The organism is Methylocystis heyeri (assembly GCF_004802635.2).
GTDB classification, from domain to species: domain Bacteria; phylum Pseudomonadota; class Alphaproteobacteria; order Rhizobiales; family Beijerinckiaceae; genus Methylocystis; species Methylocystis heyeri.
The window spans coordinates 1,876,229-1,931,173 of sequence record NZ_CP046052.1 but is presented as its reverse complement, the minus strand read 5'-3'; the positions used below and the strand labels follow the sequence as shown (position 1 = coordinate 1,931,173).

Below are 54,945 nucleotides of genomic sequence, written 5' to 3'. Positions count from 1 at the left end.
GGCTTCGCGCGCGAGAGCGTGGAGGGCGCGCTCGCGGGGCTTTCCCTGAGCTTTACCCATAATCCCGATCACGAGAGCGGCATGGCCTCGTCGCTGCGCGCGGGACTCATGGCCGCGGGCGATTGCGCCGGCGCGCTGATATTGCCTGGCGACATGCCCCTGGTGACAGGAGAAACCGTGGATCGCTTGATAGCGGCCTTCGAAGCCGCGCCGGGCTGCGCTGCGGTCGTTCCTTTCTTTCGTGGACGGCGCGGCAATCCGGCGTTGCTTGGGCGGAGCCTTTTCGCCCGCGCCCTCGCACTATCCGGCGACGAGGGCGCCCGGCGGATTCTCGCAGAGTCCGAGGGCGTCATAGGCGTCGAGGTCGAGGACGAGGGCGTGTTGAGGGACGTGGATCGAAAGGAGGATCTGGCGGAGCCTGACGGTTTTTCGCCAGCGGGGTCGTCGGAGCGGGCGTTCAGCAAAAGTTAATCGCAACCAGATGATTTTACGCGACGCGGGACTTCCGCGCGCTCGCTGTAAAGGTGCCCAAATGCGTCCTGCCGTATTTTCCATATTGATCCTCGGAGCGGTTCTCGCTGGCCCGGCCAAGGCTGGCCCCAATGTTCCCTTCTGTCTGGCGTTGGAAACGAACTATCGCGATTGCGTGCGCGCCCAGCAGGCGCGTGATCGCAATCGCGAAGAGGAGCGCGAGTGGAGACGCGAGGAGATGGAGCGCGAAGGCGTCGAGCCCGAGGAATGGGAACATATGCGTCGCCATCGCCATCATGAGGAGGCGCAAGGCGACCCCTGCGCGCCGATGCTGGTCGAGCTCAAAGCGAACGGGTGCTTTTAACGCTCCGGTGGCGGCGCCGATCATTGCAGGGCCAAGCTCGCTCGCTTTCGCTTTTCACCCGGCCGAAGCGTAGGCCGTTCGAGCCTGCGCCCTGGTGAGATAAAAATGCTCGCCCTCGCGCCAGGCGGCGTTGCCGGAAGTCACTTCGAATTCGCATAGCCCTTCGCGCTCGCCGCCGGGAGCGTCGAGCAGCTTTACCTCGCGCGGCAGCATGCGCAGGGCGCGGGTGTCGGAACCCCGCTCTCGCAACCGCATGTTTTTTGTGTTCCTGGACATCGCTTCCTCGCGGGCTTGGCTCCCTGTAAGCCATAAAGCTTTCGCGAGCCCGTGGCCAATAGCGGGTTTGGATGGTTCGATGCCTTTCCAGCATCGTCCGGGAGAGCCGTCAGCGCCGCAAGGCTACGATCTTGTACGGGAGGTCGAAGAACTCCGGGACCGCGCAACGCTCGAGATTGGGGCCGGCGAGCATCGCCGGAACGAAGGCTGCGCCGAGCCCCGCCTTCGCCTGCGCGAGCAGGGCCTCGGCCGAGGCGCTTTCGCAGACCGGGGCTTCGGATATCTCGACGCCATACGCCTCCAGCATGGCCGCCACGCGGGCGCCATAGGCCGTCCCGGGCGTATAGACCATCACCGGGCCGCAGAGCTTGCCGTTTTCGAGCCGAACCTTATTTGCGGCGGAGGGCGATTGCATCAGGACCAGACGGTCTTCGCCGGCCTCTTCGGTTTTCAGGCCCGCTATTTCCTCCGCGCCGCCAAAATGCGGAATGAGGCAGATATCGGCGTGCCCCCGCCGCACGGCTTCGAGACAGCCGGCGATGGAGGCGACGATCAGCGAGTAGCTTTTAAGGTCTTGCATTCCGAGCCACGGGCAGAGGAAAGCCGAGGCCAGGGTGTTGGTGGTGTATATGCGAAGCGATTTCCTGAAATGGCTCGACGCGGTCAGCACGGCGCGGCGGGCGTCGAAGATTTCTTCGCGCAGGCGATGGGCGCGGGAAAGAAAGGCTTCGCCCGCGGGGGTCAGGCTCACGGGCCGGGACTCCCTGTAAAACAGGGGCGCGCCCAGCCATTCCTCCAGCTTTTGCACGCGCCGGCTATAGGCCGGCTGGGTGGTGCAGCGCGCCTCGGCCGCGCGGGTGAAATTGCGTGTCTGGCACAGGGCCAGAAAATCGTCGATCCACTGAAGCTCCATGTGGCCGAGCCTGCCTCGCGGCGGGGAATTTGGCAATCGCCCGGGCGCCGAGCTGCAACGTCCGACCCTGGCTGCTCGCGACGCAGTCGGCGCGCCGGTTGAGATAAGGACGCGAACACTTTTGCAATCGAAAATCCGGTTGATTTAGCCATGTCCCGATTTGTGGCCTCCTCTCGCCGGATCAACCCTTCGATGGCCACGGAAGCCGGTCGAGCGGGGCCATGGCCTTCGCCATGTCTCGGGCGGCGGCCATATGGGCGGGATTGTCGACGTCGAAGGTCTCGGTGGTCGCGCTCATCAGCAGCCCGCCATTGGGCAGACGCTCCGCAAGGACTGTAGAAGGAGGCGTGATTTTTTCTGCGAGCCATGGACAGAGATACTGAATCCACGCGGGCGCGAAATATGAGTCTGACTCGGTTGCTTCGACGAGCGGGTGTGAGGTGGCGTTCGCCATGACGGGGTCCCAGGCGTCGACGACCGCAAGCAGAGCGGCGCGAAAGATCCGGTGGCTTACGACGTCCGCATCGGGCCGGGAGCCGATCTCGACGTCGGTCGAGAGAGTCACGCTATTTCCAAAGACCTCTTTGACGTAAGACCCCGCCCTGCATGTCACGTCGAAGGCGCGCGCCTCGGGCGTGTTGCGGGTAAATGCGCCGAACAAATAACCCATTTCAGGAATGGGCTCCTTCCAGTCGTCCCGCATGATCCCCGCTGCGATTTCCGCGGCGTAGCGGTCCCGGGCTTCCTCGAGGTTCTCGGGACGCTGCGTGCCGCAGGTCCAAAGGCTGAAAACGGGGTCGATTTCTTTCAAGGAATCGATCATGCGCAGGAAACGCGCGGCAAGCGCCTCCGGCGTCTCGGCGCGCGCTTCCCAGTCGGCGCCGATGAAAAAATCTTTGCTTTCGTCCTCGATTTCTATGCCTATTGGATGGGTCATGACCACAGCTCCCCAGGTACGACTTTGACTTTGATCTTTCGATATTTCCGGGCGAACCACCTTCGCGCAGTTTTGGCGGCCTTGGCCTCGGCGAAGTCCCATTCGACATCGCGCGATCCGGCGGCGCCCATTTGGCGCTCAGCCTGACCCAACCACCTTTTTTTAAGTCTTTTGGCCATGAACTTTCCTCCGAGCATTTTAGCAAAGCCCGGCCCCTTGGCCTCGATCATGGTTCCGTCGCTTTCGCGGCAGTCGTCAAAAGCGACCATCCTTTTTGTCGTCGGGTTGAAAAGCTTGCCAGCCTCGCCGCGTAATAGAGGCCGCTGCGGGTTGTTCAGGCGGCTGATCTGCTCTTGATAGGCCTAGGCGCGCTCGGATGCTCCGTGCGGGTCATCTGGGCCCGGATCGGGACAAAGCTTCGGCTCGTTCTTGGATTTCTCGGCGGCCCGATCCGCATGCACGGAGGAGAGCGAATCCGCATCGAAAACAACGGCGCCTTTGACGTAACGCGCGATGGGAACGTCGGTTTCGTCGTCGACGAAAATGCCATGTGCGCCCAGAGAGGCGTCAGCGACGGTTTCCCGGCCGTTCTCGCCCTCTCGATATAAATGCAGCCTTCCCGCCGGTTCGTCGAATGAATAGTGAAGATCAGGCTCGCCGGGGATATTGCCTTCCGATGCGCGGCCGGCTGGCGTTGGGATGAGAATTGCGCCGAGCGTGATCGCCGGACCGCCCGCCGCCGCGACCAATCTTCCGAGCCCTGCGAGAAAGGCGCTGCTCTCGACCGCCTCGAACAGGCCCTGCGCGAGCGTTCCAACACCGCGCGCGGCGCTGGAAATTTCCGCGCTCCCCGCCGCTGCTTGAGCAAGGATTTGCGCCGAGGCCGGATTCTGCGTCGCCGCTGGCGCCACGCCATGCGCCGGAGTCTTATTGTCCTGCCCGGAGCCGCCGGCCGAACCCCATCTACCGCTCTCTCTGCCATTGCCGGCAGGAACCCGCGGCTGGTTGGAGTCGTATTTCACAAAGCCGCGAGTTGGCGGCTCGACCCCAAGCCCCTTCATCAAGGCGCCGGGCGCCATGCCGCTATCAAGCAGCTCCTCGGCGAGAAAGAGCCGATAGGCGTCGGCGCGGTCCTCGAGCCGAGGGAGGGCGGCATAGGCCAGGCGGATATTGGCGAGGGCCTTTTCGCCGCGCCGCCAGTAATCCGAGGCCCCTTCCAGATGGCGCCACAACTCCGGGGATGCGGGACGGCCATGCGCCGCCGCGAGTAGCGCGAATATGCGGTCTTCATCTTCTTCGACAGCGAGGCGGGGCGCGCCGAAGGCGTCGCGCGTCATTCGAGCGAGTATCGTTCCCGCTCCGAGGATCAGCCCGTCGTCGCCAATTTCGGCGGCATGTGAAATCGGCCTCGACCATAGGCGCTTTTCAAACCGCTCTCTTAGCGCATCGCCTCGAAGCATCCGCCTCTCCTTGAAACGTCTTTGGGACTTCAGCCTAGATCGGAGCAGGGAGAATGACAAGAACAAAAAGAGAACACTTAGGTCGGGGTGGATCGACGAACGGCGTCCCACGGCACGCAGACGAGGGCTGGCGCCGGTCTCACGGCTCACGTAACATCAATCCGGAGCCGGGGCGCCAGAATGACCAACATCCTACGCTTTTGTCTCGGTTTTCTCGATTTGTCCCCGGCGCGAGGAGCTTCCGTCGCGCGGGTCGATCCCGAACTCTCCACCGAGTTGATTTCGGCGAGTCGCATGGACGAAGAGGGGCTGTTTGCACGGCTGTCCTCTTCGCCGGAGGGGCTGAGCGAGAACGACGCCGAGAAGCGTCTATCCCTTCACGGCCCGAATCTCGTCGCTCAGGAAAAGCCGCCCTCTCTGCTGCGGGAGTTTCTGGAGCGCGCCGGAAATCCGCTCAATGCTCTGCTGGCGGCGCTCGCCGCCGCGTCCTGGCTGCTGGGCGACATCCATTCGTCCGTGGTGGTTTTGCTGATCGTGTTGCTGGCCACCTTGATGGCCTTCGTGCAGGAACACCGCTCCAACGACGCGGCCGCGCGCCTGCGTTCCATGGTGACGAGCATGGCCACGGTCAAGCGGCGGGACCGGGAAGAGGGGACGGGCGTCTATAGCGAAGTTCCTTTCGAGCGGCTGGTTCCCGGCGACGTGGTGCGCCTTTCGGCAGGCGATATGATTCCCGCCGACCTGCGCCTGCTGTCGTCGAAGGAGCTTTTCCTCAATCAGTCGGCCCTGACCGGCGAGGGGATGCCGGTCGAAAAAAGCGCCGCGTCCTGCGGGACGGATGAGCGAGATCCTTTCGAAACGCCCAATCTCTGCCTGATGGGCGCGAGCGTCGTCAGCGGCTTCGCTACGGCGATGGTGGTGCACACGGGCGCTGCGACCTGTTTCGGCCGGCTCGCGGACAAGATTGCAAAGCGGCGCGAACCCACCAGCTTCGACAAGGGCGTGAACCGATTCATCTGGCTTATGATCCGCTTCATGCTGGTGATGGCCCCGACCGTGTTCCTCATCAACGGGCTCGCCAAAGGAGACTGGGGCGAAGCGATGCTTTTCTCGGTCGCAGTCGCGGTGGGTCTCACCCCCGAACTCCTGCCGATGATCGTGACGGTCAATCTCGCCAAAGGCGCGATCGAAATGTCGAAGGGCCGCGTCATCGTCAAACGCCTCAACGCAATACAGAATTTCGGCGCCATGGACGTCCTTTGCACGGACAAGACGGGCACGCTGACGCAAAACCGCGTGGTGCTGAGCTTAAGTCTCGACCTTGCCGGCGCGAGCAGCGAGCGTGTGCTCGAATATGCCTGGCTCAGCAGCCATTTTCAGTCGGGTCTCAAAAATCTGCTCGACGACGCCGTGCTGGAACATGTGCGCCTCGGCGAGAATTTGCGTCCCGCTCGCGATTACGCCCTCATCGACGAGATTCCTTTCGACTTCGCGCGCCGGCGTCTTTCCGTCGCGCTTTCCGGCGCGGCGCCGAGAGGCGAAAGCTTCTTTTCGCTGTTTCTGCCGCGCGCGAAGCAAAGGCGTCTTCTCATCTGCAAAGGCGCGGTGGAGGAGGTGCTCCCGATCTGCGCCTATTACGAGCTTTCCGGGAAAGTAAGCGCCATGACTGCGGCGGGTCTCGACGCCGCTCGTGCGAGGGCGCGCGCGCTGAACGAAGACGGCTTGCGCGTCATCGCGGTGGCGACCAAAGACATAGCGCAGCCGAAGAAATCCTATTCCGTTGCAGATGAGCGAGGGCTCACGCTTCAGGGCTTCGTCGCTTTTCTCGATCCGCCCAAGGAAGACGCCGCGGCGGCGCTCGGCGAGCTTGCGCGATGCGGCGTCGCCGTCAAGATTCTCACCGGCGACAACGAGATCGTCACGCGCAAGATATGCCGTGAGGTCGGGCTCGCCGTCGAGCGGGTCGCCCTCGGCGCCGAGGTGGAGGCGATGGATGACGCCGCGCTGGTCGAACTCGTCGAGAGCGTCACTGTTTTCGCCAAGGTTTCTCCCGACCAGAAGGCCAGGGTCATTCGTGCGCTGCATGCGCGCGGCCATGTGGTCGGCTACCTGGGCGACGGCGTGAACGACGGCCCGGCGCTGAAGGCCGCCGACGTCGGCATTTCGGTGGATACCGCCGTGGATATCGCGAGGGAGTCCGCCGACATCATTCTGCTCGACAAGAGCCTGAGCGTGCTGAAGCGCGGCGTCATCGAAGGGCGCAAGGTTTTCGGCAACATCGTAAAATATATCAAGATGGGAGCCAGCTCGAATTTCGGGACTATCTTCAGCGTGCTCGGCGCCAGCGTTTTCCTGCCCTTCCTGCCGATGCTCCCGGTTCAGGTGCTCACCAACAACCTGCTTTACGATTTCTCCCAGACCGCGATTCCGACCGACAACGTCGACGACGACTACCTCGAACGTCCGCGTAAATGGGACATCGACAATCTCTTCAAATTCATGCTCGCGATCGGCCCGGTCAGCTCGATCTTCGACTATGTCACGTTCTATATTCTCATAAGTTTCTTCGACGGACTGAACAATCCGGCTCTGTTTCAAACGGGATGGTTTGTCGAATCGCTGTTGACCCAGACGCTGATCGTCCACATCATCCGCACGGCGAAAATTCCTTTTTTCCAAAGCCGCCCCAGTGCGGCGCTTGTCGCTATGTCCGTTCTCGTCTGCGCCATCGGCGTCGTTCTTCCATTCACGCGGGCCGGAGAGGCGCTTGCGTTTACGCCGCTGCCGGCGGCTTACTGGCCTGTTCTCGCCGCCATAGTGATCGCCTACGGTCTCTCGGCCCAACTCGCCAAAAGCTTTTTCCTGCGCCGTTTCGGCACGTGATTTGGAGGAACACGAGATGGCCGCCCTGATCGATCGACGCCGTTTGATCTGTTGCGCGGCTGCTTTCGTCCCTTCGAGCGTTCCGCAACCGGCCCCTCGAAAGCCCGCCCTGGACGGCGCGTGGCGCAGCGCCGGAAGCAGTGAAACAGCCGAGGTCACGATAGCCGGTTATGTCGCCGTCGGTTTTTTTTGGAGGTACCACTATTTCGAACCGAGCAAGGTGCGGTTCTCGAATAAAGGCGAGAAATTGGGCTTTTCTTTCAACGGCGGACGGGCGACTCTGACGCGCGCCGGCGCGGGCGCTACGCTCCTCGTAGTGGAGCAGGGGCGAGCGTCGAGCCGGATCGAGATGATCAAGAATTGACTATCCTTTTGCATATTCTTGCCACTCGGCGGCTGTTTCTCGTAAGCTGATTCATGCGCTTACGCGAGCAGGAGACTTCTTCCTGGCGCGCTCACAATGACGGCGGTTTATGGACAAGTCACAAATCAGGGCGTTCCTGGAGCATGCGCCGTTCGCGGTCGCGATGTTTGACCGTGACATGCGATATATTTCGGCGAGCAGGCGCTGGTTGGTCGATTACGGCCTTGTAGGCCCCCTGGAAGGCCGTTCGCACTACGAAATATATCCCGACGCTCCCGAACATTTCAGGGCGATCCACCGCCGCGCGCTGGCAGGCGAAACACTGGAGGCGGAAGCGGATCGAATCCTCCATGCGGACGGCTCGGTCCAGTGGCTGCGCTGGCGGATATGCCCCTGGCGCGGGCCGGCCGGCGAAGTAGCCGGCGTCATCGTCTTTTCTCAGGACATAAGCGAGTTGAAGGATGCCGACGAGGCTGCGCGGCGAAACAGGCTTCGCCTGCAACTGGCGCTGGACGCCGCTTCGATGATCTCATTCGATTGGGATATTCAGCGTGACGAGATTCAAAGATTCCAGTGCGCGGACCTTGGCGGGCGCCCGCAGCGGGACGGTCCAGCCAGGACCATCGAGACGGTGCTGGCCGGCGTACACGACGACGACAAAGAGAGATTCATCGCCAATCTACACGCCGCGCTGACGAGCGAGACCGGACGCTATGAAAGCGAAGTGAGAGTGAAGCGTCCCTGCGGCGGAATGTCCTGGTCTCTGGAGCGCGGGCGGGTCGAACGCGATGAATCCGGCGAACCTGTGCGGCTGATCGGCGTCGCGCAGGACATCACGGAGCGGAAGGCGGCCGAACAGGCGCTGTCCGACGCAAGCCGCCGCCGCGACGAGTTTCTCGCCATACTCTCTCACGAGTTGCGCAATCCGCTGGCTCCGATCCGCAACGCCGTTCATGTGTTGAAGAGGCGGGAAAGCGCGCTTTCCATGCCGGACAGCGACACTCGCCGGCTGATCGACATTCTGGAGCGGCAGACCGATCATCTCATTCGACTTGTCGACGATCTGCTCGAAGTCTCCCGTATCACGGCAGGAAAAATCGAACTCCGAAAAACCCTGGTCGATCTCGGCGAAGTCGTGCGGCAGGCGCTCCAGACGAGTGCGCCGGTCATAGATCAGGCCGGGCATAGACTGACCGTGTCGGTCGACGAGCGGCCGATGATCGTCGAAGGCGATTCCGTGCGTCTTGTTCAGGCGCTGGCCAATCTCCTGATCAACGCCGCGAAATACACGCCGCCGGGCGGGCGCATCGACCTTGCTGCGCGCCGTAACGCAGATGTTTGCGAGATAAGCGTGCGCGACAACGGCATCGGCATCACAGCCGAAATGCTTCCGCGTGTGTTCGATCTTTTCACGCAATCGCCGAGTGCGGAACTCCATACGCAGGGCGGCGTGGGCGTCGGTCTTGCGCTGGTGCGCAACCTCGTAGAGATGCACGGGGGAACGATCGAGGGCTCCAGCGAGGGGCAGGGATGCGGCGCCGAATTCATAATGCGGCTGCCTTTATTGGCCGTTTCGCCGAGAATTTCGGAGCGGATCGTGGAAAGCGCGGTCTCTCGCCCGCGCGAAGTGCAGCGCGTTCTCGTCGTGGACGACGCGCCCGAGGTTGCGGATATTCTGGTCATGTTGCTGGAGTCGCTGGGTGCGGAAGCGCGCGCCGTCTATAGCGGCGCGGCTGCGCTCGAGGTCTTTTCCGCTTTCAGGCCGGACGTCGCTTTCATCGACATCGGCATGCCGGAAATGGACGGCTGCGAAACGGCGCGAAAGATCCGGCAAACTCCCGGCGGCGACAAGGTGGCTCTCGCCGCGCTCACGGGATGGGGCAGGGAGGAAGACCGCAAAAGCGCGGCGCAGGCGGGTTTCGACCGCCATTTCGTAAAGCCGATCCGGGTCGAGCAAATCGAGGCGATGCTGGCGGCCAAACGCGCGGTTCGGCCGGAGTCCCGTTCACGAGAGGAGCTTGGCGCCGTATAGGGCGCCGCCCAGCGTCGTCCATGAGGCCGCTCTCGCCAGCGCCCGGCCGATGTCGCCATCCACGGCGTAGCGCGAGAAGAAGCCGAGCGCGAAGACAAAGCCGACGCTCGACGCCATGGTCCAGTTGATGATGGTCGGCCAGGCCACACCGAGTTTGCCCGCGCAATAGACGCCGATGGCGGTCGCGACGGGAAAGACCAGGATCGGCGCGGAGTCATCCAGAATATCGGGGATATCCCGAAGACGCAGCGAATGGCCCCGGGCGGCCTCGATTTTCACGATATCGTTGAACGCCGCCGAACTGATGGCGGCGAGGCCCACCAGCAGCGCGCCCATGGCCGCTTCGTCATAGGGAAACGCACCCGGCCGCAGCGCGAGGGCGGCGGACATGATCGCCGCCACGCCGGTGAGCATTTTTTCCGGTCCAAACGGCGCGGTTCGGTTTTCCTGGCGCATATCAGTCGTCTTCTCGCGCCCGAATGCTTTCAAAGCAGGCTGCTCCTCAACATCGAAGGCGGGGCGCCGAACCATTTGCCGAAGGCGCGGATGAAATGAGCCGAGTCGGAGTAGCCCAGGGCCAGCGCTACTTCTGCGATCCGCAAGCTGGAGTCGCCCAGCAATTCGATGGCGCGCTTTCGGCGACGCCCTTCGGTCAGCTCCTCGAAGCTCGTCCCCAGCCGGGACAGCCGGCGTTGTGCGTTGCGCGTCGAAAGGCCCAGCGCGCTCGCGGCTGCGGGGAGGGAAATTTTGCCGGTCATCATCATGACGTCGATGATGTTCTCGAGCGCTTCCACCAGTTGGTCGTCTCCGAGCGCAAACGCGTCTATCTCGCCCTTTTCCCGCTCGAAGGACTTCCACTCGGGCTCCGCGGAAGTCGAAGGCTTCACCCTGGCGTCGAGATCGCTTGCGGGAAACTTGATCACGGCGGACGCGCCTGCGCCGAATCTAATCGGCGACCCGAAAAACTCTTCGAAAGGAGCCGTCTTATGGGGCGCGCGATGGGGCATTTGGACGAATCGAGGCGTCCAGGAGGCTCCCATCACCGAGCGGATCGTCGCGATATTGAAAGCAAAGGCGCCTTCGTAGAGAAATCTCGCCATCTCGGGGTCGGCGCCCGTGAGATGAAGGGAGAGGAAAGCGTCTTCCCCGCGCACGGCGAGCCTGATGTCGGTCTCCCCCTGGAAAGTCGGCAAGGCGCGCGCATGGGCTTCCAGACATTGGCGCAGGGTCGCTCCGGCGATGAGCGTTCGGCCGATGAGGCCGAGGCGGGCTGGGTCCGCGGCCAGCGCGCAAGTAAGGGAGATGGCTTCGTCGCCCAGCAGCCTGCCCGAGACGCTGAGGGCGGTCAACGCCTGCGCGCGAGCGATGATCGGCTTGCGACCCTCGATTGCAGATTGATCGAGCCCGGCCCGTCTGTAAGCGAGCGAGAGCGCGCCGCCCCGTTGATCGAAGACGAGGGGAAGCATGTGCAGCACGCTGGAGCGTATCGCGGCGCGGTCGGTCATTTTGGAAAGCGAGTTTTCCTCTCGAGAACAACATTGCGCGAGGGGGCGGTTTTTCCTCGATGCGTCGCCGAGGCTTCGCGAGCGGCCCTATGTCTTCGATATTGCGAATAAAAGAACCCGCCCGGCGCAAAATGGCAATACACAGATATTTCGTCGCGTTAAGAGGGCGCAGGGAATAGCGAGGGCCGCGGAGCGCGCCTTGCGACCGATGGCCGTCCAGAAGGCGCCGTCGCTACAAAAATCAAATGGTTATGGAGATCTGGAAATGAAGTCGAGACGGGATGTTCTGGCCGGCGCCGCCGGCGCTCTCGGGGCCGCTATGACAGGCCCGGTCCCGGCGGACGCCGCGCCGAAGGGCAGGGTCAAGGCGGCGGCGAGCAAGGTCGCAGCGCCCGCCGTGCTGCGGCGCTATGGCAAACAGCCCAACATCCTGTTCATTTTCACCGATCAGGAGCGTTACCGCACCAAATGGCCGGCGGGCTACAGCCTTCCCGGGCATGAGCGGCTCATGGCCAAGGGCGTGACCTTCCATGAGCATTACTGCCCTGCGACGATGTGCACCTCTTCGCGCAGCGTGATGATGACGGGCCTGACGACGCCCAACAGCGGCATGTTCGAAAATGTCGATGTGCCCTACATGAAGAGCCTTTCGACCAAGATCCCGACCATCGGACATATGCTGAGGAAGCAAGGCTATCACACCGCCTATAAGGGCAAGTGGCATCTCAGCCGCGAGTTCAACGTGGAAGAGGCCCGCGATCTCCTGACGGACGAAATGGAGAAATACGGCTTCTCGGATTACTATTCGCCCGGCGATATGATCGGCCATACGCTCGGGGGCTATCAATTCGACAATCTGATCGCGGCGAGCGCGGTTACGTGGCTGCGGCGCAAGGGCCAGCCCTTGAGCGGCGAAGGCAAGCCGTGGTTCCTCACTGTCGGTCTCGTCAATCCGCATGACATCATGTATTTCAACACCGATCTTCCCGGCCAGTCGATCCAGGATACGGGGAAGCTCATGTTCCATGCGGCGCGCGCGCCGGACCATCCCCTCTATAAAGCGAGCTGGGACCAGCCGCTGCCGTCGAGCCTCCTCCAGTCCCTCGATTCGCCGGACAGGCCCGGGGCCCATGCCGAATACATCAAGGTGTGGGATTATGTTCTCGGCCATATCCCGATGGAGAAGGACCGCTGGCGCCGCTTCAACGACTACTATCTCAATTGCATCCGCAACGTGGACCAGCAGATCAGCGTCATACTGGCGGAACTCGACGCGCTGGGTCTCGCCGAGGACACCATCATCGTCTTCACCTCCGATCATGGCGAGGCGGCGGGCGCCCATGGCCTGCATGGCAAGGGGCCTTTCGCCTATGAGGAGGGCATTCATCTGCCGTTTTTCGTCGTGCATCCCGATGTGAAGGGTGGGCAGGACTGCCGCGCCCTGACGAGCCACATCGACCTCGCGCCTTCGCTGCTCGCGCTGGCCGGCGCGAATGCGGAAAAGCGGGGCGAGGCCGCCGGGCGCGATCTGCCGGGCAAGGACTTTTCGTCCGCGCTTTCCAACCCGCGCTCCGCCGGCCTCAATTCCGTGCGCGACGGCGCATTGTTCACCTATAGCGGCCTCATGACCAACGACGCGGAACTCGTGCGTATGAACGTCGAAGCCAAGGCGGCGGGAAAGAAGACCATCGTCGAATTGGCCAAGGCTCGCTATCTGCCCGATCTGAAAAAGCGCGGCAACCTGCGCACCGTATTCGACGGACGCTACAAATTCAGCCGCTATTTCGCGCCGCTCGACCACAACAAGCCGAAGACGCTGGACGAACTCTACAAATGGAACGACGTCGAGCTGTTCGATCTCGACGCCGACCCCGGCGAGATGAAGAACCTCGCCGTCGATCGGGCGGCCAACGCCGCGCTGATCATGGCGATGAACGAAAAGCTCAATAAGGTGATCGCCGAGGAGATCGGCGTCGACGACGGCCACGAACTGCCCAATATCCCGACCGTGGACTGGAACGTCCAGGAAATGGATATGTAGCGAAGGCCGTAAGCCCGTCTTTTCAAAGGGCGGGAGGACGAACCAGGGCGAGGGGCGGCGAGCGTTGTTCGCCGCCTCTTCCTTTATGCGCGGCTCTGGTAGAGAATCGCCGCAGAGTCGATGCGCGAAAGGAACGCCGATGGTGAGCCAGGAACAGCAGACCGGTCTCGTGCGCGAGGCGGTAGGGGTTTTCGAAACCGCCGAGGCGCTCGACGCCGCCACCGCCGAATTGCTTCAGAACGGCTTCCCGCGCGAGCGGTTGACGCTTCTCGCCGGAGAAAAGGCGGTCGTCGAGAAGCTCGGTCATAGATATGAACGCGTCGAGGAGCTGGAAGACGACGCCAAGGCTCCCCGGATTTCATATCGCTCGACGGACTCGGTTCACGCCGCGACGGGAGCGGCGCTCGGCGCCCTCGCGTCCATCGGCGCTCTGGCGGTGGGCGGGGCGATCTTCGCTTCCGGGGGCGCTTTGGCGGTCACGCTCGGCACGGGATTGATAGGCGCGGAGGTCGGCGGTTTCCTCGGCGGCGTGCTGAGCGATTTCATCGAGAAGCGGCATGCGGATTATCTTCATGAGCAGATCGCCCATGGCGGCCTGCTGCTATGGGTGCGGACGCAAAGCGCATCCGAGGAGAAGGTTGTGAAGGATATTCTTCTCAACCACTCCGGCCGGGACGTTCATGTGCATGAGATTGTCGCCGGAAAGTAAAGCTCGAGCGCATTCCGCAAAAATAGACATGCTTTTGCGATAAGAATGCGCTCCAGCCCTGTGGTCCGGGCCGCGAGGGCCGCATGCGAACGGAACCATCGGCAAAATGGAGCGGATCGCCCCGGCGGCCCGCTGTCTGGCCCGCGCCGGGCTTTACTGATATTGGCCCTGGCGCTGCAGCAGCACTGCGTTCACATAGCCGGTCAGGCCCTGATAGGAGACCTTGCACCAGCCGGTATGCCAGCCCTGCGCGCAATGATGCATGTCCACCGTGACATTGGCGGGAATCTCGGCCACGACCGGCCAGTTCACGCCGGGGCCCTTGCGCAGATTTGCAATGTCGTTGGTCATCACCGGCGCGACCCAGACCTTGCCGCCGTTTCCGTCCGGGGCGAGGTTGATGCCCTTCACCCAGCCGGTCACATCGCCATACTGGACCTGGCACCACAGCCGCTGCCAGCCTTCCGCGCAAGTCAGAATCTGGACATCCGCCCTGGCGGGAATCTGCGCTATGACGGGATATGCCGGCCCTGGTCCGGAACGCACCGCAGCCGGGCTGCGCACCGGCGCGGCAAGCGCGGTCTGGGTGAGAACTGCGATCGCGATCGCCGAAAGGCCGAAAATTCGAAGGTTGCAAGAAGTCATGGCGACGCCTCAAAACTCGAGTTTGACCGCGGTCACGATGGCCGGGTCATTCATAAGCTAGAGCGTTTTTGGCAAGGAGCAATCAGGCGCTGGCGTAAACATTGCTCACGCGGTTAAGCCGAAGTCCGCGCGGCGGTGAGATTTTTAGTTTTCCCGGGAGCTTCAGCGACACTTTGCCGCGCCGCAAAATCGGCGCCCCGTCGACCGATGAAGCCATTGATATTATGTGATCATTGCGGGGGGAGGCAGGCGTCGGGGGTGGCCTGCACAAAATTGACGCTTGTCAAATTTGTGCGTCGCAATATCTTTCGTTTCGCGATACGCGATTTGGCTTGTAGCCAATGCGGGTTGCTCATCGGCTGACCGCCAGACTCCGCGATCTCCCCCTGACGCCCGCGCCCAATTGTAGTGCGGCCACGGGTGCAGCCTGCCGCTCTCAATATGCGGCGTCGCGCAAATTCAAAACGAGGTCACGATGGAATCCTTTTCCCAATGGTTTCAGGATTGGGCTGAAGCCTGCTCCTATGCACAGGAATGCGTGCCCGACCTTCCGCCCGTGTTTCCGCACGCGCAGGAACCCTGGACCGCGCTCGGAGCGGTCGCCGCGCTCTGCCTGTTCCTGTGGTGGGCGAACGAACGCAGCCTGAAAAAGCTCCTGGCGCAGGAAGCGCGGTGGGCGGGGATCAAGGAAGACGCCGCATATCCGCCAGCGTCGCAGCCCCTGGGGCAGCTCGGCGCAATGTTCGACGCGGCGGCCAAGGGCTTGCGGCTGTCGGCCAGCCGCAAGGCCGCGGCCTGAGGGGCTAATCTTTTTTGCACGGGCCGGGATGCACGACCTTGACGTGGTCCCGCTCTGCAAAGCACGGGTTGGTCATGCGGGTTTCCTTGGCGCCGTCGTCCCGCTCGACGCAATATTGAGCCAGGAACTGGGGGCAAACCCGCTCCTGCGCGTAACCTTTCATCGGCGCCAGGGAGGCGGCCGCGAGGGCCGCAGCAGCCAGAAAGTTTCGTCTCATCTGCTTTCCTCCTCTCGTCGCGGAGCCCGAAGGGCCTAGTCGACCGGAGCGCGGGGAAGAGCGCGGCTCAGCCAGCGGTCCGCGAAACAGGACGATATCAGCAGCAGGGCCGCCATGGAAAGCCAGCCGAAAGTCGTTCCGGCGCGTTTCGACTGGATCAGAAGCGGATAGTGCAAGACATAGACCCCGTACGAGATCGAAGCCAGAAAAGCGGCCGAACCTTTGAGCCGGGGGGCGATCTGCGACAGTGATTTTCCGATCGGTCCGAAGAAGAGCGCCAACATGAGCAGCGCGACGAGGAAATGTCGCAACGGCAGGCCGGGATAATAGCTGAAGCTCTTGAACTCTCCCGAAAGCAGGGCCGTCAGCGCCGCGGTCGCGCACAGGGCCGCGAGCCAGCCGATCGCCGGCCTCATGGCGAGGAAAGAGCGTTCCCCTTCGAGATAGGCGTTCGCGGCCATCGCGCCGCCCCACCAGACGAGAAAATAGGCGCCGACCAGCGACCAGTGGTTGGGGGCCAGAGCGTAGGCGACATAGGACGCGCAAGACAGCGCGCCTATGAGATGGCCCGCTCCGTCCTTCGAGATCGTCCAAAGCCTAAGCGCAAACGGGAAGACGGCGTAGAAGGCGAGCTCGTAGGAGAGGGACCAGAGCGGATCGTTGCCGAGATAGGGCTCGACGATGACGCCCGGCTTGAGCGCAGTATTGTCCTGAAGCGCGAACAGGGAGCCGAGCAACTCGCTCCAACGGAAACTGCGCGCCAATGCGCCATTGTCGACGGCGACGACGGTCGATGCGGCCATGGCCACGAGAAGAGCGGGGTAGATCCTGCGGAGGCGGCGCAGATAAAAGCCCCGGGGGCGCAGGGCCCGGTCGCGTTCGTTGGCGAATATCACGAAGCCGCTGAGAAGAAAGAATACCAGGACCGCCTCCTGGCCGAACATGAAAATCCCGCGAGAATGTCCTGTGGCGTTGGCGACATGATGCGCAACGACATAGAAGGCGGCGCAGGCGCGCGCGGCGTCGAGCGAAGCGGTCAGCCGGGGGCTGAACCGAGATTCCCGGGGAACCGTAGCCGTCTTTACCCTGGCCTGAACCATGCTGACATCCTCGGCGCGAGGATAGCTGTCGGAGGGCGGAAGGTCGGCGGCTATAAAGGACTATCGCGCGGTGACGCCGGGGCGCCGCTTTCGGGAGAGACGCTCCGGAGATGGGATTGGCGCTCGGGCCGGATATTTCGGCCCGTCAGGCGGTGGCGGGGTCGATGATCGCTTTGACCTCGCTGATCCGGTTTGCGGGAAAGCCGCCCATTTCCGCATGTTTCCGGATCAGCGCTTCGTCGTTTGCGATATAGACGCAATAGACCTTGTCGTCGGTGACATAGCTTTCGACCCATTGTACGCCGGGCCCGAGCTCGCGCAGAACCGAGCAGGACTTTTGCGACACCGCCTGTAAATCGGCCGCCGTGAGCTGGCCTGCTCCCGGAATCTCGCGCTCGATGATGAATTTAGGCATTTTTTCCTCCTGGGATGATCGGTCGTCTCGACGAAGCGCAAAGGCCTAAGCCTTGAAATAGGCCTGGAACAGGAAATCGCAGAACTGCACGAGCGGTCGCACATTGCGCTCGATCTTCATGCGCAGAAGGGCGCCTTGCCAGAGGTCGACGGTGAGATCGGCCATTTCCTTCGCATCCAGGTCTTTGCGAAAGCCGCCTTCCTCCTGGGCGCGGGAGATTCCTTCGCGAAGCTTGTCGCGGTAGCGGTGGACCGCTTCGCGCAGCGAGGTCCGGCACAATTCGCTGGTGTCGCCGATCTCGCCCATGAGATTGCCCAGCAGGCAGCCGCCCTTGAAGTCGCGCCGTTCGGTTTCCGCGATCAGTTCGTCGAAATAGGCCCTCAGCGCGTCGGCGGCCTTGACCTCGCGCTTTTGCAGGTGGCCGTCGAGCTGGCGGATGAAGGGGTCGATGTAATGCGTCACGACTTCGGCGCCGAACGCCTCCTTGCTTTCAAAATAGTTATAGAAGGAGCCCTTGGGCACGCCGGCGCTCTGCACCAGCTGTTGCAGGCCGACGCCGTGATAGCCCTGCTGCATCAGCAGGGACACGCCGTGATCGAGAAGTTTTGCTCGCAGTTCATTGGGGTCACGTCGGCTCATGGCGCTACAATATGACCGGTCGTCTACTTTGGCAAGAGAGCGCCGCCCGGAACGCGCCCGAGCGGGAAGTCTTTAGGGCGAGGGGGGCGCAGCCCCCCTCATTCTCTACGGTTTCGGGGCGGGAAGGGTCAGGTCCTGCGCAAGTTCTTCAGGGGCCACGGCGTCCAACGCGAGATCTTCGTCCAGAGCCCAGGCTTTGGCGAATTCCCAGGCCACAGCGAGCACGATAGGACCCGCGAACAGCCCGGCGACGCCATGTTCCAGAATGCCGCCCACGACGCCGATGAAAATCACGAGCGTCGGCGTGGTGAGCCCATGAGCGAGAACGAAAGGCTTCAGCGCAGCTTCGATGAGATAGGTGACCGACATGCATATGGTGAGGCCAATGGCGGCGGGCGGCGCGAGCGTCATCCAGGCCCACACGACCACGGGCGCGGCGACCAGGAACGGGCCGAGCTGGACGATGCCCAGCACCAGTATCGCCAGCGTCAGCAGGCTTGCGAACGGCACGCCGAACAGCCACATGCCGAGCCCGCCTATCACCGCCTGCAGCAACGAGATGCCTATCACGCCGCTCGAAACCGCTCGGATTGTCGCGCCGGACAGTGCGACGAAGCGTTCGCCATAGGCGGGATCGATCCGCCGCGCGAGCATATTGACCGCAGCCACCACGCCGGGGCCGCCGATCAGAAGGAAGCCCATGAGCACCACCGAAACAATGAATTTCAACGTCCCTGCGCCGGCGCTGCTCACCATTTCCAGCATGACTTCGCCCGCGGGCCGCAGCTGGGGGAGGATATGGGCTACGGCGCCGCTGAGATTGGTGAAGGCGAGTTGCCAGAAATCGAACAGCGAGGGGCCGATCAAGGGCCAGCTCTTCACCTCCGCCGAGGGCGGCGGAATATTGATCCCGCCGCTTTCGATGCGCTGGATCAGCGCCTTGGAGCCCTCCAGCATGCCGAGGCCGAGCCAGGTGGAGGGGCCGAGCACGATCAAAAGGCCCGCCAGCGTAATCAGGGCCGCAGCCCAGCGTTCGCCGGGCTTGCCCCCGCCCAGAAGCATTTTGAGCCGCCGGTAGCTCGGGTAGAGCGCAGTCGCCAGAACGACCGCCCAGACCCCGATCGGGATGAAGGGCCGCACCAGGAGATAGGCCCAATAGACCAGAAAACCGACAAAGCCGAGATGGATCGCGATTTCGACGAAAGTGGCGTTCAGCCGCTTGAGCTTCGTCGATTCCTTGCTTTCTTGGTTCATCGCCGCATTTTCCACCGGTTTCGCAGCAAACGCGCCGTCGCGAGCGAGGGGTTGTGCGGGCGGAATGTCGCGCCAGGAGAATCCGGCGCCCGCCGCGGCGCAATGTAATTCAACCTCCGGCATGCCGCCAGCAGCGAAGATGATGAGATCTGTTGAGCCCGAGCGGCTGTGCGGCAGGGATATCAGGGGCTTTCGCTGAAGAGGTCGCTTGCACGGCTGCGACGGAGCTGATTATATGGAAATGATGAAGCCTGAAGCGCGGATCTCGCGGTCTCGCCAGCGTAGAGGATAGTCCCCCTTGCACTCTCGCAAGTTTTTGCGCGCGGCCCTGTTCGGCGCCGCGATTGGCGCGACCGGCGCCGTCTTCGCCCAGCAATCGGACCCACGCACGTCGCAAATCGAAAGCCGTTTCAAGATGGCGGATAAGAACGGCGACGGCAAGCTGACGCTCGACGAGGCCAAGCTGGGCATGCCCCGGGTAGCCAAGCATTTCGACCAGATCGACAAGGACAAGAAAGGCTACGTCACGCTGGACGAGGTCAAGGACGCCGCCGCAGCGGCAGGCGTCGCGCGGTAAGCCCAATTCGAAAAATCCGGCCGCGGCCCGGCCCGCCGCACTTTTCAGCCCTTCCAAAAGAGATAAAAGCGTTCGGCGGCAGTCGAACGCTTTTTTTAATGTAACCACGCCGGCCGGAAAACGCTTCAGGACGCCGCTTCGCCGAGCCTTCTCGCCTCCAGGGTCGTGACCGCGAGCACGCCGAAACCGACGGCCTGATGGGCGAGCGCAAGCGCAATATGGGGCGCGCCCAGCCATTCCGGGCCGATCATCACCAGAGTGGCGATCCCGAGCGAAGCCTGCAGCACAACATGACCGAACACGATGATTGCGCCGGTCCTGGCCTTGCCTTTGGCGTTGCTCAGCGCGTCGATCATATGCAGCAGGGTCAGCGCGAGCAGCACATAGGCGGTCAGGCGGTGAAGAAACTGCACCAGGATCGGGTTATCGAGGAAATTGCGCCACCAGGGATCGATGCTGAACAGCGTCTCGATCGAGGGCGAGAACCCACCCTCCATCAGCGGCCAGGTGTTGTCGATGAAGCCAGCGCGCAGGCCCGCCACCAGCGCGCCCAGCCCGAGTTGCACGAAGACTATGCCGAGCGCGAGGCGGGAGACGAAGCGCATGCGGGGGCCGTCGCCGTGAAGGACTGACGAGGGCGCCCGCGGGCCGAGCCCGCCCGCGATCCAGATGCAGGCGGAGAACAGCGCAGCCGCCAGCAGCAGATGAATCGCCAGTCTTTCCTGCGCCACCTCGACGCGATTGACGAGGCCGGAACTGACCATCCACCATCCGACGACGCCCTGAAGCCCGCCAAGGGCGAGAATTGCGAAGAGCTTGGGCTTATAGCCCTGAGGGATGCGATCCCTGATCCAGAACCAGGCGAAGCCGACGACGAATACGAGCCCGATCAGCCGTCCCAGCAGCCGGTGCGTCCACTCCCAGGCGTAGATCACCTTGAAGCCCGCGAGGTCCATGTCCGGGAAGAGCTGCTTGAATTGCGGGATCTCTTTGTATTGCTCGAAGGCGTCGAGCCAATCCTTTTCCGAAAGCGGAGGAATAACGCCGGTGACCGGTTTCCACTGAGTGATCGAGAGACCCGATTCGGTCAGCCGCGTCGCGCCGCCGAGCAGAACCATGGCGAAGACGAGCGCCGCGATCGCGAACAGCCAGTTGCGCAGGCCCGTGGCGTTCTCACGGGTGATGCGGTGTTCGATCGCGGGCGCGTGGTGGGGAAAGTGGAACCAGTCTTCCATGTGAGGCTCGAGCGGCAGGTTTTTCGGCTGGCGCAGTCTTAGAAGGATTGCGAAAAAAAGTCGAAAGGCTTTTTGGCGCGAAATCGAATCCCGCCGCGGGCCGGGTGCGCGTCTTGAGGTTCCGGCGGCTCAGTTGCTCTGGATCGTCTGCAAGGTTCCGCTCAAGGTCGCGTTGCCGTAGATCGAGTTGTCCTGATAGCTCATGATGGAGCCGTTGTTGATAATCTTGTAGCCGGTTCCGTTCCAGGTGATGGCGGAACGACGCAGCAGGGCCATGCTGCCTGCTCCGTTCACGTAAATTCCTGTGCCGTTGCCGGATATGATCGTATCTGTGATCAGGGCCTGGCATGGCGCCACACTGTCGAGAAAGAGCCCTGTCCCGTTGTTGAAGATGTGGGAGCCGCTGATATTGGCCTGGAGCGAGCCGCCGAAGTTGTTCAGGGCGATGCCGTACACGCCGATGTTCTGGATTGTGGTGTTCGACATCGAGAACTTTACCGTGACGTAGTTTTCTGAGAAAGCCACCCCGAACTGGGTGAAGTTCTGAATGAACGAATCCTTCACGGTGAGGTTCCCCACAGCCACCACGCCGACGCCGCCATAGGCTCCGCCGACGCCGTCGACGCTCAGCCCCCGCAGCACCACATTGGCGCCCGGCGCGTTGATGGAGATCGCAACCTGGCCGGATGGGGCGCCTGTTCCCGCCGTGCCGACGCCGTCGTTGATCACCGACACCGGCTTGGTGATGCTGAGCGGCCCGAAAGAGCCGGAGTCGCGCACCAGAATATCGCCGCCGCCGGAGCCGAGGATATTGTCGTGAACATATTGGAAAGTGCGGCAGGGCGAGGCCTGCGGCCCGCAGCCGGCGATATCCTGTCCCGAGCCGGAGACCCAGGCCGCAATGGCGGAGCCCGCCTGGGCGGGCGCTTGAAAGCCAAGGAGCGTAAATGTCGCCGCGAGAGCGGCGCGGGCGGTAAATTGGAACATGAATAAAGTCTCCTGATAAGAGATTGAGCCAAACCTCCCTTCAGCGTCAATTGCTCCCAACGGTTTGGAGCGTTCCCGTGTTGCCGCCGTTGCCCGTGATCATATTGTCGCCGTAGGTCTGGGTCACCGCTTGCGTGGTGTAGTAGCCGACCGTGTTCCAGGTGATGCTGGAGTGGCGCAGCGCCACGAGCGTGCTGTAGCCGCTGATGTGAAGCCCCGAGGCGTTGCCGGAAATCAGCGAGTCGGCGACCGTGAACTGGGTCGTCCCTCCGGTCGCCTCGATTCCTGTTCCGTTGTTGAGAATCCTAGCGTTGCCGATGGCGCCTTGAAGCGTGCCGGCATAGGTGTTCACGTAAATCCCGTCCACGCCGTTGTTCTGCACGAGCGTGTCCAGAATCGAGAACCTCGTCGCTCCAAAATTTGTGTAGATCTGGATGCCGTAATGGGAGAAATTCTGCACGAGGCAGTTCGTGATCGTCACGCTGCCGGCGGCCGCGACATTGACCCCGCCATAGGCTCCGCTGACGCCGTCGATGGTCAGGCCCTTGAGCAGGACATTTCCCGTGGTGTTGATGGAGATGGCGATCTGGCCCGAGGGTGCGCCGGTTCCCGCCGTGCCGACGCCGTCGTTGATCACAGACACCGGCTTGGTGATGCTGAGCGGCCCGAAAGAGCCGGAGTCGCGCACCAGGATGTCGCCGCCGCTCGGGCCCAGAATATTGTCGTGCACATATTGGAAGGTGCGGCAGGGAGAGGTCTGCGCGCCGCAGCCGGAGACATCCTGTCCCGCGCCCGAGACCCACGCGGAAACGGATGCGCTCGCCTGGCCTGTCGCGCCGAGACCGAAGACGGAGGAAATGATCGCCGAGGCGGCGAAGGCTTTCAAATTCGACATCTAATGACGCTCCAGTTCGGCCCGGGCTCGAACCGGGCGGCGAAAACTAGGCCCTCGGCGACGATCCGTCCAGCTCACGAACGCTGCAGCCACGCTACCGTCGGCAGGCGATTTCGCGCCCCGATCCGTTTCAGCCCGCTCATGGCCCGGCCCCTGTTTGCGCTTTGAGAGCAGGCGGGCCTCGCGGCTTTGTCGACCGGCACGCATAACTTGTGCCCCCGTCGTCGCAATCGCCCTAAAAATTCCCGCCCGGCGGGCGTATAAGATGGGAATCGAAGCAGGGCTGGAGCGGCGCGCGTGTCGGAACAGAAGGAGCAGGGTTTTCGCACCATAGGAGAGGTGGCCGAGAGTCTGGATCTGCCGCCGCATGTGCTGCGCTTCTGGGAGACGCGTTTCAAGGAGCTCGAGCCGCTCAAGCGCGCCGGAGGCCGGCGTTATTACCGTCCCCGCGACGTCGAGCTCGTTATGGCGCTGCGCCATCTGCTCTATGGCCAGGGCTACACCATCAAGGGCGTACAGCGCATCCTCAAGGAGCAGGGCGCCCGGGCCGTGATCGAAAGCCTGCGCGAGGGGCGCTTCCAGCCGGGGGCCTCCGGACTCGAGGCCCGTGGAGAGGATCGGCCGGAGGCGCCGCCGCCCGAGCCAATGGAAAAACTCATGGAGCCGCAGTTCGAGCCCGCGGCGACGGAGATCGCAGCTGTCCCGCGCCGGGAACCCGAGCCGGAGCCTGAGCCCGAGCCGTTCCATTCCGCTCCGCCGCCGCCGCCTCCGCCTGTTCGCCTGCCGGCCGTCGCCGGCCCGCTGATGGAGCACGCCCCTCAGCTCGGCGAAGACGACATCCGCCAGCTGAGGCTGGCGCTGGCCGATCTCGCCGAGTGCCGCCGCCTGCTGCTGCTGGCGAAGCGGTAGCCTTCTGGGGGACGCCGCTCGTTGGCCGAAGCGTCAGGTCGGCACACGGTTCCCAAGCTGATTTTGCAATGGGCCAAGCCGGCGAGGGAGGTCTTCGGCGGGGCGCAGCATGTCGGCTGCACGCGAGGGGACGGGCCCGCGCACGGATTCGGAAGACTCCTTTCACTCCCGACAGTAACAGCTTCGCCTCGAGGTTCGTAAGGGATACGGACCGGGGTGCTTCGAGCGAAGTCGCGCCGATTTTGCGCAATGTTGGATAGGAATGGGAATGAATATCCGGGCGATTGGCAAATCAGCGGCTCGTTCGTCGCTGATGGCGTTCCTCGTCGCCGGCGCGGCGCCGGCCTTTGGCCAGAGCTGGCCGCCCGCGCCGCTCAGCGAGGCGAAGCTCTACAGCTTCACCAACGGCGCCGACGGCGGCAACCCGGCGCAAGTCAAGCTGTTGCCGGACGGCGGCGGCGCGCTCTACGGGACGACTTCGGGCGGCGGCGGAACCAACAACGGCGTCGTGTTCAAGCTGACGCCGCCGGGTTTCGGAGCGGCGCATTGGACCGAAACCGTCCTTTACAGTTTCTCCGGGCTCGACGGCGCTTTTCCCTTTGCGGGGCTGGCGAGAGATTCGAGCGGCGCGCTCTATGGCGTGACCAGTTATGGAGGCGCGAACAACCTCGGCGTCGCCTTCAAACTGGCCCCGCCGATCAGCCCTTCGACGAAGTGGACCTACACCAAGATTTACGATTTCAACCAGGCGACCGGCGGGAGCCTTTACAACGCGCCCATAATCGATGGAGCCGGGGCGCTCATCGGCACCGCAACCGCCGGCGGAACAAACGCCAGTGGCGCGGTTTACAAGCTCACGCCGCCGAGTTCTCCCGGCAATCCGTGGAGCGGGGCGGCGCTTTACAACTTCACCGGCGGCGCCGATGGCGGCGTCCCCTCGTCAACCCTCCTCGCCGACAACAGCGGCGCGGTCTATGGCACGGCCCAGAACGGCGGCTCCGGCGGCGGTGGCGTCGTGTTCAAGCTGACGCCGTCCGGGGCCAATTGCGCTCCTGCATCACCAAATCTGTGGTGCGAAACCGTGCTCTATAGTTTCTCGGGCGGGAACGACGGAGGCGCTCCAACTGCAGGCCTCACACTGGATTCGTTCGGGACTTTCTACGGGACGGCCTTTTTCGGAGGGGCCTATAACAAGGGCGTCGCCTTTTCGCTGACGCCGCCCAAACCACCTTCGACCCAGTGGCTGGAGACGGTGTTGCACAGCTTCGCCGGCGGGCAGGACGGCGCTTTTCCCAGCTCTCCCCTTATCCTGGTCGGCGGCGCGCTTTATGGCGTGACGCAAAACGGGGCCGGCGGCGATTGTAGCGGCCTCGGTTGCGGGGCGGCATTCCGGCTCACGCCGCCGGCCGCTCCCAGCATGCAGTGGAACGAGAACATCCTCTATCGTTTCAACGCCGGCGTCGATGGCGCCTTCCCGATCGGCGGCCTGACCCTCAGCCCGCTTCATTTCGGCCTCGGCTCCGCCCTTTATGGCGTCGCGCTGTGGGGCGGAGCCTCGAACTACGGCACGGTCTTTTCGCTGCAATGCGCCCAGCCGGCGAGGGAGGTCTTCGGCGGGGCGCAGCATGCCGCCTGTGCGCAGTGACGCCGCCCGGTCGGCCGCGGCTCTTACGGGATATTTTCAAGCCGTTCATGGGGAAACAAATGAAGATCCGGGCGAATTTCAAATCCAGCGCCTGCCTGTCGCTGATGTCTGTTCTGTTCGCCGGGGCGAGCGTCGAGGCCTTTGGTCAGAGTTGGCCGCCTGCACCGCTCAGCGAGGGCACGCTCTACAGCTTTACAGGGGGAGCCGACGGCGGCGCTCCACAATATGTCTCGCTGCTGGCCGACAGCAACGGCGCGCTTTATGGGACAGCGACCGGCGGCGGCGCGCATTTCGCCGGCGTGGCGTTCAAATTGACGCCGCCGGGCTTCGGAAAGACCCAGTGGACCGAGAGCGTCCTTTACACCTTTTCGGGCGCAGACGGCGCCGTTCCCATAGCGGGACTCCTCCGTGATTTGAGCGGAGCCCTCTATGGCGTGACAGCCGTGGGAGGCGCGAACGGCTTCGGCGTCGCTTTCAAGCTGTCCCCGCCGGTTCCGCCCTCGACCCAGTGGAGCTACGCCAGGATTTTCGACTTCGCGCAATCCACCGGCGCGAACCCCTACGGGGCGCTGATATGGGATGGCGCCGGAGGGCTCGTCGGCGCCGCGACCACCGGCGGAAGGAATGGAGTCGGCGCTATATACAAGCTCACGCCGCCAGCCTCTACGGGCGGGCAGTGGACTGTCTCGACGCTCTACAACTTCACTGGCGGAGCCGACGGCGGCAGTCCCTACTCGTCTTTGGTCGCGGGCGCCGGCGGAGCGATCTACGGCACGGCGTCGGCTGGCGGCTCCGGCGGCGCCGGGGTCGTGTTCAAGCTGACGCCGCCCGGCGCCAATTGCACGCCCGTATCCCCCAATCGCTGGTGCGAGACCGTGCTCCACGCCTTCGGCGGGAGCGACGGCGCCGGGCCTTACGCCAGTCTCACCCTGGATGACGCCTCGGGGACCTTCTATGGGACGACATCGTCGGGCGGCGCATCCAACCAGGGCGCCGTCTTTTCGCTGACGCCTCCGGTTCCGCCTTCGACCCTGTGGGTGGAGACAGTGCTCCACAGCTTCGCCGGCGGGCAGGACGGCGCCCAGCTGTTCTCTCCCTTGGTCCTGTTCGGCGGCGCGCTCTATGGCGCGAGCCGGGCAGGCGGCGGAACCGGCTGCGGCGGCTCCGGCTGCGGCGCCCTGTTCAAAGTCACGCCGCCGGCCGCTCCGAGCAATCGCTGGGCCGAGCAAGTGCTCTACGCCTTCACCGGCGGCGCGGACGGCGCCGCCCCCTATGGCGGCCTGACCGTCAGCACGCTTCATTTCGGCCTCGGCGCCGCAATCTATGGCGTCGCCAACGGCGGCGGCGCCTCCAACGCCGGTACGATCTTTTCGCTGCAATGCGCAACGCCGGCGAGGGAAGTCTTCGGCGGCGCGCAGCACGTGGCCTGCGCCCATTAATAGGGGCGCGAGAAAATCCTTCGAACGCCGTTGCCAGCGCCAACGCCGCGCTCTATAAGGACGGCGAAGTCGGAGTGTAGCGCAGCCCGGTTAGCGCACTTGTCTGGGGGACAAGGGGTCGTGGGTTCGAATCCCGCCACTCCGACCATTTAATGATTTGAATTTATTTGAATTCACAGGGCAGTTTGCGCCCTGCCGTTGGCGCGGATAACGGAACATGGCAGCGCCGACAGTCCTACAATCGAAAGAAGAGTCCCGCGGATGTTCGATCGGCGTTCACAACGCGGAAACGCGCACAGGCGCGGTCCGACGCCGAATCGAGGCCGCCAAAAGAATTGCAAAGCCGGCGGGCGCTCCGCTTCCTCCAGTTCAGTATCCGCGTGAAACGGGCTGTCGAGAGGGAGCGGGCGCCTACGGCGCGCCGCTTCTTATTTCCCTTCGCCTGCCGCTCTTGGAGCAACCGGCTTGTCCGGCGCACCATGGGTGGCGGCGAGGTCTGCTTTGGATGGTTCGTCGGGCAGCCGCGCGGCTTTGGCCGGGGCCTTGATCGAGGATCTCGCCGGCGGCGGCGGCGCTTTGTTCTCGTGCTTCGATCCAAGGAAATGAAACGCGACCAGCAGAAGCGCCAGGCCGCACAGCACGCCGGCGCCGATCTTCGCGTCGAGGAGTTTTGCGCGCCAATCGAACCCCGGAGCCGGCTTGTCCTGAACCGGCGCAGGGTCTTTGAGGAGAAGCGTCTCCGGTTCGGGCGCCGAGGCCACGGCGAACGGCGGGTCGAATTTCGATTTGGCGGCCGGGGACGCGGTCTCGGGGTAGGGTTTCAGTTCGGCGAAGATCGCCTCGTCCACTTCCACTTCGACGACGCGCGGGGCGGGGACGGGAGAAGGGCTCGGTTCGACTGCCGCCGCGGCTTCTTCGGCGGCGGCTATCGGCTCGAACATGGTCGGGGCGATGGCGGGTTCCGGTTCCGCAACCGGCTCGATGGAGTCGATGGCGTCGAGCATCGCCGCTCGGAAGGACGGAATGGAAGCGGGTGGAGTTTGCGGCTGGGGAGTCGGTTCGATGATCTCCGCCGCGTCCAACTTCGCTTCCGCCTCGTAGGGCGGCGGGGAGGGGGGAGCTTCCAGCGCGGCGGCTGTGACGTCTTTGCCTTCGTAATTCGGCTCTTCCGTCGTCGCGGGCGCGGGGCTGGGGATCGTCTCGGGCCGCTGAATGGGGGGGGCGAATTTCACTCCGGCGGCCTTCGATTCTATCGCCGCCACGACAACGCGGGCGATTTCGTCGAGGTGAGATTCGAACGGCGGCTTCCAGACCGGAAGCCAATTCTCTTCGGAAACCAGAGGCGAAAGTTCGGCTGTGGGAGAGGTTTCGTCCAGGGACGCGACGACGACCACGCCGCCGTTTGCGACGGCGCGGCTCAGTTCCCTCTCGATTTGCGAGATGGCCGCCATCTTGCTGGAATAAAGGAGCAGCGCGACATCGGCTGCGTCGACGGCGCTGAGGATCTGCTCATTCCAGCCCATGGAGGGCGAAATGTCTCGCGGCGCCATCCAAACCGGAAGTCCTCCCTTTTCCAGGTGGTCGCACAGGATCTCCGCGACAGCCTTGTCACTCGAGTAATAGCGTAGGAAGACCGTATGGGACATGATGGACACCGCACTCCAGGAAGGCCGGCGAAATTTCTTTGGGTTCACGCCTTATACAAACAAGCTGTAGGTTCCGTAAACTAAACAGCTTTTTTGCGAAACGCGGGCGGCTTTCGCCATTTCGAATCATAAGCATTCGGCGCGAATTCTCGCACGGATTTTTTAAGTGTCCGGCGCCGGGCCGGGCTCGAGGGCTTCTTCGATCTTAGGGACCACCGTATCGAGATCCCATGAGGTGGTTCTCGAATTACGGGACCGCGTCGTAAAGAACAAGCGTTGGCCTCGGAGTTGGAACATCCGGCACAGCATCAAATCGTCGCGGGCGTCGCGGATCAGAAAGGCCGTGGGAGCCTGGCCTTCCTTGTTGGCGGCCTGATCGATCGCGAACGCCAGTCTTGCGAGCGACGCTGCGAGATCGTCGGTGTCTCCCGCGCCGCTGCTCGCAGCAAGCGAAAATCCTTCCTCGCTGCTCAGGAGAGCGGATTCGAATCGTCCCGCGGAGCACACGCGGTCGAGCAACTGCGTCAGGTCGCGCCTTTCTCCGTGGCCGATCTTGAATATCGCGAGATCCCTCGAGATCGGGTCGGGCTCAGCGGCCGACTCCGCTGCGGTCGGCGGAGTTTCGCCTTCGTCCTTGCGCGGCGCGGGGAGGGGCTTGCCGGCCATTGCTTGCCCGAGCAGCGCCCGAAGTCGGGCGCGCTCGGATGATCCGGCGCGCACGCCCAACGAATATCCTGCTCGCATTAGGGCGATAATTGCGATGAGCGAAACCGCAATCGCCAAGACCATTGCTTTACCCCAGCGTGTTCGGGCTCTGCGCTTGCGCGGAGCGGATTTTTCGCAAGACTTGTGGTTCCGCGCGAGCGGCCCCCTTCGCCTCGTTTGTCGAATCCGCAATGTCGCCCCAATGGCGATTTCGCGCAATGGTCGAGTTTGGCCTCGGCGGCAATTCCGGGTTCGATCGCAATGCGTTTTAACGCCGCGGGCAGGGTCGCCTCGCCGCCTCCGCATTGTCCTGCGCGCAGGGGGCGGCGTTCGGCTCGGACGATTTTACGCCCTGGCGCAATATCCGGGGCACGCCCATGACCAGCGGAAAGGGCGCGCGCACGGATGCTTCGGGCGCCGGCGGCGCGGCGCTCCCGGCGGCAGGCTTGCTCGCATCCCCTCCTGCGCTTACCACGGGCCGGGAGCGCGCGGCTCTCCACTCCCGGAGAGGCCCGCGCATTACCGTCGCCGGATTGTCGCCGGCCTCCGGGATCGCGACTCGCGGCTCCGAGGAGAAGGGCGCGACGTTTGCGAACCTCAGCCACATCGCAGCCGACCAGGAGCAGGCGATCGCCCCGGCCGCGACCAGCAGGAGAGTGAACCAAGCCGGATCATCCTCCCCGACAAGGCGTCTCTGGCGCAGGCGAGGCGCCGTGATTGTGGTCGCGACCATTGGAGCGGTCCCAGCAGCAGGCTTGCGGACTTGCGGCGCAAATGCGCCGCATGTGGAGCGGTTTTACGCGGCCGGTATCTTGAACGCCGGCGTGATGATATCGACGCCGCACTGCAGATCTCCGACCCAGTCGATGAACTTGTTGACCATCTCCTTGCCCCTGAAGAGGGCGCCATGCTGAGGAGCGATGATCTCGATATCGAGCGGCCGCACCATGTCGGCCCAGGCGCGATTGATGCGGTTCGCCACCATGTATCGCCTGTGGAATCCGGCCATATACTGCATATGCGCGTCGAAATCGGGAACTTCGCGATAGCTGGCTCCGATCGAAGCGCCGAGATCTCCGGTGTACAGGATCTTGGCGACCGGATCGTAGATCTGGAAGTTGCCCTCGCTGTGCATGAAATGCGCCGGCACGGCGATGATGGGACTGCCGTCGAGATCGAAGACCATGCCCGGGTCCGGAATGGGCTTCAAACGATCGGAGACCATGCTGTCGACGCCGAAATGCGGCACGAAGCGCGTCCACAGCTCGGAGATGTAAGCCGTCGCGTCTGTCGTCATGAGCCATCCGTTGACGGCCGCGACGATGTCCGGGTCCTGGTGCGACAGAAAGATGTGAGTGAGCCTCGCGCCCGCAAGGACCGTGAAAGTGCCGCTGAGCACCTTGCTGTAGACCTTGTGGCCGCCGGGATCGAGAATCATGCCGGCGGAGCCGTGCACGATCACATGCTGGTTCGCTTGCACAGCCAGGCCGCCCGCGTCGAAATCCTCGAGGAGGACGTTTCGGTGAACGCCGTCGTCATAGAGAGTGATGTTGCTCATTAGATTCCTTCGGTCGGTTGTTTCGTTGGCGGGATGGGGGAAGCGGGGAGCCGATTACAGGACGTTCTGCAGTTTCGCCACCGCTTCGCGCATATCGAAGAAGACGAGGCCCAGCTTGCTGGTTTCGTCGGTCAGAGCGAGCAGAAGCGTGCCGCGTCCGGCGCCGATGAGAACGGCGTAACCGTGGTCGCCGCGCACGATCACCTCCTGAACGGAGCCGCGTTTGAATTCCGCCGAGGCGCGACCGCCGAGGCTGAGCAGCGTGGCGGTGATGCCGGCGACGCGCGACTCTTCCATGTTTTCTCCGAGCGCGCTTGCGATCATCAATCCGTCTTCGGAGATCAGCGCGCTGCCTTCCACGCCGAGCGACTGAGTCGACAGCTTGTGCAGCACTTGATGGATTTCATCGACTCTGGACATCATGTTCTCCTGTTTTCTTGCTGGAGAGAGGGGAGCCGGATTCGTCCGCGACTGCGGAGCCGAACCTTCGGAATTGGGTTTTGAGGAGGGCGGTGGTTCTTGCCTGGCGGGAGCGACCTTTTCCGGCGCCGTCTTTATCTCGGCGTGGACTGGTGTCGCCGTGATTGGCGGGAGGCTCTCGGATGCTTGCGCATGTGGCTGCGTCGTCACATGCGGCTGGGGAGCCATGGTCGGCGGGATCTCCTCTGCGGGGTGGGGAAAAGCCGGATCTGGCAGAGCTTGGCCGGCGTCGCGCCGGGCGTTGTCGGCGCCGGTCTGGACTATCGCCTCCGCCACGAATTTCTGAAGCTCCCGAACCGTGGCCGCTTGCGGTTGCGAAGCGATCGGCGGCTGCGGAGGAAGCGCCGCGACGGGCTCCTCCAAAGCTTCCAGAATCGTCGATTCCGTCTCGATGTCCGCGGCGGCGGCGGCCGGCGCCGTCTCCGCAACGGGCTCGAATTCTTCGAAATCCTCAACTGAAGCCTGTTCCAGTTGCGGCGCGGCCGGCGGCTGCGGAACGGGGGCTGGGGCAGGCTCTTCCCAGGCTTCCGGAGCCTCTGGCTCTGGCTCGGGTTCGACGTCAGCGAAGCCGGCGGCCGGCGCCTCCGCGACGGCGTGCGTCGCGACTGCGAAGTCTTCGATCGGCGCAGCTGGCTGCAGTTGATGAGCGAGGGTCTGAGCCAGCTCCTCTGGGGCTTCCGCAACGATCGGCTTCGGTTCGACGTGAGCCGCGACATCGAGCGGCGCCATCTCCTCGGCGACAGGCGGAGCGGCTGCCAACGCCGCGAAAGCGTCGACTGGCGTCGCTCGCGGCTGGATAGCCATGGGCGCCGCGGGCTCCCAAGCCGTTTCCGGAACCGCCGGCCGGGGTTCGATGGCCGGAGCGGCGGCGGGGACCGGTGCGGTTTGGAAGACTTCGAATTCGTGGACAGACGCCGCCTGCGGCTGCGGGGCGGGCGCCGCGGGCTCCCGGGCCGCTTCCGGAACCGTCGGCCGGGGTTCGATGGCCGGAGCGGCGGCGGGCGTCGGTGCGGTTTGGAAGACTTCGAATTCGTGGATCGACGCCGCCTGCGGCTGCGGGGCGGGCGCCGCGGGCTCCCGGGCCGCTTCCGGAACTGTCGGCCGGGGTTCGATGGCCGGAGCGGCGGCGGGCGCCGGTGCGGTTTGGAAGACTTCGAATTCGTGGATCGACGCCGCCTGCGGTTGCGGGGCGGGCGCCGCGGGCTCCTGGGCCGCTTCTGGAACCGTCGGCCGGGGTTCGATGGCCGGGGCGGAGACGGCGAGAGTCGCCTCCTGGGCGAGAGGCGCCGGAGCGGGTTCGGGTGTTTCGAACTCGTGACGCGCCGCCTGCGGCTGCGGAGCGCCGGCTTCGGCGGGCGCCTTTACTGTTTCCGGAGCCGCCGGCCGCGGCTCGACATACGCGTCCGCGTCCTCATCCTCCTCATCATCGGCGGGGATGACGGGAACCGGCTCGATTTGCGCAATTCTCGGCGGCCGCGCCGGAGGGGCGTGCGGTCTCTCCACGACATTCTGTATGCGGGCCGCCAGGGCCGACTCGTCGGGAGCTGAGGAGTCATGCGGCGCCGGCTTTGTCGGCTTCGCCTTTTCCACCGGCGCTGGAAACAGATCGGCTAGCCAGTGACGATGGCGCGTAGCGTTCTGAGAAGAGGACGCCGCGTCGCCGCCTGGATTGACGGTCCTGTTATCTGATTTCTTCGTTCCGTTCATCGAGGTGGCCGTTATGAGGACAGGGCGCGATCGGTTCGCGTCGATAGGTTGCCTTTCGGCCGCTCACTGGGCTAGTACACGAGGCGAAAGCCGGCGCCTTCGGCCCCGCCGTTGAGCGCTCGCGAGACGGCTGGACCACGTTTCGGCAGAGAACAGCGTAGCCATATCAACCCTCGTGTTCGCTTGTGACTGGGCTGCTTCGATGCGTTTCGATTCAGCCAGTCCGCCGCCAATGCGTCGATCAAACAATTACATAGAACTGCCGCTATGCAACCGCGTAATAAATTCGTAGTTATCAATTTGTGGCGATCTTGGCGGTAAATGTATTGCTGTGTTTGGAGTTTATACACGATGTTTTAAAAGTTGTTCGGTCCCTTGAGAGTGTATCGGTGGTGGCGACATGTAGTCGCATGCCGCCTATGCGTTGAAATAAGCTAAAAGCGGGTGATTCCAAAAAATAACCAAGACGCGATTCTTATCACGCTAACCCGTTGGGCGGCCGGGCAATTAATCGAGTGTCAACGGTTCGCGACTTAAATGGCTTTCGCATTCAAGCACTAAAGCTAAGGCGGGTGGGCGTCCATGACGCAGCAAAATTTGGCCGGTCCTGTTTTTCCCCCATCCGAGGGCGATGCGCCGGCTCCAGTCGACATTCCCGCCCGTTTCATGGTGCCGTCGGGCGACGAATTTACGTGCAAGATTTCCGCTATGTCGACGCGGGAAGTGCATTTTTCCTGCGCCGAAAAGCCCCAGGCAGGCGAAAAACTGGTCGTTTACGCCAAAGGGCTCGGGCGATTCGTCGCCTTTGTGGAGCGAGAGGAAGGCGATTCGATCATCGCCCGGCTCGAATTATCGGATGCGAAAAGCGTCCGCATCGCCCAGAGGCTGGCCTGGCATGTCGACCAAAGAGCGACCGGCAAAAGCGATCGGCGCAAGAACGCGCGCGTTGTCCCTATACGTCAACTGGCGCTGGTGAAACTTGCGACGGGCGTCGAACACTTCGCAAGAATAAACAATGTTTCTCCAGAGGGCGTCGAACTGGCCCTCAATGTTGAACTCGAGGTCGGCTCCGAGGTCGCGATCGACTCGCGGCCGGCGACGGTCAAGCGCGTATTCGACGGCGGCGCATATGCGGAGTTCCTGGGAAGCGAGACGCTCACATGCCGCGGCTATGGCGTCGCCTTCGGAGCCAAAGTGGTTCTCGCCGACATCACGCTCACAATACCTGCGCGCGGAGTCACGGTCCTCATGGGACCCGCCGGCACCGGCAAATCCACTCTGCTGCGTTCCGCTGCAGGGCTTTTCGCGAGGAACGAAATCTTCTCTTCCTGGGGCGAAGCCTTGTATCTCGGCGAGTATATCTCGGCCGGCAATGCGCCGGCCCTGGTCAAACAGCGCATCGAGATGACGCAGCGGCCGGCGCTGGAAAGCCTGCTATTTCACGTCTCCGATCCCAATCTGACCGCAGACTCCCAGCGGGAGAAAATTCTCGAATGGCTCGAGCACTTCCAGGCCGGCGACGTGGTCGAGCATCTGGATCAGCCGTTCGTGGATCTCGAGCCGCTTCTTCAGCGCAAGGTCGCTATTCTGAGCGAAGCCGCCGCGAGGCCGGCATTGCTCATGATCGACGAGCCGACGAGCGGACTCGCCGATGAAGAGGCCGCGGATCTGCTCCAACTCCTCAAAGCCATCTCGCGCCAGATGGCGATTCTGGTGGTTTTGCACAATCAGAAAGAAGCGCGCAGCGTTGCGCAGGGCATTATCCTGCTTGCGGGAGGCCGCATCCAGGAATATTCCCCGACCGAGCAGTTTTTCGCGTCCACAAACCCCATCGTCCAGCGATTCGTGACCACGGGAAGCTGCGCCGTTCCTGCGCCCGACGCAACGCCAGAGACCCTCGCCGAAGACGCGCCTCCGCCGCCGCCCCTGCCGGAGCCGGCGATGCGCTCGCTGGATCTGCACAAGGCCCTAATCGCCGAAACCGCCGCGGTCGACCAGCCTGTGCCGGCCGCGGAGCAAGTGGAGACGCCGAGGCATACGGCGTGGTTGAACCTGCTTCCGAAAAAGCCGCCTACGTCGGCGCGCGGGCCGTTGGGGTTTCATTGGGTCGTCGAGGGGCGCCTCGCCGGCGCGCCGCGGCCCGGGGCGGTCCATGACGTCGCCTACGAACTCGATCTCATCAAAGACGCCGGCGTAACCACGCTGATTACGCTCACGGAGACGAACCTGCCGCAGGGCCCACTGCTTCTGCGAGGCCTCGACAACGTGCATTTGCCTATCCCCGACGGAAAGGCTCCGACTATCGAAAGCACTCTGATTCTTCTGAATCGGATGCGAAAGCTGATGGAATCCGGCCGCGTGCTCCTGGTGCATTGCCTGCAGGGAGTTGGGCGTACCGGTACGATTCTGGCCTCTTGCCTCATCGAGGGCGGCGGCATGTCAGCAAGCGAAGCGATTTCACATCTTCGAAGCCTCAACCCGGAGTATGTGAAGACGAAGGAGCAGGAAGAATTCCTTGCAACCTTCGAAGAAGCCGTGAGAACGCGAAGCTAAGCGCCGCAACCTTCCCACGCCCCTCTATCCCGCCAACCTTCAACCCCCCCAACCCCAGAAAGGATAATAAAATGGCCGGTTCGCTTGACGATGCAATCTCGAAGGCTATCACCAACATTCCGGAATGCGTCGCCGCCGGTTTCGTCGATATCGGCTCCGGGCTCCTGCTCGGCGTGAGAACCGTCGATTCCCATCCCGCCGCGGTCCTCGACCTCGTCGCGGCGGCGACGGCCGATCTGTTCCAGGGCCCGAATGTGACGGCGATCGAAGCGCTGTTCAAGAAGGCGCGCGGCGTCGAAACCAGCCGCCACTATTTCCAGGAAATCATTGTCAACAGCGACAATCTGATCCACGTCTTCATGCGTGGCCGGAAATACAATGACTATGTCGCGGTGTTCATCTGCCGCAACACCGTCAACTTCGGTCTGATGGTCGCCAAGGCGAGGCTCGCCCTGCCTGCGATCGAGGAAGGGATGTAAGTCCCAAGGGCATGCTTGCGCCGGCGGCGACGGCAGACGTCGTGGCCGCCGGTCGAGCGCCAATGCGCATTGAACTACATTTTTTTGGATCATTTCGCTCGTCGGTCCGCTTTTAGTTTCAACGGGACGCACCAAATTCATCCCCCCGACCTGCTTGCGGCGATGCGCCTCCGTTGAAGTCTGGCGGCTTCCAAAAATATTTCGCGGCCCGCAGTCGAACGACTCTCGCTTCCCCCACGCTCGCGCGCGATCGGTTCAAACGTGGTCCCATGCGCTTCCATACTTCACTGGACCAGCACGCTGTTTTCAAGGATCGCTTAGCATTCCGGAGAATATTAATTAACCGGTTTTCGTCGGCCTGATTTCCAAATCATACAGGATTGCGCATTTTCGGTGAATTTTTCCCGCGCAAAACCTCGCCGGTTTTGTATCGGACTCAAGTTTTCTTAATCGGGAGGCGTTCACTTTTGCGTTGGTTTTTACGAATTGGGGCGAACCGAGATGCGCATTTTTCGCTGTGACGACGTAACGAAGACAGGAAGGGCCGGCGGCGCCCTGAGGAACGAAAGCGGCGCCGTGATCATCATGTTTGCCTTGGCGCTTCTGCCGGTCCTTCTGACCATTGGCGGCGCTGTCGATTATATGCGCGTGGGGCGCGCAAAATCGCAGCTGCAGCAGGCTTTGGACGCGGCGACTTTGGCGGCTGCGACCGGCAATACCGGCGCGAGCGCTCTTATGAGAACCAACGATACGGCCGGTTCTCTGCTCTCCAATGTTTCGGTTTCCTGGACGAACAATTCCGACGGCTCCGTCACGGGCACGGCGACCGCACTGGTTCCGACGAGTTTCATGAAGCTCGCGCAAATAAATTCGATTTCCGTGGGCGCCACGGCGACGGCTTCGATCGGCTCGCCCCAAACTGCTTCGAATGTCAGCTTTTCGCTGACCGCCGCCTATGGTTGGTATTGGAAGCAGGTCGATATCTACATCCACAACGTCGGAACCACCGGCGACACCAAACTGGCGTCCTATATTTACCAGCCGGTCAATCAGAGCGCGCTCTCCGGGCGAGGGACGGGCTCCACCACCGCGCAATTCCTGTCGGGCGGCGCAATGGTCGCGGGTGCGATCAACAGCGCCGTCACGATGGGGTCGGCCTATGATAAGGCCTATCTTACGATGACGGTCTATTCCGATGGCTGCGGTCCGGGCATGGTCAATTCGTCTTCGAATTCGATCGTTTCCTGCGTCTCCTCCGGAACGAAGATCAACGGAACGACATACACTAAAACTGCGACGCCGGTGATCTACAGCACGGCGGACGCGACGCAGTCGCGCAATCTGTTCGTCAACGGGGTCAACATGTATTCGCCCAAGGCTGCGCCGAAGATCATGCAGATCCTGCCGTGTGCGATCAGCGGAACCGCTACGACGACCAACACTCACGCCTGGGAGGACACCCCCTATTCGGGTTCCATCAACACGGGTTCATGGGCCACGCAGGACATATTTTTCACCGTCCAGACGGGATGCGCCGCCAATGCGAACTACACGGGCGCGCCGAAGCTGATCAGATGACGGGCTGAGGTCGCGCTGTCCCCAGGCGGGTCCAGGGTGATTTCCGGGCGTAGCGCTCCAATTTAGGGGGTGACGCCCCTCCGTGCGATTTGAGCGGAGCGCGATCGACCTGTTTGGACGGGGATGTTCCTTTCGAGAAACCGCTTCCAGGGGACATGCTCCACAAAGCCGGGAGAGACCATGAAGATGGAACAGGCCTCAATCCCCGAATACGCCCGCCAGCTCTACGAAGCGCATGGCGACAAGGCGATAGCCGAGGCGGCCCAGAAAGCCGCAACGCTGGAGAAAGAAGGACGCCGCGAGGAAGCGCAGACATGGCGTCGCATTGAAGAGGCGCTGAAGGAGATGAGGGGGCCCCCTCATTCCTGAATTGACTGGGGACCGCAACTGGGGGCCTGATCCACGTTGAAAGCCGCGTCGTCGCATGCGACGGCGCGGAGCCGGTTCTGTCGCTCCCACCATCGACCCGCCCGGCGAGCGGCGGTCTGGCGCGTTCACCCGGTTATCCGAGTTTGAATGCAAATAATCCGGCGGTGGCGCGAAATGGCAATACAGCGCCGATGAGTGTCGCTATCTCTCGCCTTTCTTCAGAATGGTCGGGAGTTCGACAACGATGACGAAGGAAAGCTCTCTGTCGGGTTTTGGTTTTTCGGCTGCAAGCTTGTGCAAACGGCTTCTGGCGTCTTTTTGCGTATTTATCGTGTTGACGATCGGCTTGGACAATTCCACCGGGTTCTCGAGCAGCGCCGAAGCTCGTCCCGGCAGGCCCGCTCACTATCCGGCGCGCGGCGGTTTCGGCCATCCCGGACATGGCGGCGGCGGTTTTGGCGGTCCCGGACATGGCGTTCGTGGCCCTGCTCACTATCCGGCTCACGGCGGTTTTCGCCATCCCGGCCATGGTGTTCGAGGCCCTGGTCATTATCCGGCGCATGGCCATATCGGCAGGCGCCCTGTCGTGGCGGCGCCGAGGCGCGCCGTCGTGGTCGCTCCGGTTCGCCCGATCCCGGCGGTTCGTCCCTGGTACTGGGGCAACGTCGTCGCCGGCGTGACGATCGGCGCGATCATCGCTGTCGCCGTCGTGGGAAGCGCGCCCAAAGCGCCTTCGCCGGAGCTGTGCTGGTATTGGACCAGCGCAAGCAAAACCAGAGGATATTGGAGCTACTGTTCGGCTCCCCCCGCGATGTGAACTTGCGCTGTCCCAACGCGCGCGAAGACCGATGGCGGCGGCGCGATCGGTCCTTTGATCGAGACGAATATAGCGGTTCCCTCACTCCCGATTCGGCGCCAAGAGCTGGATCTGCTCCGCCTGGCCCGCCGGAATTCCGGCGGAACGGGTCGGCGGCTGCGGAGCGGCGACCGAGGGCTCCTCGTCCATGCTGAATTCGATGATTCGCCTCGAAGGCTGGTTGGCGATCAGCTTGCGCCGCACGTTCCTGGCCGCTCCGGCGACGACGACGCGTCGTCCTTGTTCGTGAGCCTTCTCGGCAAAAGCGAGAAAGGATTCCGCGGCGGAGCCGTCGATGAACGGCACCATGTGGAAGTCGATCACATAGGACGACGGCGGGGGCGAAATGCGCTCGAGCGCGTCGAAAATGGTCGAGGCGACCCCGAAGAAGAGCGGGCCTTCGAAGCGATAGACCAGCGCGCCTTCGCTTCGTCCCGCCGCCGAGGGCGCGCCTTGCGGTCCTTTGGTCCCCTGCGTCAACGGCTGGCTCGCCCGAATCTGCCATTCGACGTATTCCGCCATTCTGTGCATGAACAGCAGGGAGCCGAAGGAAACGCCGACCGCTATGCCTTCGGTCGCGTCGCGGAACACCGTCAGCAGCAGAGTCACGCAAAGAAGCAGCGCTTCTTCCTTGTCGCGCCGGAATATCGACAAAATCGCTTTGCGGTCGATCATGTCCCAGGCGATTACGACAAGGACGGCCGCGAGCGTCGGCAGCGGAATATGCGCTGCGAGCGGCGCCGCGATGGAGACGAACAACAGCAGAAAGAGCGCGCACGATATTCCGGCGAGAGGGGTTTTCGCCCCTGCCCGAATGTTCGTCGCGGTGCGGGTCAGGGCGCCGGCGGAGCTGACGCCGCCAAAAAAGCCGCAAAAGACATTGGCCCAGCCCTGCGCCACCAATTCGGCGTTGGAGTTGTGCCGTTCGCCGGTCATGCCGTCGGCGACGACGGCCGAAAGCAGCGATTCGATGGCGCTCAGCGTCGCAATCGCAATGGCGGTCGGCGTGAGCTCCAGTAGCGTCGCCAGACTGACGCCGGGGGCCGCAGCCTTCAGGGCCGCGTCGGGAATTCCGCCATAGCGCGAGCCGATGGTGCCGACGTCGAGGCCCAGAAGCCAGGCCACGGCGGCGCCCGCCGCAATGGTCGTCAGCATCCCGCCCCACCACGCCTGGCGCTTGCGTTGGTAGACGACGAAGGCGAGAGTGGCGCAGGCGAGCAGCAGGCTCTGAAAATGAACGCCGCCGAGATTCCCCGATATCGCTTCGAGTTTGGGCAGAAAACCGGCGGGCTCGTGAGCGATCTCGAGCCCTAGAAAATCGCGGGCCTGGCTGGCGAGGAGAATGACCGCGACGCCCGCCGTGAAACCCACGGGAACCGAGTGCGGCAGGTATTTTATATAGGAGCCGAACCTCATATAGCCCAGGGCGAGCAATATCAGCCCCGCCATGATCGTCGCGGCGAGCAGCCCCTGGACGCCGTGACTCTCCACGGTTTTCGCCACCAGCGCGACAAAAGCCGTAGCGGGGCCGCCGATCTGATAGCTGCTCCCGCCCAGCAGAGAGGTGATGAATCCGCCGACTATCGCCGCGGACAGGCCCGCGGACGGCGACAGGCCCGAGGCGACTGCGAGCGCCATCGCCAGAGGGAGGCTCACCACTGCGACGCTGAATCCCGCGACGACGTCCGTCTTGAAATCTGCGATCGAGTATCCGCTCCTGAGCGCCTCGATCAGCCGTGGGGCGAAGGCTTCGACGAACCCCTTCTCGTCGCGGCCGTCCGCCTCGGCGTTGCTTGTTTCGGTCATCTTCATTCCTCGCGGTTCCGCAGAGCGGCGCGGGCCGTTCGCCTCGGGCGTTGCGCGTTTTCAAAGGAGAGGCGGCTCGTTTTGCGCGGCCAGTTTCGCATGGAGAAGAAAATCAGGAAACGGCCTTGTCCATGCTTGCGAACAGAGTCTGGGCCGGCTCGATCAGCGTCGAATCGCCATCGTTCGCTCCGGCGGCGTTGACGCCCTTTGATACAATCCATTCCTGCAAAGCGATTTTTCCCTGCGCTTCCTGAAGCAGCGAGGCGGGATCGGAACCATGGAGCCACCGTACGGCCTCGGTCCACTCCAGCATGATCGGCATGCGATCGTGATAGGGCTGCATCCATGCGCTGGCCGGACCGACGATGATGGTTGCGGAGAGGATGTTTTCTCCGCTTTCCGGATCGCGCCAGCTTTCCCAAAGCCCGGCGAGAGCCAGAGGCGCGCCGTCCGCGGCGGAGAAATAGTGCGGCGTTTTTTGCCCCGCTTTTCCGGTCCATTCGTAAAAGCCGGTCGCCGGAATGATGCAGCGCCGCGAAGCAAAGGCGGCGCGGAACATCGGTTTTTCGGCTGCCGTTTCGATGCGCGCGTTGAAGTTCGAGGGCAGTTCCCTCAAGGGCTTCCTCCACCAGGAAGGGATCAGGCCCCAGCGCATGGGGATCAATTCCGCTCCCCCGGGCGCCGCGCGAATGACTTCGATCTGCGTAGTGGGCGCAATATTGAAGCGGGGCCGCAAGTTTCGCGGCTGCCCGACGAGATCGGCCAGTTGGCGCAATTGAGCCCAGGAAAGGCTCTGGGTGAAACGTCCGCACATGGGGGCGGAGAATGCTCCCGCAACGAGGCTGAATCAATCGGTGGAGCTTCGCCCTGGGATCTCGGCCGCAGGCGTCCGGGCGGGACTTCGCCTCGCCCGGGAAAAGAGAAGCCCGGCGCGAGGCCGGGCAGTCTTCGAGGTTCTCAAGGAGGAATACACATCAAATAGTTCGCTGGGCCGTCATGCGCAATGTGGCCAAATGACGCCGGTCGTCATTTATTTCGGCGGGGTCCGGTTTCGGCGCCGACGCCGCGGCTTTGTTCAACAAGCCGTTACAAATCGCCATCATCTTTCCTCGGCGTTTCCAGCGGAACGCATAAGCTCGATATAGGCCTCTCGGACGCATTCCACAGGGGCCGACAGGCTTCTCTCGAGGAAAATTCGCTTCTTTCGATGCTTGGGGCGGCGCGAGGCCAAGCGGCGGCGTCGGCGAATGCGGGAGGGGCCTCGAACATGCTTCGAGGAGCCGATGACACAGGGCCGGGGGGAGGAGTCAGCTTCGCGAATGTATAGCTTCGCCGCGGAGTTGCTGGAGAAGAACGAGATGAACGCCGAACGGGCGCTTTCGGAGTTTATCGACCGGGTGCTGCAGCTCGACGCCTCACGCGGAAAATGCCTGATTTCGAAAATCGAAATGAGGGGGCCCGCGCTCTATTACCTGCGCAGGGTGGCGAGGAAGCTGAGAAAGCAGGGCTAGCGCCCGAGCCATGCGTTTCCCGCGCCGATGCGCTTCAGACCGAGGCTGCGAAGGATGCGGCGTCTTGGCATTGTTGCCACGATAAATCAGTGTGCTATCTTGCAGGTGGATGCAACGGGTCAGTGCAACCGGTGAGTCTTATGAACGTTTCGCTCGAACAGGCGATTGAAATCCACGCAAGGGCGCTCTCGCGCCGCCTGAAATCCGATGCTCCGGCCAATGCGCGCGAGCGCGCGGCCCAGCTCAAAGAAAAGGGCGATCACGAAGGCCATCTCGTCTGGCTCAATGTGGCCGAGACTTCGGAGCGGCTCCTTTCCGGCGGCGAAGAGCCGCAGTTCGCCAGCTCCCGACTGGAGCACTGAGGCGCCGGCGGCGCGCCGCCGAATGGCGGATATATTTTGATTCGCCCGGCCTTGGGCTTCCCGCCGCAGACTTCCCTCTCCTGTCTGGCCGCTCGAATTCTGCCGCCGCGCTCGCAAACCATGGCTGCGACCATATCATGAATGGCGGAGCGCTCGGCGTCGCCTCGCCGCATGCTCTATCCTTGAGCCATGGAGATGGAACTATGCGGCGCAGATCGACCCTAGCGGCGGCCCTTAGCCTCGCGCTCGTCTTTCCGGGCGTCTCCTTCGCCCAATCGAGTGGCCAATATTCCGGAGGCAGCGTCGGCTCCGGCTATCTCGGCGGCTCTCGATCCGTCCAGGGAGGCGTCCAGCAGGGCGGATCGGCAAATACCCACAATCGCGCATTCGGAGCCTACGGTCTGTCCCAACAGCGGCGCGAAAAAGCCTACGGCTATCCTATGGGGCGCCCGCGTCGCTGAAGCTCCACGGGGCCGCGTCATCGCGGGTCCTGATGCGTCGTCGTCCCGGGCAGAGCGCAGCACAGGCCTGCGCCCTACTGCATGGATCCCCGGCGCATCGAGCTGTCTATCGCCATTATGAGATGGATAACGGACTGCTTCTCCAACTCCACCTGATCCGAGACGTTTTGCGGCTGGTTTTTTTCGAGATATTGCAGCGTGCTGAGATGGCGGTCGAGCATATCGTGAAGAGCCGCCGCCTCTTCATTGCTAAGCGTAAGTTGGATCTGCACTCCGTCCGTCATGGCTCCCGCTCCCGCCTCTCAACGTCCCGGCCGCGCTCCGCTTTCCCGATAAACTGGCTGCCGTTCGGCCCAGGGCGTCGCGGCGTTGGGCTTGTAGGTAAGATTAATTATCGTCTTTCCAAGAGCAAGCCAGAGGAGCATGGCCGGGGAAGTTCCCGAAAAAACGGGCGAAAGCAGCCTCTGGCCGGGCCGTTGCGGCGCTGGGAAAATGAATCGCATTCATAGGGGGGAAGGCGGGCTGGAGCCTTTTCATGTTTCTCGGAAACACGAATACGCTCCAAGCTTTTGTTTTGACGCGTTTCCAACGCCCAACCGACATCCGCTTCGGCTGGAAACGCCCTAGCGATCCAGCCACAGGTAGTGACGGATGATGCGCTTCTGGTCGACGCTGAATCGTTCGCCCTGCAGCGATCCGCGCAAGGCCGTCTTGAGGACTTCGAGGCCTGTGCGCGGCGCCGCCCCGTCACTCAAAAGCGCAGGCTCGTTCGACGCGCCTCCATGAGCGATTTCGAAAGCCGCACGGATGAAATTCAGGCCCCGCCAGGTCGAGGCGTTCATGGTGGCCCATGTTCCCGGCTTGAATCCCAGCGCCTGAACGCCGCCGTTGACGCGAAAGCGAAAGTCGATCGCGAAAAAGCCGGAGTAGCCGGTTTCTGCGACTATCCGCTTTGCGTAATCGAGAATTCGGTCGTCTCGAACAAAACGGATTCGACGCTGTTCGGGAAATCGAATGGCGTAGCGCAGGATCGCGCCTTTTCCGGCGAGCGCGCTAATGCCGGCGTCCTGCCCCGGCGCATAGGATTGCGCCACGAAGCGGGCGCGTCGTGACGCAATGCCCCCCGCCCAGCGTTTGAATTCGCTAGGAGTATGGATGATCGCAAGGCGCAAAGGCGGGTTGCGGCCTTCGGGCCTGAAAACCACGGGAAGGCCAAGGCGGCGGCCGAGTTCGTCGAAATCGGCCGATTTGAAATCCGGCAGGGCCACCGTCGACGGAGCCGGAATGCTCAAGTCGCGGCACAAAGAAAAAAAATTCAGTTTATCCTGTAAACGTCGGGAGACTTCGGCCGGCGACACAGGCGCGGCGATCCAGCTTCCTTCTCCCAGCGCGCTCACGAAATCCGAACCGCAGTCGTCTACGGGCAGGACGAAGCAGCCGTTTGGCATGCCTCCGAGGCATTCGCGTGCGGATCCGACATTTTCCGGCGTGAGCTCGATGACGAGATGTTTTTTGCAGTTGCGCCTTCTCGCCGTAGGAGCAAGCGGCTGCGGCCCCACAAGGATGAATTCCTTCAGGGATTCCACCGGGAGCGAAGCGATCGCTCCTTCAACGAGTCCCGGATCGTTCCCGACCAACGCGCAGACGGAAGAAACCGGTTCGAAAGCCAGAGGGTTTTCCAACTTGAGCATCGCCAGCGCCTTCCCATACCAGCGACCGCTATCGGACCATGAGGGAGACGCTGCGCGCAAGCTGGTGCGAGTGCGTAGGTTTACAACGCAGACGCGCGGATGATTTCATTGTTCGCGTCCGGCGGGAAGGCGGGCGGCGCAATTATTCCCGGATGTAAGCCTAAAATATAATCGAGAAGAGCCTTTCAAAAGGCGCCAAAAACTTTAGAGGATCCGAGCACAGAACCCAAGCTTGCGCCCGCCGGAACAAGATGAACCGCTTTTGCGGTAGAGGTTTCAGTGAACTCAGAAAAACTTCTCCTTGTCCCGGGCAGGCGGCTAGCGCTGCGCGCAGTGGAGCTCTCCTTTTAATTAAGGTTGTTCGCGATTTTGGTGAATTTGTTCTGCAGATTGGTGCCTACCGCGTTGAACGCGGCGATGGCGACAATGGAGATCAGCGATGCGATCAGGCCGTATTCGATAGCGGTGGCGCCGGTTTCGTCCTTGGCGAACTGGGAAACAAGGTTTTTCATGATTTTATCCGGTGTGGCGTTGCAATTGTTTGTACTTCTGCAACTTTGACGTTGCAGGATAAGGATTACGCGAAAGTTATTAAGAGGAAGTTGAACCGCTAGCGCAAACTCCGGCGGGCCGCGGCGAGCCTGTTCGGCCCCGTGCGCCTCTCGAGAAGCGGCTCGTGAAAATTTGAGGTATACGGCCTGCGCCGGGTTTGCGGCGGATGATTTTTAAAGGCCGGGTTCATGCGCATCGAAGGACGCGATTACAAGACTATCTGGCTCGACGCCGATGGACGGCGCGTCCATGTCGTCGACCAGACTTTGCTGCCTCACCGGTTTGCGACGCGCACGCTCGCTTCTGCAGGCGAAGCGGCGCGGGCCATCGCGGACATGATCGTGCGCGGAGCGCCGCTCATCGGCGCTACGGGCGCCTATGGTCTCGCGCTTGCGGCCCGGGAGAACGTCGGCGATTCATATATAGAAGCCGCTCGCGCGGAGCTTCTGGCGACGCGTCCCACCGCGGTCAATCTGCGCTGGGCGCTCGATCGGGTGAGTTCTCTGCTTCTTGCCGCGCCATTGAGCGAACGCTCCGCGCTCGCCTACGCCGAAGCAGCGAGGATCGCCGAGGAGGACGAGGCTTGCTGCGAGGCTATCGGAGTCAACGGCGCAGCGATCATCGCCGGCGTCGCCGCGCGCAAGGCGGGCGACACGGTGAACATTCTCACCCACTGCAACGCCGGCTGGCTTTGCGCCGTCGATTGGGGCACGGCGCTAGCGCCGATCTACAAGGCCGCGCGAGCAGGCGTCGCGCTGCATGTCTATGTCGACGAAACGCGGCCGAGGAACCAGGGCGCGAGTCTGACCGCTTTTGAACTGCTCAATGAAGGCGTCGCGCATACTGTCGTCGCCGACAACGCAGGCGGCCATCTGATGCAGCACGGCATGGTCGATCTCGTCATCGTGGGCAGCGACCGTACGACGCGCGCGGGCGACGTCTGCAACAAAATCGGCACTTATCTCAAGGCGCTCGCCGCGCATGAGAACGGCGTGCCCTTTTACGTCGCGCTTCCCGGTTCGACGGTGGATTGGAGCATCAGGGACGGCGTGAAGGATATACCTATCGAGGAACGCTCGCCGCGCGAGGTTACGCATATTTCGGGGCAAGCGGAAAATGGCGATATCGTCGAGGTGCGCCTGACCCCTAAGGGTTCCCCGGCGCGCAATTTCGGCTTCGATGTCACGCCGTCGCGCTTTGTCACGGCGCTGATCACCGAGCGAGGGGTCTGCGAGGCGAGCGAGAGCGGGCTCGGCGCGCTCTATCCTGAAAAGCTGGGCGCTTTCCGGGAATAGCAGCGCGGCGACCGCGTTGCGTTTAAGCCGCGGCGGAAAGGTTTTCAGGGCTGGGCGGGACCGGAAAATTTGGCGTATCCGATCCTCGTTCCCCAATTGCCGTCGGCGGCCGCATACATCCCCGAAAAAGCGACGCCGGGCGCCACCGGAGCATGGCCGGCTCCGGGAACATAGGCGACGCCCGCCGGTGCGACTGCGTTGTAGCGGCCCCAATATCCCTGCAGATAGGCGGCCTGTCCGGGCGCCAGAAAGGCCCCCGTATCGGCGAAGCTGCCGATGTCCTGCGTCGGCCGCTGCGAGATATAGGCGAGGCCGGGATAGGTCTTGTCGTCGCTGTAAGTATAGACCGTCGTCACATTGCCTTCGAGATCGGGTTGCGACGCCGGATAATAGGCGGCGGTCGCTCCGCCGAAATTGAGAAGCGTCTCGTTCAGCAGCGAGGCTCCGGTGATCCGGGGGCACAAATTGACATATGCGCCGGTGCAATTTGCGCCGTCGTTGCTGTTGAGGATGGGTTGCACGCGAAAAAGCATCGACATGACGCCGCCGGCGCCGTTGGCGGAGGAAAGCGCGGCGTAGATCGAACCCGCGAAATAGCTCGCCTCCCCGGAAATGCGCAGGTCGCCGGCGTCGATGGAGTTGGGGGCGCCCGGCTGTCCCGCCGGCGGAGGCTGCGCGTAGTCGTCCGAGGTGCTGACGGCGACGCTGGACAGTTCCGGGTTTGGCCCGCCGGACACCCAGCCGAACGGATTGGAGATAGCCCAGAGCGTCAGGCCGTTGCAGGCAGCGAGGCAGAAGAAATTATGCGATCCGATCAGAAACTCGGCGCGGGGATTTTCATGCTGGCTCCAGACGTTCAAGGGCTGGGTGCTGTCGGTGGGGTTCCCGCCGTCGAGCATGCCGCTGAATACGTAGAATTTGAAATCCTGGCCGTTGTACATCGCCGCTTTGGGCAGAATCAGCCATTCCTCCCCGAGGTAAGGGTAGGCGCCGAAGTTGGAGAACAGGTTTGACGCCAGATAGATCGCGCCCGGGTAGGGTGTTCCCGAGCTTATGGGATAGGCCGCCGCCCGGTCTTGTCCGAGGCGAGGGAAATCCGCAACCGCGCCGGTCTGGCTCTGCACGGGTATCCGGTATGTGTACCAGGCGCCGGTCGGGTCGTCTGCGGCGCTGACCGCGATGTCGTAATTGTTCACATTGGCGTAATCGCTGTCCACGGCGACGACGATGAAGCGATGATTATAAAAATCGTAAAGGGCGCGCGGGTCGAACACGAAGGAGCCTGCAGGCAGGCCAAAAAAATCCGATAGAGACTTGGGGCCGAGCAGCCGTTGCCCGCCGGGACTCCAGACCGAGAGGCAGGCGTTGACGGCCTGCACCACCGGGCTGGGGCCATCCCCCACGGCGAGAGCCTGATCCGCCGGAATCAGATTGCTGCAGGCTGCGTTTTCCGAGTCCCCGTCGAAGCTGACGGCCGCAGCCGGCGTGTCCGGCCGCACGTTTCGAGCGCCGGGGAAGGACGACTGCGGCGCGGACGTCAGCGTGACCGGCGCCGGATGGGCGCTCGGGCGCGCAGCCTCGGCCTTTATCCAGGCCAAATAGCTTTGAGGCAAAGCCGTGCGCGGACGCAGCGTCTTCTTGAAGCCGGCGAGACTGGCTGCGGCGGCGTTGGGCAGTTCCTTCAGCGTTACTTGCCTTGCGGCGGGAGCGGCTCCCGAGGCTCCATGCGCATAATGGGCGCCGGCCGCCGTCTCGAACGTGGCCGCCTGAGCGGGGAAGGGGCCGGTTCCGTAGTTCGACGCCAGAAATGCGGCGATCACGCCTGAAAAGATCCTGCGCATTTTTCCCTCTGAAACACGGGTGCGGCGCCGGCCGCCGCTTACCGTGCTTCTAATACATCCGGCTGCGTTTACGCTATGCTCCTTTGTCTTTGGGGCCGTAGCTTTTGAAACGCTCGACCGTGCGCATGATCTCCTCGTCCGGCAGGATCACGGGCGCTCCGGCGAGCGAGGCGAGGTAGTAGACCTGGGCGAGTTGCTCGAGTTCGCCCGCGCGCCAAAGCGCCTTTTCGAGTTCCCCCGCCGTGACGATGGCGCCGTGATTGCCGAGCAGAACCCCGTGCTGCTGGCCCAACCCCGCCACGGCGAGCGCGGAAAGCTCCGCGGTGCCATAGGGGGCGTAATCGGTGCAGCGGACGGTCGGCCCGCCGAAGGCCGCGATCATGTAATGTGCGGCGGGAATTTCGCGTCGCAGGATCGCGAGAGTGGTGGCGTAGGGCGAGTGCATATGGACGACGGCGCCGACGTCCGGGCGGGCAATATAAATGTCCCTGTGAAAGCGCCATTCGCTGGACGGAGGCAGGGGACCCTCAAAGGCGCCGTCGGGACCCTGGAGCGCCATGCGCGCAATGTCCTGCGGCGCAAGCCTGCCGCTGGGGACGCCGCTCGGCGTGATCCGCATGGCGTCGCCGTCGCGCAGAGAGACATTGCCGGCCGAGCCCCGATTGAGGCCGAGCCGTTCCAACTCCTGCGCCGCCGCGACGACGGCTTCACTCTTGCCGAGTGCGCTCATGGCTCAGTCCGAATCCGGTTGCGACACGAACAGCAGGATGAGGCCGACGCCGCCGACGAACCTGAAGGCGGCTTCCTGCATGTTCCATCCTTGGGAACGCCACATCTGGAACCATTCGCCGCCGATCGTCATGAAGCCGAAGAAATAGATCGCGATCCCCGCCGTCAGCCCGCCGATGGCGAGATCCTTGTCGGCGTTGAAGGCGGAGGCGCTGTCGCCTCTGGCCCGGAGCAGTTTCAGCGCGCCGGCGAGACATAGCGCTCCTGCGCCGAGTTCGGCCGCCATGATGAAATCATAGGCGACATGGTGGAGCAGCCCGCTATGGATGGCCCGCCATTGAAAGGCCGAATCGGGCGGCTCCGTATCCATGGACAGAATATGCTGCACGGCCGCGAAATTGGTCCCGTAATCGAAGATATTGTCGAGGCCGACGAGCAGCAGCAACGCGCCGACGCAGGCGACGAGAAAGATTTTCGCATAACGCGGAATCATTTGGCCCCTCCAGCGAATGAACGGGCGAGGCTACACCCGGAGCCCATTGCGCGAAAGTTGAGGGCGTTCTCGGCCCGGCGCTCGCTCGGGCGAGGCGCCGCTGGAATCCTTGGGATAGTTAAAACTTTACTGAAATCGTGAGCCTCAATGCGGTTTTTCCGTGGTATCGTCGCATTGCTCTCCCCCACTCGAGATGGTTCCCAAATGGTTTTTCTTACCCGTCGCCGCCTGATCGCCGGAGCCTCCATTTCCGCCGCCGCCGGCCTCGCCGGTTGCGCCTCTGTCAAGCCGGCTCCCGCCATCAACGCCCTCGCTCTGGCGCCGGCGGCGGCGCCTCCCGCCGCCCCTCCCGTCGTCGCCGAGGCGGGTGACTTCAAGACCACATATGGCGAGGTGAAAGACGGGCAGTTCACCGTTCCCGCGGTGAAGACCGGGCAGGTCAACCCCGCCTTTGTGCGCAAGAGCGTGACCTATGTGACGAGGGAAGCGCCGGGCACGATCGTGATCGATCCCGCCAACCACTACCTCTATCATGTGGAGGAGGGCGGCAAGGCGACCCGTTACGGCGTGGGCGTCGGACGCGAGGGCTTCGTCTGGTCCGGCGAGGCGACCATCAAGAGCAAGCAGGAGTGGCCGGACTGGTATCCGCCCAAGGAAATGATCGAGCGCAGGCCCGACCTCAAGAGAACGGTCGTCGAGCTGCAGAGCGGGGTCGGGATGCACGGCGGCCCGTCGAACCCGCTCGGCGCCCGCGCCATGTATCTCTGGCAAGGCGACAAAGATACTCTGTTCCGCATCCATGGCACGAACGAGCCCTCGTCGATCGGCCACAGCGAGTCCTCCGGCTGCATCCGCATGATCAACCAGGATGTGATGGACCTCTATCAGAAGACGCCGGTCGGCGCGCGCGTCGTGGTGCTCGGTTCCCGCGGCGCCCAGCCTCTGGTGGCCTCTCGCTCATAACCCGAGCGGCTCCGTTCGGGTCGGGAGAACTGCTACCCCGTGATCGGCGCGGTTCTCGCCGCGCTGGTCCGTCCTCTACCTGGAGAGGGCGCCATTCCTGACGACGCGCAGCGGAACGACCGCATTAACCTTCGCGAGCAGGCGCTTTGCTGCGGGCCTGAGCCATTTCAACACAAATCCGGCGGCTTCCCCCGCAGGGTTGCGGGCGTTGAAATGAGCGAACAACGCTATCTGGCCGCTGGCGAAGGCGAGCTTGTAGGGATCGGCAGGCGCCAGGAAGTCGTATGAGGCGTATCCTTCGCGCGTGAAATATTCGATCAACCGCTCACTCAGCGCGTGGCCCGGCGCGCCCTGGGCGAAGCGAGGGTCGTAAGCGCCGATCAGCGAGCGATAAGCATCGCGCGACACGAAGCCGATGTCGATCGCGCCGGGCTCTCCGCCGATCTCGAGCGCGTGAATGCGCGAGGCGTCGATCTGCGAAAACCTCTCCAGAAAAGCGGCGGTCGCCGGATGTGAGAGTCCCGCGCTGATAAAGCCCTTGGCGCGCAGCCAATCGCGCTTCAAGATCAACGCATGGCGCGTGATTTCAAGGCGCTCCCGGGGCGCGCGCGCTTCTTCGAGGCGCAATTCTCCAAGGGCCGCAAGCATCCGCGCGCGCCTCGCCGCGCTTTTGCCCGGCCTCTTTTTCTCCGCTTCGCGCAGATCGACAAAAGGCGCGGCAAGCGTTTCGCCATAGGGCGTAGCTTTCAGCCCCGCATTCGCCAGCACGCCGTCCGCGCGCATGCGGGTAAGCGCGAAAAGGTCGACGTCGCGCCAGCGCGACATTTCCTCGAGCGCGCTTCCGAGCCACCGGTCGCGGTCGGCTCCCGGCGACGCCAGCGCGTCTCCATACTGGGTCATCGGCTCGCCGAGCCAGCGTGCGACGCGCACGCCGAAGAATTTTTCGATCTGCAGCGGCCACAGCATTACGAGTCTTCCGCTTTCGCGCAGGCACAAGACGCGGAAGGCGCGGCGGTCGCCGTAGGACGCCGCGGCCTCCATCCAGGCGTTGCACCAATCGTAATTCTGAAAGCCGGAAGCTTCCGGAGTTTCTGTCTCGAGTCGTCTCCAATCGTCGGCCAGCGCCGTTATCGCCGCGGGCGTCGCCGCGACCTCGATGCAAATTTGGGGGCGGGACGAGGACAGGCTATTTGGAGAGGGCATAAGGCGGAACGTCCGTGAAGCCGCGCTCGGCTTCGGGTGCGACGCGAAAATCCACCGTGAGCGGAGTCCCGCGGTCGGCGAAGCGGCGGATGAATTTGTGGCCGCTCGCGAGCGCCGCCTTGGCCAGGAATACGGGTCCCCGGGTCTCGCGTGAGAGATCGCGGCCGCCGCACCATGGACGCAGCAGGCCGTTGGCGTAATCCGCGACGTAACCGGCCGCGAGTTCTCGCGTCCAGTGCTCGGTCGTGAACGAGACGTTGACGCAATCCTCGTTGACCACGCGATGGGGGGAATTGCGCGGCCATGTCGCCATGTCGCCGGGCTCCATCAGATAGCTTTCGGCGTGCGGCTCGAACGATGCGTCGAAGGGCAGGTCGGTGTCGCTCGCGCGTCGCAGCACGATGTTCTCGATGGCGCGGCGCGGCAGGAAGGGCGCGCGGGCGGGATAGATCCAGACCCGCTTGCGGCCGCGAACCTGCCACAGGCTCTGACCCGGCACATCGGCGTGATAGGCGACGTTCATGCGAGGCGAGGAGACGAGCACGCTCATCGAGCGCTTGAAGCTCTTGAAGCCCGGCGCGTTGCGCTCGATCTCCTCGAAGGCGGCGTCGAGCAGGACTCGGTAGGCGTCGTCCGTCTCCTGCGTCCGCTGCAGATGCACCCAGAGCGCGCCCCTGGCCACGGCGGCGAGCACCTCGCTGCCGGAAAGCCCCGTCATATCGCCTTCGCGCCACAGATGCGGGTCGTTGGAATCGCACGGCATGGTGTTGACGTGATAGTTTTTTCTCGGGGTGGCTTCGATGAGCCTGATCAGCGCTTCGTCTGAGAAAAGGGGGCTGTCCGCGAGGTTGTGCCGCAATTTGAGCGGGCGTCGGCCGAAATCGGCGGCGGCGTTCTCGGGCCAGGGCGAAAAGACGCTGGTCATGAAAATGGAGGCTCCTTGGCGTCGAAAGGCCGAATGGGAGAATTCCATCACAGGGTTATTTTAGCGTTAAAGCAGCCCCCTGGGCGTCTTGTCCGCATATGAATAAAGAAATTCCCTGTCCTCGCCCGCGTGGCTCGAAGGGTGTCTTTTTTATCGGGGAAGGAATTTCGGTCTCTTCGTGAAAGAATAGTTTTTATTTCTGCCGAGACATTGCAATAGAGACTAAATGTTCCGACGAAAAAATTGCGCAGCTTCAGAACAGGGAGTGCTTTGAAGCCCGTCATGCGCTATTTCTCTCTTTGCAGGCAGGAGGCGCACATGATCTCGCTGTATTACTGGCCGACTCCCAACGGGCACAAGATCACGATTTTTCTGGAGGAAGCGGGCGTTCCCTATCGCATCGCGCCTGTCGACATAGGCAAGGGAGAGCAGTTCAAGCCCGAGTTTCTGGAGATTTCGCCCAATAATCGGATGCCCGCCATTGTCGACGACGAACCTGCCGACAAGGACGGGCCGCTCTCGCTGTTCGAATCGGGCGCCATATTGATTTATCTCGCGGAAAAAACAGGCCAATTCCTCCCAAGCGAGACCCGTGCGCGCTTCCGTGTGTTGCAATGGCTGTTCTGGCAGGTGGGAGGCCTGGGGCCGATGGCGGGACAGAACCATCATTTTGCGCGCTATTCGCCCGAGCGCATTCCTTACGCCATCAACCGTTATGTGAACGAAACCAACCGGCTCTACGGCGTGCTCGACCGCCGTCTGGCCCAGGCGCCCTTCGTCGCGGGCGATTACTCCATCGCCGACATGGCGGTCTATCCCTGGATTGTTCCGCATGAGGCGCAGGGACAGAATCTCGGCGATTTTCCAAATCTCAAGCGCTGGTTCGAAACCATAGCCGCGCGGCCGGCGGTGCAGCGGGCTTACGAGGCCGGCAAGCATCTTCAGCGCGAGCGCACCGGCTTTACCGACGAAGAGCGGCATGTGTTGTTCGGCCAAACCGCCGCTATGGTGGCGGCAAAGCGCAAAGAGGCGCCGCCGGCGTAGACCTCAGCCATGGGGCCAAGGGCGAGTCACACATCTCCAGGGATCGTCTTGGGGCTTGTCCCGGCCGTTCACGCCGGGACATTGAGGTTTCCCGCGAAATTGTGCGTCGCCTGTAGCGAGCGTCTGGTTCCTCGTCAGGCGTCGGCGTCACGCGAAGGCGCCAAACACGAGGATTGAAGGCGATTCCGAAGATTGCGCCGCAGCTTGGCGTCGATGAGCGGGACAATCCCGGTCCAGCGGGGACTGGCCGGTTTCCGATGTGCGCATCCGGCAGGCCATGCGGGGAGAGAGGCCGCGGCGGCCTTCATTAGCTTTCAGCCTGAGCCGGTACGACTGTTTAAAGCAGGATGCGCCGTTTCGATCCCGGGGTTCCGCCGCCGTTCACGGCGCGGGAAAAGGATGCGCGAACGAAGCGTTTTGCCCCATAGAGAATCGAGCAGACCATGGTCGCCATCAAGGCTTCGTGCTGATAGCCGTCCACCGCGCTTTCCGGCTCGGGGGCGCCGAGCATGTCGGCCGGGGTGGCGGCCGTATTCTGGACGGTGACGATCGGCTTGGCGCAGGCGCAATCCGCCGCGACCACGAGGAGGCCGATGATGAGCGCACGCTTGCACGAACTGAGCTTTGGCATCGAAGTCTCTCTTCGTTGCGAGGCTGCCTGGCGCTGGAACCATTTCGCCGGCGCTTTTGAGGCGGTCCAGGGCGTATGGCGCTCAAGCTGCGCGTCATGCATTAACAAAAGATTGCCTCCTTTACAGGATGTAGCGATTCACTGTCAAATTTAGCTTTGTCCCCGCAGAAAGGTTAACGCCGGGGCCGGCGATTTCCTCTCGGTCCCAGAAAAGCCTATAGACGAGGGGCTTTAGATTCTATGCCAGGGACGCCTCACGCCATGTCCGCATCTGCAGATCGCCAGTTCGCCGCCATAGAGACCGCCAAATCCCTGATCGAGGTGCAGGCGGTGCTGGTCAACGTCGACAAGCCTTTCATAACCACGGCGGGCTGGGCCTCTCCGGTCTACATCGACATGCGAAAGATCATCTCCTATCCGCGCCTGCGGCGCAGACTGGTGGATTTTGCGGTCGGAGCGATCGAGCGCGACATCGGCTATGAATCGCTCGACGTCGTCGCGGGAGGGGAGACGGCCGGCATCCCTTACGCCGCCTGGATTGCGGACGAATTGATGCTGCCGATGCAATATGTGCGCAAGAAGCCCAAGGGTTTCGGGCGCAACGCCCGCATCGAGGGCGATCTTCACGACCAGGGCCGGGCGCTTCTCGTGGAGGATCTGGCGACCGACGGCGGCTCCAAGAAAGACTTCGTCGCGGCGCTGCGCGATGCGGGCCAGACCTGCGATCACGTCTTTGTGTTCTTCTTCTATGATATTTTCAAAGGCGCCCTGGAAGAGCTTCAGGCGATGGGCGTGA

Annotated in this window: 54 protein-coding genes and 1 tRNA gene (2 of these 55 only partly in view); 23 read left to right on the top strand and 32 right to left on the bottom strand. The window is 63.0% G+C overall.

Going from position 1 to position 54,945, the window contains the following annotated elements:
* Positions 1–471, top strand: partial view of a nucleotidyltransferase family protein gene (locus tag H2LOC_RS08745; protein ID WP_136496054.1) — the 3' portion only. It extends 156 nt beyond the left edge of the window; the window shows 471 of its 627 coding nt (coding positions 157–627); its start codon lies beyond the left edge, outside the window; its stop codon occupies positions 469–471.
* Positions 472–532: 61 nt separating this feature from the next.
* Entirely contained in the window at positions 533–835 is a 303-nt protein-coding gene (locus tag H2LOC_RS08740; protein ID WP_136496053.1) for a hypothetical protein, read from the top strand.
* 54 nt (positions 836–889) lie between these two features.
* Here H2LOC_RS08740 and H2LOC_RS08735 read toward each other — a convergent pair whose 3' ends face one another.
* From H2LOC_RS08735 to H2LOC_RS21540, 5 genes are all read right to left on the bottom strand, one after another.
* Entirely contained in the window at positions 890–1,111 is a 222-nt protein-coding gene (locus tag H2LOC_RS08735; RefSeq protein ID WP_136496052.1) for a hypothetical protein, read from the bottom strand.
* 109 nt (positions 1,112–1,220) lie between these two features.
* Positions 1,221–2,024, bottom strand: coding sequence for a LysR family transcriptional regulator (locus H2LOC_RS08730; protein WP_136496051.1), 804 nt, complete (start codon positions 2,022–2,024; stop codon positions 1,221–1,223).
* Between the two features lie 181 nt (positions 2,025–2,205).
* Positions 2,206–2,961, bottom strand: a complete 756-nt coding sequence (locus H2LOC_RS08725; RefSeq protein ID WP_162009733.1) for an Imm52 family immunity protein — start codon at positions 2,959–2,961, stop codon at positions 2,206–2,208.
* The gene (locus tag H2LOC_RS21375; protein ID WP_162009732.1) at positions 2,958–3,191 is read right to left on the bottom strand and encodes a hypothetical protein; all 234 of its coding nucleotides are present in this window, start codon (positions 3,189–3,191) and stop codon (positions 2,958–2,960) included. The genes H2LOC_RS08725 and H2LOC_RS21375 overlap by 4 nt, the downstream gene beginning before the upstream one ends.
* Before the next feature lie 132 nt (positions 3,192–3,323).
* Positions 3,324–4,421, bottom strand: coding sequence for a hypothetical protein (locus H2LOC_RS21540; protein ID WP_136496049.1), 1,098 nt, complete (start codon positions 4,419–4,421; stop codon positions 3,324–3,326).
* Between the two features lie 180 nt (positions 4,422–4,601).
* Between H2LOC_RS21540 and mgtA the strand changes: the two genes are divergently transcribed.
* Both mgtA and H2LOC_RS08710 read left to right on the top strand, forming a co-directional pair.
* Positions 4,602–7,304, top strand: a complete 2,703-nt coding sequence (gene mgtA, locus H2LOC_RS08715) for a magnesium-translocating P-type ATPase (protein WP_136496048.1) — start codon at positions 4,602–4,604, stop codon at positions 7,302–7,304.
* A 473-nt stretch (positions 7,305–7,777) separates the two neighbouring features.
* Entirely contained in the window at positions 7,778–9,700 is a 1,923-nt protein-coding gene (locus H2LOC_RS08710) for a hybrid sensor histidine kinase/response regulator (protein ID WP_136496047.1), read from the top strand.
* Here the strand turns inward: H2LOC_RS08710 and H2LOC_RS08705 are convergent.
* Positions 9,674–10,156 (bottom strand): hypothetical protein, encoded by a 483-nt coding sequence (locus H2LOC_RS08705; protein ID WP_136496046.1) that lies wholly within the window; start codon positions 10,154–10,156, stop codon positions 9,674–9,676. The genes H2LOC_RS08710 and H2LOC_RS08705 overlap by 27 nt on opposite strands.
* A 29-nt stretch (positions 10,157–10,185) precedes the next feature.
* Positions 10,186–11,205 carry an AraC family transcriptional regulator gene (locus H2LOC_RS08700; RefSeq protein WP_136496045.1) on the bottom strand — a complete coding sequence of 340 codons (1,020 nt, stop codon included), beginning with the start codon at positions 11,203–11,205 and terminating at the stop codon, positions 10,186–10,188.
* A gap of 265 nt (positions 11,206–11,470) precedes the next feature.
* Here H2LOC_RS08700 and H2LOC_RS08695 point away from each other — a divergent pair, with 265 nt between their 5' ends.
* Both H2LOC_RS08695 and H2LOC_RS08690 read left to right on the top strand, forming a co-directional pair.
* Positions 11,471–13,246 carry a sulfatase family protein gene (locus H2LOC_RS08695; protein WP_136496044.1) on the top strand — a complete coding sequence of 592 codons (1,776 nt, stop codon included), beginning with the start codon at positions 11,471–11,473 and terminating at the stop codon, positions 13,244–13,246.
* A 139-nt stretch (positions 13,247–13,385) separates the two neighbouring features.
* Entirely contained in the window at positions 13,386–13,955 is a 570-nt protein-coding gene (locus H2LOC_RS08690) for a hypothetical protein (RefSeq protein WP_136496043.1), read from the top strand.
* Positions 13,956–14,108: 153 nt separating this feature from the next.
* Here the strand turns inward: H2LOC_RS08690 and H2LOC_RS08685 are convergent, their stop codons facing one another.
* On the bottom strand, positions 14,109–14,600 hold the full coding sequence (locus H2LOC_RS08685; protein WP_136496042.1) for an SH3 domain-containing protein: 492 nt from the start codon (positions 14,598–14,600) through the stop codon (positions 14,109–14,111).
* A 475-nt stretch (positions 14,601–15,075) separates the two neighbouring features.
* Between H2LOC_RS08685 and H2LOC_RS08680 the strand changes: the two genes are divergently transcribed.
* Positions 15,076–15,399 carry a hypothetical protein gene (locus H2LOC_RS08680; protein ID WP_136496041.1) on the top strand — a complete coding sequence of 108 codons (324 nt, stop codon included), beginning with the start codon at positions 15,076–15,078 and terminating at the stop codon, positions 15,397–15,399.
* A 4-nt stretch (positions 15,400–15,403) separates the two neighbouring features.
* Here the strand turns inward: H2LOC_RS08680 and H2LOC_RS08675 are convergent, their stop codons facing one another.
* The 5 genes from H2LOC_RS08675 to H2LOC_RS08655 form a co-directional block, all read right to left on the bottom strand.
* The gene (locus H2LOC_RS08675; RefSeq protein ID WP_136496040.1) at positions 15,404–15,616 is read right to left on the bottom strand and encodes a twin-arginine translocation signal domain-containing protein; all 213 of its coding nucleotides are present in this window, start codon (positions 15,614–15,616) and stop codon (positions 15,404–15,406) included.
* A 35-nt stretch (positions 15,617–15,651) separates the two neighbouring features.
* Positions 15,652–16,716, bottom strand: a complete 1,065-nt coding sequence (locus H2LOC_RS08670; RefSeq protein ID WP_136496039.1) for an acyltransferase family protein — start codon at positions 16,714–16,716, stop codon at positions 15,652–15,654.
* Positions 16,717–16,861: 145 nt separating this feature from the next.
* Positions 16,862–17,131: a DUF4242 domain-containing protein gene (locus H2LOC_RS08665; protein WP_136496038.1), complete on the bottom strand. Its 270-nt coding sequence runs from the start codon at positions 17,129–17,131 to the stop codon at positions 16,862–16,864.
* 45 nt (positions 17,132–17,176) lie between these two features.
* Complete coding sequence (locus H2LOC_RS08660; RefSeq protein WP_136496037.1) at positions 17,177–17,770, bottom strand: TetR/AcrR family transcriptional regulator; 594 nt, start codon at positions 17,768–17,770, stop codon at positions 17,177–17,179.
* Between the two features lie 105 nt (positions 17,771–17,875).
* Positions 17,876–19,024: an AI-2E family transporter gene (locus tag H2LOC_RS08655; protein WP_136496036.1), complete on the bottom strand. Its 1,149-nt coding sequence runs from the start codon at positions 19,022–19,024 to the stop codon at positions 17,876–17,878.
* A gap of 298 nt (positions 19,025–19,322) precedes the next feature.
* Between H2LOC_RS08655 and H2LOC_RS21535 the strand changes: the two genes are divergently transcribed.
* Positions 19,323–19,601: an EF-hand domain-containing protein gene (locus H2LOC_RS21535; protein ID WP_202620553.1), complete on the top strand. Its 279-nt coding sequence runs from the start codon at positions 19,323–19,325 to the stop codon at positions 19,599–19,601.
* A gap of 125 nt (positions 19,602–19,726) precedes the next feature.
* Here the strand turns inward: H2LOC_RS21535 and H2LOC_RS08645 are convergent, their stop codons facing one another.
* From H2LOC_RS08645 to H2LOC_RS08635, 3 genes are all read right to left on the bottom strand, one after another.
* A complete protein-coding gene (locus tag H2LOC_RS08645) occupies positions 19,727–20,836 on the bottom strand; it encodes a COX15/CtaA family protein (RefSeq protein WP_136496035.1) in 1,110 nt (369 codons plus the stop codon).
* Between the two features lie 129 nt (positions 20,837–20,965).
* Positions 20,966–21,823, bottom strand: coding sequence for a right-handed parallel beta-helix repeat-containing protein (locus tag H2LOC_RS08640; RefSeq protein WP_136496034.1), 858 nt, complete (start codon positions 21,821–21,823; stop codon positions 20,966–20,968).
* Between the two features lie 46 nt (positions 21,824–21,869).
* Positions 21,870–22,718, bottom strand: coding sequence for a right-handed parallel beta-helix repeat-containing protein (locus H2LOC_RS08635; protein WP_136496033.1), 849 nt, complete (start codon positions 22,716–22,718; stop codon positions 21,870–21,872).
* Positions 22,719–23,015: 297 nt separating this feature from the next.
* Here H2LOC_RS08635 and H2LOC_RS08630 point away from each other — a divergent pair, with 297 nt between their 5' ends.
* The 4 genes from H2LOC_RS08630 to H2LOC_RS08615 all read left to right on the top strand — a co-directional run bounded on the left by H2LOC_RS08630 (position 23,016) and on the right by H2LOC_RS08615 (position 26,859).
* Positions 23,016–23,627 (top strand): MerR family transcriptional regulator, encoded by a 612-nt coding sequence (locus H2LOC_RS08630; RefSeq protein WP_136496032.1) that lies wholly within the window; start codon positions 23,016–23,018, stop codon positions 23,625–23,627.
* 268 nt (positions 23,628–23,895) lie between these two features.
* Positions 23,896–25,272 carry a choice-of-anchor tandem repeat GloVer-containing protein gene (locus H2LOC_RS08625; RefSeq protein ID WP_136496031.1) on the top strand — a complete coding sequence of 459 codons (1,377 nt, stop codon included), beginning with the start codon at positions 23,896–23,898 and terminating at the stop codon, positions 25,270–25,272.
* 59 nt (positions 25,273–25,331) lie between these two features.
* On the top strand, positions 25,332–26,711 hold the full coding sequence (locus H2LOC_RS08620) for a choice-of-anchor tandem repeat GloVer-containing protein (RefSeq protein WP_136496030.1): 1,380 nt from the start codon (positions 25,332–25,334) through the stop codon (positions 26,709–26,711).
* Between the two features lie 70 nt (positions 26,712–26,781).
* A tRNA-Pro gene (locus tag H2LOC_RS08615) sits at positions 26,782–26,859 on the top strand.
* Positions 26,860–27,139: 280 nt separating this feature from the next.
* Here the strand turns inward: H2LOC_RS08615 and H2LOC_RS08610 are convergent.
* The 5 genes from H2LOC_RS08610 to H2LOC_RS21735 form a co-directional block, all read right to left on the bottom strand.
* Positions 27,140–28,357 carry a toll/interleukin-1 receptor domain-containing protein gene (locus tag H2LOC_RS08610; RefSeq protein ID WP_136496029.1) on the bottom strand — a complete coding sequence of 406 codons (1,218 nt, stop codon included), beginning with the start codon at positions 28,355–28,357 and terminating at the stop codon, positions 27,140–27,142.
* A 162-nt stretch (positions 28,358–28,519) separates the two neighbouring features.
* Positions 28,520–29,023, bottom strand: coding sequence for a hypothetical protein (locus H2LOC_RS08605; RefSeq protein ID WP_136496028.1), 504 nt, complete (start codon positions 29,021–29,023; stop codon positions 28,520–28,522).
* 307 nt (positions 29,024–29,330) lie between these two features.
* On the bottom strand, positions 29,331–29,795 hold the full coding sequence (locus H2LOC_RS08600; protein WP_136496027.1) for a hypothetical protein: 465 nt from the start codon (positions 29,793–29,795) through the stop codon (positions 29,331–29,333).
* A gap of 63 nt (positions 29,796–29,858) precedes the next feature.
* Positions 29,859–30,620: an oxygen-binding di-iron domain-containing protein gene (locus tag H2LOC_RS08595; protein WP_136496026.1), complete on the bottom strand. Its 762-nt coding sequence runs from the start codon at positions 30,618–30,620 to the stop codon at positions 29,859–29,861.
* A gap of 54 nt (positions 30,621–30,674) precedes the next feature.
* Positions 30,675–32,807, bottom strand: coding sequence for a roadblock/LC7 domain-containing protein (locus H2LOC_RS21735; protein WP_246207085.1), 2,133 nt, complete (start codon positions 32,805–32,807; stop codon positions 30,675–30,677).
* A 582-nt stretch (positions 32,808–33,389) separates the two neighbouring features.
* Here H2LOC_RS21735 and H2LOC_RS08585 point away from each other — a divergent pair.
* The 5 genes from H2LOC_RS08585 to H2LOC_RS08565 all read left to right on the top strand — a co-directional run bounded on the left by H2LOC_RS08585 (position 33,390) and on the right by H2LOC_RS08565 (position 38,603).
* Complete coding sequence (locus H2LOC_RS08585; protein ID WP_136496025.1) at positions 33,390–35,360, top strand: phosphatase domain-containing protein; 1,971 nt, start codon at positions 33,390–33,392, stop codon at positions 35,358–35,360.
* A 71-nt stretch (positions 35,361–35,431) separates the two neighbouring features.
* Positions 35,432–35,839, top strand: a complete 408-nt coding sequence (locus H2LOC_RS08580; protein WP_136496024.1) for a hypothetical protein — start codon at positions 35,432–35,434, stop codon at positions 35,837–35,839.
* Between the two features lie 576 nt (positions 35,840–36,415).
* Complete coding sequence (locus tag H2LOC_RS08575) at positions 36,416–37,417, top strand: TadE/TadG family type IV pilus assembly protein (RefSeq protein WP_162009731.1); 1,002 nt, start codon at positions 36,416–36,418, stop codon at positions 37,415–37,417.
* Between the two features lie 180 nt (positions 37,418–37,597).
* Positions 37,598–37,786 (top strand): hypothetical protein, encoded by a 189-nt coding sequence (locus H2LOC_RS08570; protein WP_425487328.1) that lies wholly within the window; start codon positions 37,598–37,600, stop codon positions 37,784–37,786.
* Between the two features lie 244 nt (positions 37,787–38,030).
* Positions 38,031–38,603 (top strand): hypothetical protein, encoded by a 573-nt coding sequence (locus tag H2LOC_RS08565; protein ID WP_136496022.1) that lies wholly within the window; start codon positions 38,031–38,033, stop codon positions 38,601–38,603.
* Between the two features lie 81 nt (positions 38,604–38,684).
* Here H2LOC_RS08565 and H2LOC_RS08560 read toward each other — a convergent pair whose 3' ends face one another.
* A complete protein-coding gene (locus tag H2LOC_RS08560) occupies positions 38,685–40,448 on the bottom strand; it encodes a SulP family inorganic anion transporter (protein ID WP_162009730.1) in 1,764 nt (587 codons plus the stop codon).
* Between the two features lie 112 nt (positions 40,449–40,560).
* Positions 40,561–41,262 (bottom strand): SOS response-associated peptidase, encoded by a 702-nt coding sequence (locus tag H2LOC_RS08555; RefSeq protein ID WP_136496020.1) that lies wholly within the window; start codon positions 41,260–41,262, stop codon positions 40,561–40,563.
* A gap of 505 nt (positions 41,263–41,767) precedes the next feature.
* Between H2LOC_RS08555 and H2LOC_RS08550 the strand changes: the two genes are divergently transcribed.
* Both H2LOC_RS08550 and H2LOC_RS08545 read left to right on the top strand, forming a co-directional pair.
* Positions 41,768–41,959, top strand: coding sequence for a hypothetical protein (locus H2LOC_RS08550; RefSeq protein ID WP_136496019.1), 192 nt, complete (start codon positions 41,768–41,770; stop codon positions 41,957–41,959).
* A gap of 140 nt (positions 41,960–42,099) precedes the next feature.
* Positions 42,100–42,321: a hypothetical protein gene (locus H2LOC_RS08545; protein ID WP_136496018.1), complete on the top strand. Its 222-nt coding sequence runs from the start codon at positions 42,100–42,102 to the stop codon at positions 42,319–42,321.
* Between the two features lie 535 nt (positions 42,322–42,856).
* Here the strand turns inward: H2LOC_RS08545 and H2LOC_RS08540 are convergent.
* The 3 genes from H2LOC_RS08540 to H2LOC_RS08530 all read right to left on the bottom strand — a co-directional run bounded on the left by H2LOC_RS08540 (position 42,857) and on the right by H2LOC_RS08530 (position 44,985).
* The gene (locus tag H2LOC_RS08540) at positions 42,857–43,066 is read right to left on the bottom strand and encodes a hypothetical protein (RefSeq protein ID WP_136496016.1); all 210 of its coding nucleotides are present in this window, start codon (positions 43,064–43,066) and stop codon (positions 42,857–42,859) included.
* Positions 43,067–43,405: 339 nt separating this feature from the next.
* Positions 43,406–44,473, bottom strand: coding sequence for an ATP-grasp domain-containing protein (locus tag H2LOC_RS08535; protein ID WP_136496015.1), 1,068 nt, complete (start codon positions 44,471–44,473; stop codon positions 43,406–43,408).
* 347 nt (positions 44,474–44,820) lie between these two features.
* Positions 44,821–44,985, bottom strand: coding sequence for a Flp family type IVb pilin (locus tag H2LOC_RS08530; RefSeq protein ID WP_136496014.1), 165 nt, complete (start codon positions 44,983–44,985; stop codon positions 44,821–44,823).
* Positions 44,986–45,213: 228 nt separating this feature from the next.
* On the opposite strand from H2LOC_RS08530, the gene mtnA reads away from it, so the two are divergent.
* The gene (gene mtnA / locus H2LOC_RS08525; RefSeq protein WP_136496013.1) at positions 45,214–46,320 is read left to right on the top strand and encodes an S-methyl-5-thioribose-1-phosphate isomerase; all 1,107 of its coding nucleotides are present in this window, start codon (positions 45,214–45,216) and stop codon (positions 46,318–46,320) included.
* A gap of 44 nt (positions 46,321–46,364) precedes the next feature.
* Here mtnA and H2LOC_RS08520 read toward each other — a convergent pair whose 3' ends face one another.
* From H2LOC_RS08520 to H2LOC_RS08510, 3 genes are all read right to left on the bottom strand, one after another.
* Positions 46,365–48,161 (bottom strand): hypothetical protein, encoded by a 1,797-nt coding sequence (locus tag H2LOC_RS08520; protein ID WP_136496012.1) that lies wholly within the window; start codon positions 48,159–48,161, stop codon positions 46,365–46,367.
* Positions 48,162–48,234: 73 nt separating this feature from the next.
* The gene (locus H2LOC_RS08515) at positions 48,235–48,891 is read right to left on the bottom strand and encodes a class II aldolase/adducin family protein (RefSeq protein ID WP_136496011.1); all 657 of its coding nucleotides are present in this window, start codon (positions 48,889–48,891) and stop codon (positions 48,235–48,237) included.
* 3 nt (positions 48,892–48,894) lie between these two features.
* Entirely contained in the window at positions 48,895–49,383 is a 489-nt protein-coding gene (locus H2LOC_RS08510; protein ID WP_136496010.1) for a DUF2165 family protein, read from the bottom strand.
* A 204-nt stretch (positions 49,384–49,587) separates the two neighbouring features.
* On the opposite strand from H2LOC_RS08510, the gene H2LOC_RS08505 reads away from it, so the two are divergent.
* Positions 49,588–50,346, top strand: a complete 759-nt coding sequence (locus H2LOC_RS08505) for a L,D-transpeptidase (RefSeq protein ID WP_136496009.1) — start codon at positions 49,588–49,590, stop codon at positions 50,344–50,346.
* A gap of 75 nt (positions 50,347–50,421) precedes the next feature.
* Here H2LOC_RS08505 and H2LOC_RS08500 read toward each other — a convergent pair whose 3' ends face one another.
* Positions 50,422–51,549 (bottom strand): GNAT family N-acetyltransferase, encoded by a 1,128-nt coding sequence (locus tag H2LOC_RS08500; protein ID WP_136496008.1) that lies wholly within the window; start codon positions 51,547–51,549, stop codon positions 50,422–50,424.
* Positions 51,533–52,474, bottom strand: coding sequence for a JmjC domain-containing protein (locus H2LOC_RS08495; protein ID WP_162009729.1), 942 nt, complete (start codon positions 52,472–52,474; stop codon positions 51,533–51,535). The genes H2LOC_RS08500 and H2LOC_RS08495 overlap by 17 nt, the downstream gene beginning before the upstream one ends.
* 318 nt (positions 52,475–52,792) lie before the next feature.
* On the opposite strand from H2LOC_RS08495, the gene H2LOC_RS08490 reads away from it, so the two are divergent.
* Positions 52,793–53,518: a glutathione S-transferase N-terminal domain-containing protein gene (locus H2LOC_RS08490; RefSeq protein ID WP_136496006.1), complete on the top strand. Its 726-nt coding sequence runs from the start codon at positions 52,793–52,795 to the stop codon at positions 53,516–53,518.
* Positions 53,519–53,855: 337 nt separating this feature from the next.
* On the opposite strand, the gene H2LOC_RS08485 is transcribed toward H2LOC_RS08490, so the two are convergent.
* Positions 53,856–54,149 (bottom strand): hypothetical protein, encoded by a 294-nt coding sequence (locus H2LOC_RS08485; protein WP_136496005.1) that lies wholly within the window; start codon positions 54,147–54,149, stop codon positions 53,856–53,858.
* A gap of 261 nt (positions 54,150–54,410) precedes the next feature.
* Here H2LOC_RS08485 and H2LOC_RS08480 point away from each other — a divergent pair, with 261 nt between their 5' ends.
* Positions 54,411–54,945: the 5' portion of an orotate phosphoribosyltransferase gene (locus H2LOC_RS08480; protein WP_136496004.1), read on the top strand. It continues 155 nt past the right edge of the window; 535 of the gene's 690 nt are visible here — the first part of the coding sequence; its start codon is at positions 54,411–54,413; its stop codon lies off the right edge, out of view.

Coding starts and splice junctions, on each gene's coding strand:
- H2LOC_RS08740 (WP_136496053.1), top strand. CDS start 533: ATGCGTCCTGCCGTATTTTCCATATTGATCCTCGGAGCGGTTCTCGCT.
- H2LOC_RS08735 (WP_136496052.1), bottom strand. CDS start 1,111: ATGTCCAGGAACACAAAAAACATGCGGTTGCGAGAGCGGGGTTCCGAC.
- H2LOC_RS08730 (WP_136496051.1), bottom strand. CDS start 2,024: ATGGAGCTTCAGTGGATCGACGATTTTCTGGCCCTGTGCCAGACACGC.
- H2LOC_RS08725 (WP_162009733.1), bottom strand. CDS start 2,961: ATGACCCATCCAATAGGCATAGAAATCGAGGACGAAAGCAAAGATTTT.
- H2LOC_RS21375 (WP_162009732.1), bottom strand. CDS start 3,191: ATGATCGAGGCCAAGGGGCCGGGCTTTGCTAAAATGCTCGGAGGAAAG.
- H2LOC_RS21540 (WP_136496049.1), bottom strand. CDS start 4,421: ATGCTTCGAGGCGATGCGCTAAGAGAGCGGTTTGAAAAGCGCCTATGG.
- mgtA (WP_136496048.1), top strand. CDS start 4,602: ATGACCAACATCCTACGCTTTTGTCTCGGTTTTCTCGATTTGTCCCCG.
- H2LOC_RS08710 (WP_136496047.1), top strand. CDS start 7,778: ATGGACAAGTCACAAATCAGGGCGTTCCTGGAGCATGCGCCGTTCGCG.
- H2LOC_RS08705 (WP_136496046.1), bottom strand. CDS start 10,156: ATGCGCCAGGAAAACCGAACCGCGCCGTTTGGACCGGAAAAAATGCTC.
- H2LOC_RS08700 (WP_136496045.1), bottom strand. CDS start 11,205: ATGACCGACCGCGCCGCGATACGCTCCAGCGTGCTGCACATGCTTCCC.
- H2LOC_RS08695 (WP_136496044.1), top strand. CDS start 11,471: ATGAAGTCGAGACGGGATGTTCTGGCCGGCGCCGCCGGCGCTCTCGGG.
- H2LOC_RS08690 (WP_136496043.1), top strand. CDS start 13,386: ATGGTGAGCCAGGAACAGCAGACCGGTCTCGTGCGCGAGGCGGTAGGG.
- H2LOC_RS08685 (WP_136496042.1), bottom strand. CDS start 14,600: ATGACTTCTTGCAACCTTCGAATTTTCGGCCTTTCGGCGATCGCGATC.
- H2LOC_RS08680 (WP_136496041.1), top strand. CDS start 15,076: ATGGAATCCTTTTCCCAATGGTTTCAGGATTGGGCTGAAGCCTGCTCC.
- H2LOC_RS08675 (WP_136496040.1), bottom strand. CDS start 15,616: ATGAGACGAAACTTTCTGGCTGCTGCGGCCCTCGCGGCCGCCTCCCTG.
- H2LOC_RS08670 (WP_136496039.1), bottom strand. CDS start 16,716: ATGGTTCAGGCCAGGGTAAAGACGGCTACGGTTCCCCGGGAATCTCGG.
- H2LOC_RS08665 (WP_136496038.1), bottom strand. CDS start 17,131: ATGCCTAAATTCATCATCGAGCGCGAGATTCCGGGAGCAGGCCAGCTC.
- H2LOC_RS08660 (WP_136496037.1), bottom strand. CDS start 17,770: ATGAGCCGACGTGACCCCAATGAACTGCGAGCAAAACTTCTCGATCAC.
- H2LOC_RS08655 (WP_136496036.1), bottom strand. CDS start 19,024: ATGAACCAAGAAAGCAAGGAATCGACGAAGCTCAAGCGGCTGAACGCC.
- H2LOC_RS08645 (WP_136496035.1), bottom strand. CDS start 20,836: ATGGAAGACTGGTTCCACTTTCCCCACCACGCGCCCGCGATCGAACAC.
- H2LOC_RS08640 (WP_136496034.1), bottom strand. CDS start 21,823: ATGTTCCAATTTACCGCCCGCGCCGCTCTCGCGGCGACATTTACGCTC.
- H2LOC_RS08635 (WP_136496033.1), bottom strand. CDS start 22,718: ATGTCGAATTTGAAAGCCTTCGCCGCCTCGGCGATCATTTCCTCCGTC.
- H2LOC_RS08625 (WP_136496031.1), top strand. CDS start 23,896: ATGAATATCCGGGCGATTGGCAAATCAGCGGCTCGTTCGTCGCTGATG.
- H2LOC_RS08620 (WP_136496030.1), top strand. CDS start 25,332: ATGAAGATCCGGGCGAATTTCAAATCCAGCGCCTGCCTGTCGCTGATG.
- H2LOC_RS08610 (WP_136496029.1), bottom strand. CDS start 28,357: ATGTCCCATACGGTCTTCCTACGCTATTACTCGAGTGACAAGGCTGTC.
- H2LOC_RS08605 (WP_136496028.1), bottom strand. CDS start 29,023: ATGGCCGGCAAGCCCCTCCCCGCGCCGCGCAAGGACGAAGGCGAAACT.
- H2LOC_RS08600 (WP_136496027.1), bottom strand. CDS start 29,795: ATGGTCGCGACCACAATCACGGCGCCTCGCCTGCGCCAGAGACGCCTT.
- H2LOC_RS08595 (WP_136496026.1), bottom strand. CDS start 30,620: ATGAGCAACATCACTCTCTATGACGACGGCGTTCACCGAAACGTCCTC.
- H2LOC_RS21735 (WP_246207085.1), bottom strand. CDS start 32,807: ATGAACGGAACGAAGAAATCAGATAACAGGACCGTCAATCCAGGCGGC.
- H2LOC_RS08585 (WP_136496025.1), top strand. CDS start 33,390: ATGACGCAGCAAAATTTGGCCGGTCCTGTTTTTCCCCCATCCGAGGGC.
- H2LOC_RS08580 (WP_136496024.1), top strand. CDS start 35,432: ATGGCCGGTTCGCTTGACGATGCAATCTCGAAGGCTATCACCAACATT.
- H2LOC_RS08570 (WP_425487328.1), top strand. CDS start 37,598: ATGAAGATGGAACAGGCCTCAATCCCCGAATACGCCCGCCAGCTCTAC.
- H2LOC_RS08565 (WP_136496022.1), top strand. CDS start 38,031: ATGACGAAGGAAAGCTCTCTGTCGGGTTTTGGTTTTTCGGCTGCAAGC.
- H2LOC_RS08560 (WP_162009730.1), bottom strand. CDS start 40,448: ATGACCGAAACAAGCAACGCCGAGGCGGACGGCCGCGACGAGAAGGGG.
- H2LOC_RS08555 (WP_136496020.1), bottom strand. CDS start 41,262: ATGTGCGGACGTTTCACCCAGAGCCTTTCCTGGGCTCAATTGCGCCAA.
- H2LOC_RS08550 (WP_136496019.1), top strand. CDS start 41,768: ATGTATAGCTTCGCCGCGGAGTTGCTGGAGAAGAACGAGATGAACGCC.
- H2LOC_RS08545 (WP_136496018.1), top strand. CDS start 42,100: ATGAACGTTTCGCTCGAACAGGCGATTGAAATCCACGCAAGGGCGCTC.
- H2LOC_RS08540 (WP_136496016.1), bottom strand. CDS start 43,066: ATGACGGACGGAGTGCAGATCCAACTTACGCTTAGCAATGAAGAGGCG.
- H2LOC_RS08535 (WP_136496015.1), bottom strand. CDS start 44,473: ATGCTCAAGTTGGAAAACCCTCTGGCTTTCGAACCGGTTTCTTCCGTC.
- H2LOC_RS08530 (WP_136496014.1), bottom strand. CDS start 44,985: ATGAAAAACCTTGTTTCCCAGTTCGCCAAGGACGAAACCGGCGCCACC.
- mtnA (WP_136496013.1), top strand. CDS start 45,214: ATGCGCATCGAAGGACGCGATTACAAGACTATCTGGCTCGACGCCGAT.
- H2LOC_RS08520 (WP_136496012.1), bottom strand. CDS start 48,161: ATGCGCAGGATCTTTTCAGGCGTGATCGCCGCATTTCTGGCGTCGAAC.
- H2LOC_RS08515 (WP_136496011.1), bottom strand. CDS start 48,891: ATGAGCGCACTCGGCAAGAGTGAAGCCGTCGTCGCGGCGGCGCAGGAG.
- H2LOC_RS08510 (WP_136496010.1), bottom strand. CDS start 49,383: ATGATTCCGCGTTATGCGAAAATCTTTCTCGTCGCCTGCGTCGGCGCG.
- H2LOC_RS08505 (WP_136496009.1), top strand. CDS start 49,588: ATGGTTTTTCTTACCCGTCGCCGCCTGATCGCCGGAGCCTCCATTTCC.
- H2LOC_RS08500 (WP_136496008.1), bottom strand. CDS start 51,549: ATGCCCTCTCCAAATAGCCTGTCCTCGTCCCGCCCCCAAATTTGCATC.
- H2LOC_RS08495 (WP_162009729.1), bottom strand. CDS start 52,474: ATGACCAGCGTCTTTTCGCCCTGGCCCGAGAACGCCGCCGCCGATTTC.
- H2LOC_RS08490 (WP_136496006.1), top strand. CDS start 52,793: ATGATCTCGCTGTATTACTGGCCGACTCCCAACGGGCACAAGATCACG.
- H2LOC_RS08485 (WP_136496005.1), bottom strand. CDS start 54,149: ATGCCAAAGCTCAGTTCGTGCAAGCGTGCGCTCATCATCGGCCTCCTC.